Annotated in this window: 35 protein-coding genes and 1 pseudogene; 22 read left to right on the top strand and 14 right to left on the bottom strand. The window is 43.9% G+C overall.

Annotated elements, in window-relative coordinates; genetic code table 11:
- From ACSLP7_RS10140 to ACSLP7_RS10130, 3 genes are all read right to left on the bottom strand, one after another.
- Nucleotides 1–3,059 (bottom strand): hypothetical protein (locus ACSLP7_RS10140; RefSeq protein ID WP_435579200.1); only part of this gene is annotated, 3,059 nt, incomplete at its 3' end.
- A gap of 95 nt (nt 3,060–3,154) precedes the next feature.
- Nucleotides 3,155–4,165, bottom strand: a complete 1,011-nt coding sequence (gene obgE / locus ACSLP7_RS10135; RefSeq protein ID WP_435579199.1) for a GTPase ObgE — start codon at nt 4,163–4,165, stop codon at nt 3,155–3,157.
- A 22-nt stretch (nt 4,166–4,187) separates the two neighbouring features.
- Entirely contained in the window at nt 4,188–5,294 is a 1,107-nt protein-coding gene (locus ACSLP7_RS10130; RefSeq protein WP_435579198.1) for an adenylate kinase, read from the bottom strand.
- Between the two features lie 112 nt (nt 5,295–5,406).
- Between ACSLP7_RS10130 and purK the strand changes: the two genes are divergently transcribed.
- The 9 genes from purK (at nt 5,407) to ACSLP7_RS10085 (ending at nt 12,269) form a co-directional block, all read left to right on the top strand.
- Nucleotides 5,407–6,570, top strand: a complete 1,164-nt coding sequence (purK, locus tag ACSLP7_RS10125) for a 5-(carboxyamino)imidazole ribonucleotide synthase (RefSeq protein WP_435579197.1) — start codon at nt 5,407–5,409, stop codon at nt 6,568–6,570.
- Nucleotides 6,563–7,051, top strand: coding sequence for a 5-(carboxyamino)imidazole ribonucleotide mutase (purE, locus tag ACSLP7_RS10120; RefSeq protein WP_291182721.1), 489 nt, complete (start codon nt 6,563–6,565; stop codon nt 7,049–7,051). The genes purK and purE overlap by 8 nt, the downstream gene beginning before the upstream one ends.
- A gap of 3 nt (nt 7,052–7,054) precedes the next feature.
- Nucleotides 7,055–9,079 (top strand): M3 family metallopeptidase, encoded by a 2,025-nt coding sequence (locus tag ACSLP7_RS10115; RefSeq protein ID WP_435579196.1) that lies wholly within the window; start codon nt 7,055–7,057, stop codon nt 9,077–9,079.
- Between the two features lie 90 nt (nt 9,080–9,169).
- Entirely contained in the window at nt 9,170–9,673 is a 504-nt protein-coding gene (locus tag ACSLP7_RS10110) for a GbsR/MarR family transcriptional regulator (RefSeq protein ID WP_272831747.1), read from the top strand.
- A 51-nt stretch (nt 9,674–9,724) separates the two neighbouring features.
- Nucleotides 9,725–10,156 carry a hypothetical protein gene (locus tag ACSLP7_RS10105; RefSeq protein WP_435579195.1) on the top strand — a complete coding sequence of 144 codons (432 nt, stop codon included), beginning with the start codon at nt 9,725–9,727 and terminating at the stop codon, nt 10,154–10,156.
- Nucleotides 10,153–10,494, top strand: a complete 342-nt coding sequence (locus tag ACSLP7_RS10100) for a hypothetical protein (RefSeq protein ID WP_435579194.1) — start codon at nt 10,153–10,155, stop codon at nt 10,492–10,494. Before ACSLP7_RS10105 ends, ACSLP7_RS10100 begins: the two co-directional genes overlap by 4 nt.
- Before the next feature lie 5 nt (nt 10,495–10,499).
- Nucleotides 10,500–10,862 (top strand): hypothetical protein, encoded by a 363-nt coding sequence (locus ACSLP7_RS10095; protein ID WP_435579193.1) that lies wholly within the window; start codon nt 10,500–10,502, stop codon nt 10,860–10,862.
- Nucleotides 10,843–11,766 (top strand): TIGR01777 family oxidoreductase, encoded by a 924-nt coding sequence (locus ACSLP7_RS10090; RefSeq protein WP_435579192.1) that lies wholly within the window; start codon nt 10,843–10,845, stop codon nt 11,764–11,766. Before ACSLP7_RS10095 ends, ACSLP7_RS10090 begins: the two co-directional genes overlap by 20 nt.
- Nucleotides 11,763–12,269 carry an SRPBCC family protein gene (locus ACSLP7_RS10085; protein ID WP_435579191.1) on the top strand — a complete coding sequence of 169 codons (507 nt, stop codon included), beginning with the start codon at nt 11,763–11,765 and terminating at the stop codon, nt 12,267–12,269. The genes ACSLP7_RS10090 and ACSLP7_RS10085 overlap by 4 nt, the downstream gene beginning before the upstream one ends.
- Here the strand turns inward: ACSLP7_RS10085 and ACSLP7_RS10080 are convergent.
- Nucleotides 12,225–13,673, bottom strand: coding sequence for a M20/M25/M40 family metallo-hydrolase (locus tag ACSLP7_RS10080; protein WP_435579190.1), 1,449 nt, complete (start codon nt 13,671–13,673; stop codon nt 12,225–12,227). The two genes, ACSLP7_RS10085 and ACSLP7_RS10080, sit on opposite strands and share 45 nt — an antisense overlap.
- 152 nt (nt 13,674–13,825) lie before the next feature.
- On the opposite strand from ACSLP7_RS10080, the gene ACSLP7_RS10075 reads away from it, so the two are divergent.
- Nucleotides 13,826–14,377, top strand: a complete 552-nt coding sequence (locus ACSLP7_RS10075) for a sigma-70 family RNA polymerase sigma factor (protein ID WP_435579189.1) — start codon at nt 13,826–13,828, stop codon at nt 14,375–14,377.
- A gap of 3 nt (nt 14,378–14,380) precedes the next feature.
- Nucleotides 14,381–14,629 (top strand): hypothetical protein, encoded by a 249-nt coding sequence (locus tag ACSLP7_RS10070; protein WP_435579188.1) that lies wholly within the window; start codon nt 14,381–14,383, stop codon nt 14,627–14,629.
- Here the strand turns inward: ACSLP7_RS10070 and ACSLP7_RS10065 are convergent, their stop codons facing one another.
- Nucleotides 14,630–15,457, bottom strand: coding sequence for a hypothetical protein (locus ACSLP7_RS10065; RefSeq protein ID WP_435579187.1), 828 nt, complete (start codon nt 15,455–15,457; stop codon nt 14,630–14,632).
- Between the two features lie 125 nt (nt 15,458–15,582).
- On the opposite strand from ACSLP7_RS10065, the gene gcvP reads away from it, so the two are divergent.
- The 8 genes from gcvP to ACSLP7_RS10025 all read left to right on the top strand — a co-directional run bounded on the left by gcvP (nt 15,583) and on the right by ACSLP7_RS10025 (nt 25,495).
- The gene (gcvP, locus tag ACSLP7_RS10060; RefSeq protein WP_435579186.1) at nt 15,583–18,432 is read left to right on the top strand and encodes an aminomethyl-transferring glycine dehydrogenase; all 2,850 of its coding nucleotides are present in this window, start codon (nt 15,583–15,585) and stop codon (nt 18,430–18,432) included.
- A gap of 155 nt (nt 18,433–18,587) precedes the next feature.
- Nucleotides 18,588–19,649, top strand: a complete 1,062-nt coding sequence (locus ACSLP7_RS10055) for a 3-oxoacyl-ACP synthase III family protein (RefSeq protein WP_435579185.1) — start codon at nt 18,588–18,590, stop codon at nt 19,647–19,649.
- A 3-nt stretch (nt 19,650–19,652) separates the two neighbouring features.
- Nucleotides 19,653–20,198 (top strand): methyltransferase, encoded by a 546-nt coding sequence (locus ACSLP7_RS10050; RefSeq protein ID WP_435579184.1) that lies wholly within the window; start codon nt 19,653–19,655, stop codon nt 20,196–20,198.
- Between the two features lie 57 nt (nt 20,199–20,255).
- Nucleotides 20,256–21,113 (top strand): glycosyltransferase, encoded by an 858-nt coding sequence (locus ACSLP7_RS10045; protein WP_435579183.1) that lies wholly within the window; start codon nt 20,256–20,258, stop codon nt 21,111–21,113.
- Nucleotides 21,114–21,162: 49 nt separating this feature from the next.
- Nucleotides 21,163–22,242 (top strand): alkaline phosphatase, encoded by a 1,080-nt coding sequence (locus ACSLP7_RS10040; protein WP_435579182.1) that lies wholly within the window; start codon nt 21,163–21,165, stop codon nt 22,240–22,242.
- A 46-nt stretch (nt 22,243–22,288) separates the two neighbouring features.
- Entirely contained in the window at nt 22,289–23,035 is a 747-nt protein-coding gene (locus ACSLP7_RS10035) for an MlaE family ABC transporter permease (RefSeq protein ID WP_291182687.1), read from the top strand.
- Complete coding sequence (locus ACSLP7_RS10030) at nt 23,035–23,808, top strand: ABC transporter ATP-binding protein (protein WP_435579181.1); 774 nt, start codon at nt 23,035–23,037, stop codon at nt 23,806–23,808. Before ACSLP7_RS10035 ends, ACSLP7_RS10030 begins: the two co-directional genes overlap by 1 nt.
- Before the next feature lie 52 nt (nt 23,809–23,860).
- Nucleotides 23,861–25,495, top strand: a complete 1,635-nt coding sequence (locus ACSLP7_RS10025) for an FG-GAP-like repeat-containing protein (protein ID WP_435579180.1) — start codon at nt 23,861–23,863, stop codon at nt 25,493–25,495.
- Between the two features lie 45 nt (nt 25,496–25,540).
- On the opposite strand, the gene ACSLP7_RS10020 is transcribed toward ACSLP7_RS10025, so the two are convergent.
- The 9 genes from ACSLP7_RS10020 to porU form a co-directional block, all read right to left on the bottom strand.
- Nucleotides 25,541–27,007, bottom strand: coding sequence for a DUF389 domain-containing protein (locus ACSLP7_RS10020; RefSeq protein WP_435579179.1), 1,467 nt, complete (start codon nt 27,005–27,007; stop codon nt 25,541–25,543).
- A gap of 3 nt (nt 27,008–27,010) precedes the next feature.
- The gene (locus ACSLP7_RS10015; RefSeq protein WP_435579178.1) at nt 27,011–28,090 is read right to left on the bottom strand and encodes a mannose-1-phosphate guanylyltransferase; all 1,080 of its coding nucleotides are present in this window, start codon (nt 28,088–28,090) and stop codon (nt 27,011–27,013) included.
- A gap of 6 nt (nt 28,091–28,096) precedes the next feature.
- Nucleotides 28,097–28,693: a SprT-like domain-containing protein gene (locus ACSLP7_RS10010; RefSeq protein ID WP_435579177.1), complete on the bottom strand. Its 597-nt coding sequence runs from the start codon at nt 28,691–28,693 to the stop codon at nt 28,097–28,099.
- Nucleotides 28,693–29,370: an SDR family NAD(P)-dependent oxidoreductase gene (locus ACSLP7_RS10005; RefSeq protein ID WP_435579176.1), complete on the bottom strand. Its 678-nt coding sequence runs from the start codon at nt 29,368–29,370 to the stop codon at nt 28,693–28,695. The genes ACSLP7_RS10010 and ACSLP7_RS10005 overlap by 1 nt, the downstream gene beginning before the upstream one ends.
- A 75-nt stretch (nt 29,371–29,445) precedes the next feature.
- Nucleotides 29,446–31,062 (bottom strand): pyruvate dehydrogenase complex dihydrolipoamide acetyltransferase, encoded by a 1,617-nt coding sequence (locus tag ACSLP7_RS10000; protein WP_435579175.1) that lies wholly within the window; start codon nt 31,060–31,062, stop codon nt 29,446–29,448.
- Nucleotides 31,063–31,064: 2 nt separating this feature from the next.
- A complete protein-coding gene (gene pdhA / locus ACSLP7_RS09995) occupies nt 31,065–32,063 on the bottom strand; it encodes a pyruvate dehydrogenase (acetyl-transferring) E1 component subunit alpha (protein WP_435579174.1) in 999 nt (332 codons plus the stop codon).
- 109 nt (nt 32,064–32,172) lie between these two features.
- The gene (gene cdd, locus ACSLP7_RS09990) at nt 32,173–32,655 is read right to left on the bottom strand and encodes a cytidine deaminase (RefSeq protein ID WP_435579173.1); all 483 of its coding nucleotides are present in this window, start codon (nt 32,653–32,655) and stop codon (nt 32,173–32,175) included.
- 68 nt (nt 32,656–32,723) lie between these two features.
- Entirely contained in the window at nt 32,724–33,875 is a 1,152-nt protein-coding gene (gene porV / locus ACSLP7_RS09985) for a type IX secretion system outer membrane channel protein PorV (RefSeq protein WP_291182667.1), read from the bottom strand.
- 78 nt (nt 33,876–33,953) lie between these two features.
- Nucleotides 33,954–37,769: a type IX secretion system sortase PorU gene (porU, locus tag ACSLP7_RS09980; RefSeq protein ID WP_435579172.1), complete on the bottom strand. Its 3,816-nt coding sequence runs from the start codon at nt 37,767–37,769 to the stop codon at nt 33,954–33,956.
- Between the two features lie 203 nt (nt 37,770–37,972).
- On the opposite strand from porU, the gene gldJ reads away from it, so the two are divergent.
- From gldJ to ACSLP7_RS09965, 3 genes and pseudogenes are all read left to right on the top strand, one after another.
- Nucleotides 37,973–39,640 carry a gliding motility lipoprotein GldJ gene (gene gldJ / locus ACSLP7_RS09975; RefSeq protein WP_435579171.1) on the top strand — a complete coding sequence of 556 codons (1,668 nt, stop codon included), beginning with the start codon at nt 37,973–37,975 and terminating at the stop codon, nt 39,638–39,640.
- Between the two features lie 81 nt (nt 39,641–39,721).
- Nucleotides 39,722–41,005 (top strand): UDP-N-acetylmuramoyl-tripeptide--D-alanyl-D-alanine ligase, encoded by a 1,284-nt coding sequence (locus ACSLP7_RS09970; RefSeq protein WP_435579170.1) that lies wholly within the window; start codon nt 39,722–39,724, stop codon nt 41,003–41,005.
- A 3-nt stretch (nt 41,006–41,008) separates the two neighbouring features.
- Nucleotides 41,009–41,216 (top strand): annotated as a pseudogene (locus tag ACSLP7_RS09965) (hypothetical protein); the annotation flags it as partial.

The raw sequence follows: 41,216 nt of genomic DNA, 5'->3' as shown, positions 1-41,216 counted from the left end.
TCTATGTCTGCTCCGGAGATGGTTAGTTTAACATCGAGATTATCGCAAAAACGATACGTATCTGCAAAGGCATCCACCTCCGCTTGACTAGTCAACACAAGGTCTGCCGTAGGACAAACGCGGCAAGAATCCTCCACTTCTTCTCTGGAATCACAACCGGGAGCGTTATCTGCAATAGTTGCATCAGCATCGCCTGCCACCACCAAAAATCCGCAGATCAATTCCGTATTACACACTGCCAATAGGGGGTTGTTGGTAATGCTCAATCCTAAGAATCCAGGATCAAAAGAAGCCGAATCCAAACCGGAGATATCCGTTAAAACAGCATTGTCATAAATGGATAGACCAAAAAGCGTATCAAAAGCTGTTAGCCCATCTAAGGATGCCAATTGATCATTATTACCTATTTCAAGAGTGCCGGTAAAGGAAAAACTATCCAATCCGTCTAGAGACAATAAGTTGTCATTGTCGCGGATGATCATGTCATCCGTAGTGGTGATGCTATTCAATCCTTGAAGGTTGACAAGCGCATCGTTATTGATAATGACCACGTCATCATCCGATGGGTTGGTAATGTTCTGCAAGCCATCCAAACTCAAAAGCGCCGGATTGTCTTGAATCACAATACTGAATCCAATAGTCCCAGTGAGGCCAGAAAGCGCTGTAATATCTTCAAGAGCCGTGTTGTTTTGAATGATCAATCCGAAGTCATCCGTGGCCATAGTGGTCAAAGTTTCCAAGCCGCTTAAATTGGTCAGCAATGGATTGTCTGCAATGGTTAAGGTACGAACCGAATTCAATCCGCTTAAAGGCGTCAGATCTACAATATCTGCCCCAGCAATAGACAGACCAACCTCAAGGTCCGTACAGGCGGTAGCCGTAGCAAAGAAGGCATCCACCTCTGCTTGACTGGTTAAAAATACGTCTGTAGTTGGGCAGGCTGCACACGCAGCTTCCACCTCGGCCTGAGAGTTACAACCCGGAGCATTATTAGCAATGGTAAAACTGCCTCCGCCCGTAAAATAGGTACACAAACTAACAATGTCACAAACCGCCAGATTAGGATTATCCTCTATGTTTGAAAATGCCAAAGGATCCACAAAGGTGACTCCGTCTAGCGCGCCAATAGTGTTCAATTGTCCATTACCCACAAGAGATAAACCACCCAAATGCGTTAAGTTTTGTAAGCCTTCCAGATCAAAAATAGCATCGCAGTCCAATATTTGCACAAATGCAGATGAAAGGTCTGTTAGTCCTTCCAGACCTGAAAAGTTTTCCAAGCTCGGCATGGAACCAATAGATATAGAAATAGGAGCATCTGTTAAACCAGATAAGCCTCCTATGGATGTCATGACTGCATTGTCGAATACCTCAATAATACCTGCCGAAGTTATTCCCTCCAAACCGTTTAAATTCAATAAAGAATTGTTGGAACCAATACTGATGCCAGAACTACCCGTTACATTAGACAGCGCTGTAATTTCTGTTAGTAAGGGGTTGTCAAAAATGGTAAGACTATTCACGCTCGTTAGCCCCTCCATACCCAACAAATCGGTTAGTAAGGGGTTCTGCAATAAACTAAACCCAGCACTTACCAAACTTATATTGTTTAGTCCGTCCAAGCTAGCTAAAGAGGTACAATTTTGTATAATCAAATTGCCTAAAAATGGGCCATCTTCTATAGTAGTTAAACTGGCTAAAGGCGTTAGATCAACAATGTCTGGACCGTCAATACGCAGACTACCATTAATGGTGGTGCAGCCAGGATACATGACAGCAAAGTTGTCTACCTCTGCCTGCGTGGTTAAGACCACAGAGCCGGGTGGACATCCGCCGCAAACGGATTCTACTTCTGCTTGAGAATTACATCCTGGGACGTTTCCAGAGATATCTATGGTGCCACCGCTATCTATATAAGCGCAAAAGCTGGCAATCTCGCATTCAGAGAGTGAAGTATTACCCATAATATTGAAGACTAAATCCGTGCCGATTATCTCTGCATCGGCTAAAGCCGAAATATCTTCCAAATTAGGATTGTCTTGAATCAATATAAATTCATCTATCCCTTGCAATCCTTCCAAACCAGCAAAGGAGGTAATCAAATCACATTCGCCAATACCAAAACCACGAATGGTTATTCCTGATAAATCTGGTAAAGCTGTTAGCTGCGGATTATCAAAAAAGCTAGCGAATTTCAAACTTGTAATTCCATCTAGATTCACGTTGGCTAAAACATCGTTTTGATCAATCCCCAACGTTTCTTCAGGCCCACCTACATATGAAGTTAACCCCGATATGGTGGTCAGCGAATTATTATTGACAAAATAGAGTCCTCCATTAGTATAAGTGGATAATCCAGTGATGTCCGTTAGGGCATCATTATTTCTTATAAAAACATCAGAAGCACTAACAAGACCTGACAACTCGTCTATATTAGTGATCAAATCCATATCATTAATATCGAGTACAAAACCTGCGCTTTCAATATTCTCTAAACCGGAAAGATTGGGCACATTTGGATTGTTATTTATGGTAACTCCTCCAGCAACATTAGTTATTCCAGATAGGCCAGCAATTGATGTCAAAACAGGGTTATCAGTGACACTTATTCTACCTACAACAGTTGTCACATTTTGGAATCCATCTAGGTTCTCAATGGCGTCATTCTCATCAACTCTTAAAGCACCAGCTGTTGTCAAATTAGTCAAGGCATCTACATTCACAACGCCTGTATTGAAGATCAATACCTGAACTGACACTTCTGTAAGGTTATTTAGGCCTTCAAGGCTAGTAAGCAAGCTGCAATTTGTGATATTCAAACCAGAATCATCCCCCAAGATCTTAGTAAGTCCAGAAAGCGGGCTTAGATCCGTGATATCATCTTCAGACAAAGGTCCACCAATAGAGAGTTTTACATTCAATTCCGTACAGCCGGGATAAAGCACAGCAAAATTATCCACATCTGCTTGCGAGGCCAGAGTGATATCTCCTGTAGGACACTGCCCAAAAAAATGAAAAGAAGAAAGTAGGAAACCTAGCAGTAGTAGTCTTTTGATCATAATAAATATGTTGATGATCAAAGCTACATTAAAAACCGAAAGGATAAAACCCCCTATGTATAAGTGTATTAAAACAAGGTTTAAATGCGAAAAATCTATTCAGGATTGGTGTTGAGCATTTTCCAGAGTGCATCCTTAAGCGGCATCAAACCAGTTTGTGCTACCGAAGATATGAAAAGATAAGGTACATCTGTAAATTGCTGATCCAATTCCTCTTGCATCTCTGCCTTGAGCTCATCGTCTAGCATATCGGATTTAGAAATGGCAATAAGGCGTTCTTTGTCTAACAGCTCTGGATTGTATCTGCGGAGTTCATCCAACAAGATCTCATACTGTTTGTAGATGTCGTCTGCATCTGCGGGAACTAAGAACAGCAATACGGAATTGCGCTCAATATGACGTAAAAATCGGTGTCCGATCCCCTTGCCTTCTGCAGCTCCCTCAATGATTCCAGGGATATCTGCCATTACAAAGGTTTGGTAATCTCGGTATTCTACAATTCCCAAATTCGGCTTTAGCGTGGTGAATTCATAGGCTGCAATCTTAGGCTTAGCAGCGGTAATTACAGATAGCAAAGTAGATTTACCAGCGTTGGGAAAGCCAACCAAACCAACATCGGCTAAAACTTTAAGCTCAAGAGTAATATTCTTCTCCTCGCCTTCTAAACCGGGTTGAGCATAACGCGGGGTTTGGCGTGTAGCACTCTTAAAATGCCAGTTTCCAAGACCGCCTTTACCGCCTTCTGCAATGACCAGTTCTTCATTGGCTTCTGTAAGCTCATGCAGGATCTCTTGATCTTCGGTCCTGCGAATCACCGTACCGCGCGGCACCTCAATGATCACATCTTTACCATTAGCTCCAGTGGAACGTTGTTTTCCGCCATTCTCACCGTGATCTGCTTTAAAATGCCTTTTGAATTTGAGGTGATAGAGTGTCCAAAAGTTCGGGTTTGCTCTAATAATCACGTGTCCGCCACGCCCACCGTCACCGCCATCAGGACCTCCTTTGGCGATGTACTTTTCGCGGTGTAAATGCGCACTTCCCTTACCACCTTTACCAGAAGTAACGTGTATCTTCACATAGTCTACAAAGTTGCCTTCTGTCATGGCTTTTGTTTTTTACTGCGGATTATAACTGATCGATCACAGCCGTCAAGCGCCCGGTGATCTCGTCAATAGAACCAACACCGTCAATGGCGTGGAATTTATCTTGATTTTGATAGTACCCCTTTAAAACGGCAGTCTTTTCATTGTACTCCTCAAAACGATTACGGATCTTAGACTCGTCCTGATCATCAGCACGGCCACTGGTTTTTCCGCGTTCTAACAAACGCTCCACCAAGATCTCCGTATCTACCTCAAGAGCTACACAACCACTCACTGCAGAATTCATGCTTTCCAATAGTTCGTCCAAGGCAGCTGCTTGCGCCTCTGTTCTTGGGAATCCATCAAAAATAAAGCCTTTGGCCTGCGGGTTTTTCTCTACCTCTGCACGAAGCATATCAATGGTCAAAGAATCGGGCACTAAATCTCCACGGTCCATATAGGCCTGCGCAGCTTGTCCCAGCGCTGTGTTATTCTTCATATTGTAACGGAATACATCCCCAGTAGAGATGTGTACTAGCTCGTAACGATCTTTGATCAATGCGGCTTGTGTTCCTTTTCCGGCTCCTGGAGGGCCAAACAATACGAGATTTGTCATTTGTTGTGCTTTTAAAATGTAAATGTCTTTTAAGTTTCTGCCCAAGCCGTTGTAGTCCAAACCGTATCCAACTATGAAACGGTCTTCAATCTCCATCCCCACATAATCTATGTGAAAGGATTTGAGATAAGCATCGGGTTTATAGAAAAGCGAGGCGATCGAATAACTGGCCACCTGCTCCTGATTAAGTATTTGAACAATAGCCTCGATGGTGTTACCGGAATCCACGATGTCTTCCACCACAATAACGTGACGGTCTTTCAGTGAGGGTTCCGCGCCCATTACCGTAGAGATGTCTCCAGAACTGCTGAGTCCGTCATAGCTCGCCACTTTAATAAAGCTGAGCTCACAGGGATAACTGAAGCGTTTGATCAAATCCGCAGCAAAGAAAAATGCGCCATTGAGTACAACCAAAAAAACAGGATTCTTGGCTTTATAGTCGTCTGCAACGCGCACAGCTACCCCGTTTACAGCATGCTGCACATCGGTTGCCGTTAAGTACTTTTCAAATTGCTTGTCTGCCAGAGTGATCAAAACGCTTGAGGCCTTTTAAATTCGGGGCAAAGATAAGCTTTTAAGCTTTATTAGCAGTGAGTATTATGGTTCAATTCAAAAGCCTTATTTTTGTCTCTTATTTGGTATAATAATGACCGATTATTTCTCTACAAACTTCACTTTAGGTATTCTAGGCGGAGGACAACTGGGCAAAATGCTCCTGTACGACACCCGCAAATTTGACATCAAAACAAAAGTATTGGACCCCAGCGCTGAGGCGCCTTGCCGCATCTCTTGCGACACTTTTGTTCAAGGCGATCTGATGGATTTTGACACAGTTTACAACTTCGGAAAAGATGTGGACGTGCTCACCATTGAGATTGAAGGTGTGAATTTGGACGCGCTGGAAAAGCTAGAATCAGAAGGCGTTAAAACCTATCCGCAAGCAGCGACTCTTAGAAATATTCAGAACAAAGGCGTGCAAAAGGATTTTTATGCTAAGCATGAGATTCCAACAGCTCCTTACCAGCGTTTTGAATCGACTCAAAAAGCTAAAGCTTGGGTAGCAGCCAACAATTGGGATTTGCCTTTTGTGTGGAAAAGCTGCGTAGGTGGTTATGACGGTATGGGTGTAAAGATCGTTCGTGAACTCAGTGATTTGGACGGCTTGGCTAATGTACCTTGTATCGTGGAAAAGATGATTCCTTTCAAAAACGAACTTGCTGTGATCGTGGCTCGTTCTGCTAACGGAGAAGCTGTGAGCTATCCGGTAGTGGAGATGGAATTTCATCCGGAGGCCAATCAAGTAGAGTATGTGATCTGCCCGGCTCGTATTGACGATGGTGTAGCGCAGAAGGCGCGTGAAGTTGCCCTAAAAGCATCCGCAGCCTTTAGTCATGTTGGGCTTTTGGCCGTAGAACTCTTTCAGACAGAAGACGATCAGATCTTGGTTAATGAAGTAGCACCGCGTCCGCACAACAGTGGTCATTACAGCATTGAAGCCAGCTTTACCAATCAGTTTGAACAACACCTGCGTGCCGTGCTCGGTTTGCCCTTAGGGAATACAGACAGCAAGGTTGGCGGGATAATGGTTAACTTGGTAGGAGCCGAAGGGCATAACGGCCAAGTTCGCTATGAAAATATTGCGGAGATCATGAGTTTGCCAGGGGTAACCCCTCACATTTACGGCAAAAAGATGACCCGCCCTTTTAGAAAGATGGGCCATTTGACCATCACCAACGAGAATCTGGCAGAGGCCAGACGCATCGCTCAAGAAGTAAAAGAAAAAATACGCGTAATTAGTAGTCATGAGTAAAGTAGGAATTATAATGGGCAGCACCAGTGATCTGCCAGTAATGCAAGAAGCCATTGATATCTTGGCTGGATTTGATATTCAAACGGAGGTGGATATTGTATCGGCACACAGAACACCAGACAAACTTTTTGACTACGGAAAACACGCCCACGAGCGCGGCTTTTCAGTGATCATTGCCGGAGCTGGAGGTGCAGCGCATTTACCAGGTATGATCGCTTCTTTATCGCCACTGCCTGTAATTGGCGTTCCTGTGAAATCAAGAAACTCCATTGACGGTTGGGATTCTGTGCTTTCCATCTTGCAAATGCCAGGCGGAGTGCCCGTTGCTACTGTGGCCTTGGATGGTGCCAAGAATGCAGGTATCCTCGCCGCACAGATCATTGGAGCTCACGACAAATGTGTGCTTGATAAGATCATCGCCTACAAAGAAGGCCTGAAGATTAAAGTAGAAGAAGGCGCCAAATCCTTGAAGGAAAAATAATCCATGAGTAGAGTAAATCCATTGTTGCAGCCTTTTAACGCTGCTCCTTTTGATCAAATAAAACCCGAACATTTTAGCCCAGCCATTAAAACTTTGATCGCAGACACGCATCAGGAGGTTAAGGCCATTACAGACCAAACGGAAGCTCCGACCTTTTTAAATACTGTGGTAGCTTTAGAGCGTACCGGTCAGCAATTGGGTAAGGTGAGTTCTATTTTCTTCAACCTGAACAGCGCAGAGACCAATGAGCAGATTCAAGCAATAGCCCAAGAGATCTCTCCGCTTCTATCGGCTTTTAAAAACGATTTACTGCTTAACGAAGCTTTATTTAAAAGAGTAAAAGCGGTTTATGACAATAAAGCACAGTTGGAATTGACTGCGGAGGACGCCATGCTTTTGGAGCGCCAATATCAAGGTTTTGCTCGTAATGGGGCAAACCTGAATGAAGCCGATCAGCAGGAACTCAGAAAAATTGACGCAGAACTCGCTCAAAAAACTTTGAAGTTTGGTGAGCATGTGTTGGCGGAGACCAATGCCTATGAACTTCACCTCACTGAGGAATCAGACCTCAACGGCTTACCAGAAACAGCCAAAGCAATGGCTGCTGCAGAAGCGAAAAGCCGTGATAAAGACGGTTGGGTGATCACCCTGCAATACCCAAGTTATATTCCGTTTATGACCTATGCGGATAACAGAGAGTTGCGTAAAGAATTATCCTTAGCTTTTGGTGCTAAGGCTTTTAAAGGCAATGATAACGACAACCAACAATTGGTATTGGACATTGCGAATTTGCGTCACAAACGCGCTCAATTGTTGGGTTATGACACCCACGCTCACTTTGTATTGGAAGACCGCATGGCTAAAACGCCCGCGGCAGTGACCAGTTTTTTAGAGGAACTAAAAGACAAGGCCAAACCAGCAGCGCAAGGGGAATACGATCGTTTGGAGCAGTTTGCTAAAGAGCTCGACGGCATTGATCAATTAGAAAAATGGGACGGTGCTTATTACGGGGAAAAGCTCAAGAAAAAACTATTTGACTTTGACGAGGAAGAACTCAAGCCTTACTTTGAGTTAGACAAGGTCATTGCCGGTTCTTTTGAGGTGGCTTCTCGTTTGTTCGATCTGAATTTTGAACCGATTGATGATGTACCGGTTTATCATAAAGACGTAAAGACCTATAAAGTCACGGACAGTAAAGGAAAATATATTTCTCTGTTCTACGCGGATTTCCATCCGAGACCTGGAAAGCGCGGCGGAGCTTGGATGACCAGTTACCGTCCGCAGCAAACCGTAAACGGCAATAATGAACGACCACACGTATCCATAGTGTGTAATTTCACGCCCTCAACAGCAGACAAGCCATCGCTTTTGACCTTTAACGAGGTGACCACCTTGTTCCACGAATTTGGACATGCCTTGCACGGAATGTTGGCCAATACCACCTACAGCAGCTTGTCTGGAACCAGCGTGCTTTGGGACTTTGTAGAGCTGCCCAGCCAGCTTATGGAGAACTGGTGTTACGAGCAGGAGGCTTTGTCACTTTTTGCAAAACATTACGAAACCGGGGAAGACATTCCGATGGAACTCATTAAAAAGATCAAGGCCAGCGCTACCTTCAATGAAGGGATGCAGACCTTACGCCAATTGAGCTTTGGAATGCTGGATATGGCTTGGCACAGTGCGGATCCATCTGCAGTTGAAGACGTAAAAGCTTTTGAAGAGGCGGCTTTTGCCTCAACTAAACTATATCCTGCTACTGCGCAGACCTGTATGAGCACCTCTTTCAGTCATATTTTTCAGGGCGGATATTCTGCAGGCTATTACAGTTATAAGTGGGCAGAGGTTTTGGATGCGGATGCGTTCAGTTACTTTAAGGCTGAAGGAATCTTTGATCGAACCGTGGCAGATAAGTTCAAGGACTTTGTACTTTCTCAGGGCGGCACCCAAGATCCTATGGAGCTCTATGTAAAATTCCGCGGTCAAAAACCCGATCCTAAGGCACTGTTGGAACGCGCCGGTTTACTCTAAATCAAAATAAAAAGGAATACACGTTTATTCCTTTCAGTATTAATTTTCAATAATTATTGAAAGTTTAAAATATTTTTATATCTTTACACCGTGGAATTCAAAGAAGCAAAACAGAAATTTATCAGTACCTGGGGATCCTTAGGAACCCTTTGGGGAATCAATAAGGCCATGGCACAGATTCATGCCCTGTTGTTTATTGCTCCGGAGCCACTTTCTATGGAAGAGATCATGGAAGAACTTGAAATCTCCCGTGGAAACGCTAGTATGAATTTACGCGGACTCATTGATTGGGGTATTGTTTACAAGGTGACCAAACCTGGAGAACGCAAAGAGTTCTTTGCTAGTGAGAAAGACGTAAACGAGCTGGCGCGACAAATTGCCAAGGAACGCAGTCGCCGAGAAATTGAGCCTACTATTAAGGTTTTGAAAGAGATCTCAAGCATTGAGTCTAATGGTAGCGCAGCTAATGAGGAGTTCATTAAGCAAACCAAAGCCATGCATGAATTGACCGAGAATGCCAATGCCCTTTTGGGACGCATAGTAAGCACAGAACAAAACTGGGTAACCAAAACGATCATCAAACTATTCAAATAAATTTTTTTCAATATATGTTTCAATATTTATTGAAAGTTTAAAATAAACAAAATGAAAACCACCTTATACTACGTTTTAATTGCTGCTGGAATTGGACAAATCTTTACCGCTTTGATCTACCCGTACATCCGACACAAAGTCTTTGATTGGTATAACGACATCAAACAACTCAAACCCTTGAACCAAGAAATAGCAAAGACTTACGGTCACTATATTCAAGGACTTAATTTCTCTTTTGGATTATTGACAATATTGTTAATCGAACCTTTGCTTACGCCGTCGTTATTGAGTTTGGGCATTTCATCGATCATTGGGGCTTATTGGATTGGTAAAATCATTACCCAAATTGCCTACTATCCGATGTACAATATTCCACAAACCAAATTGTTCAAAATAGGAAGCTATGGCATGAACGGACTGTTCGTCTTATTCGCTTTGGGGTATATCGCTTTAATTATCCACCATCTAATGCAACTATTATGAGAAACTTAATATTTCCGATAAACATCACGCTCATAATTTTCACTGTTGCAGGCTACCTGATCTTTTTGTGGCCGGGAATTATCTGTCACCTACTTTTGGGCGGTTTTCAATTGAGTTGTATGCTGGGCTATTTAATCACTCGTAAGGACAATACACAATTAGAAAATTTGCAGGTGTATATCTATGCAGGGATCACGCTTCCGCTGGTTTTGGCAGCAGTGATTTCATGGAATGATGACCTTTTAGCGATGATGGTGGTAGGTTCTGTTCCTTTGGCAATCTACTTCTCTGCAATCATTTATCAAATCGAAAAAAAATACAATCAAGCTGAAAACTGAACATCATGGAACGATACTATCATTGGTTATTCAAATACGCTTTTGGCCTTAATGTGCTTATGTTCGCACTTGGAGCAGCGGGATACCTTTTACTTTTTCCAGGAGCTGTTATTCACGTCCTTTTAGGAGGGGTTCAGGTCCTTTTGTTTCTGCATGCCATCTTAAAATTCAAGGATTATTCAAGAAGCTTAAAAAGGCAATTGGTTCTTTATTCCATACCCTGCGCAGCCGTGCTCATAAACTTCTTTCTTATCCCGGGTCATCAAACAGTGGTATTCACGGTGTTGGCTTCAATACCCTTGGCGATCTTTTTTATCATCATTCTAAAACAACTTCAAACACACTATCATGGAATTGAAGAATCTTAATATCACTATAGCCGGAGGCACAGGCTTTTTGGGACAAGTGCTCATTGAATATTTCAAGACTCGCGTAAAGCATATTTACGTACTGAGTAGAAACTTTAGACCCAACAGCAAAAAGGTCACCTATTTGATCTGGGACGGCAAGAATCAAGGCGATTGGACTCGTGCTTTGGCCTCAAGCGATGTATTGATCAATCTTGCGGGCAAGTCTGTGGACTGCCGTTATACCCCTGCGAATAAAAAAGCAATCATCGATTCCCGAGTAGAAAGCACTAAGGCCTTAGGCCTTGCTATGCACAATTGCGAAACGCCGCCATCAGTATGGGTCAATGCTTCAACTGGAACTATTTATGAGCACTCTGAATCTACCCCTATGGATGAAGAGCACGGCCGATTGGGCAATACCTTCTCAGAAGAAGTGGCCAAAAAATGGGAGCGCGCTTTCTTTGACTTTTATCGCCGAGAAGTGCGTCAAGTCGCTGTGCGCATCGCTATAGTTTTAGGCAAAAAAGGAGGGGCTTTACAACCCATAAAAGCGATTAGCAAGTTAGGGTTTGGCGGCCAACAAGGCAATGGCAATCAACAAATCAGTTGGATGCATGAAGAGGATTTTGCCCGTGCTATCGGCTTTATTATAACCCATCCGGAGCAAGAAGGCATTTTCAATTTGGCTGCTCCCCTGCCCATCCGCAATAGACATTTTATGCAGAACCTCAGAGCAATACTAAAAGTACCACTGGGAATCAACTTGCCCAGACCGCTTTTAGAGCTCGGCGCACGGCTGATAAAAACTGAGACAGAACTGATCTTAAAGAGTCGTTACGTGCAACCCAAGCGTTTGCTGAATGCAGGTTTCAAACACAAATTCACCAGTCCAGAACTCGCTTTAAAAGACCTATTGTCATGACCAAAATAGAACTCACCACAGAAATTAAAGGAAGTATTGACACGGTCTTTGACCTGTCCAGGGACATTAGTTTTCACATGGAATCGGCTAGTCACACTGGAGAAAAGGCCATTGAAGGAGTTACCTCAGGGCTCATCAACCTCAACGAGACCGTTCGTTGGCGAGGTAAACACTTTGGGCTTTGGCTCACCCATACCTCCAAGATCGTTAAAATGGAGAAACCCCACTGTTTTGTAGATCTGATGATCCACGGGCATTTCACCTATTTTGTTCACAAACACGAGTTTGAGCAGCGCGGTGATCGCGTTATCATGAAAGATGAACTCCTTTATAAAGTACCTTACGGTTGGTTTGGTAAGTTGTTCAATAAACTCATGCTCAAGAATCATCTGAGACGATTTCTCAAACACAGAAACGCGCAGATCAAAAATCGAATTGAAAACGAGGCCTTAAACGCTTTAGTTGATGACGAATTTCTTCGCCACGCTTCCACCTCGGCTTGATTCAAAAACGGCAATATAAACTCCGCTTTTAAGACTGCCTAAGGATAGGGTTCCCTGCGGATTGTCAATAGTAGCAGTAGTGATTTGCTGTCCGATCACATTAAAAACGCTCAATTTCTGAAACTCGCTTTGGGTGCCGAGTTGATAACTCAATTGGCCATTGCTAACGCCGATTTGAACCGCTTGTCTACCAAAATCTGTGGTAGACAAAAGGTCATTCTTAGCGGATTCCAAAATGTATTCCAACCCGAGCTTCGCAAATTTTAATGCATGATTGGCCGTTCCAGTAACACTGTAGGTATCTCCTGAGGTGTGGATGTTTGGGTTTCTACCACTAAAGGAAGCTTCAAAAGGAAAGGCAACATCAAAACCGTTTTGTGCCCAACTAAAATGATCCGAACAGCCGTAGTTACAAATGGAAGTTCCATAGGTAAAAGCGTGTTCTCCACTGGCGTTATAGGTATCCATAAGATCGAACATAAAATCGTTCAGTTCGCTACTTATGTAAGGATCGGTCATGAGGTAAACGTCATTGGCAGAACCGTTGTAATTGGTCATATCCATTTGAACATAGGCATAAACATCAGTTCCGGCATTGTTGTAATCTTGAGCGATCTCAAAGGAACCTACTAAACCTATTTCTTCTGCTGCAAAAGCCATGAATTCCACTGTGCGCTTAGGACGGTAATCCATTTCTAGCAATACACGGAACACTTCCATGATTGTTGCAATACCTGAAGCATTATCATCGGCTCCAGGAGCATTGTCTCTGTCCGGAGCTGTCGAATCGATATGCCCTCCGAGAATCACATACTCATCAGCCAAAGAACCTCCAGGAATAGTAACCACTAAAGATGGCATGGGAGTTCCGGTGTGATTAACAATGCTCACGCTAATATCATCACGTCCTGCAGCGGTGATTTCTGCTTCTAGTTCTGTCTTAAGGTCATAAACAGCATCTATTGCAGAACCTCTATTGTGATAACGAGTACCGTAACTTTGCAAACTGAGGATACGGGCTTCAATATTCGCTGCGGAGGCCAAAGGCAAGGCTTGTTCAACCAAGCTTGATTCTGTCAAGGTATAGGTGAAACTACTTTTAGCCGGGGCCTGTAGCGGCTTAAGTTGGGCCAATGCTGCACTACGGCTAGGCATATAAACATAACCCGGCCCGTGCGTTAAAATATTATCGTGGAGCTTGTGCGCCGCAAAAGAACTCATGTACACAGCGGCTTGCCCAGAAACAGCGCGTACTACGGTAATGTCATCAGGATATTCCTCATAAAGTTCTTGGGCACTACCCAAATCCATGGTGGCGTAAAAAAAGTTACTTTCTTCTTGGCCAAACAGCGCAGTTGCCGGTAGGGCCAGCAACAAAGCCAGCAGGGTAATTCTCTTAATCATAGCGTAGGTTTGCTTCAAAAGTACACAAATTGTACGATTTTACTTCCGACAAATTGCGCAAAACCAGCATAAAACCCTGTTAATGGGAAATGCTGCCCTGTTAAAGTTCTAGAACTTTTATATTTTTGGAAAAATCTACAAGGAGCCTTTTTATGGCGGACAATCAAATAGATGCAACCCAATGGGTGGCTCGATATTCAGACTACCTCTTTAATTACACCATTGCTCGGGTCAATGACCGCGACTTGGCTAAGGACCTCATCAGTGAGACTTTTTTAGCCGGCCTGAAGTCTATGGAGAATTTTAAAGGAGATGCCACGGAACGTACCTGGCTGGTCTCTATCCTCAAAAGAAAAATTATTGATCATTACCGCAAGATCAATTCGAACAAAGGAAAAGCAGAAGTTCGTATCAATTATGACGACAGCGAAACTGAAGGCGATTGGCTGGAAGAACGCGTTGCAGATAAATACGACCGAACTGCAGAAGATCAAATTGAAAATGAAGAATTAGGAACAGCGATCTACGATTGCATGGACGGTCTGAATGAAAAACAGCGTACGATCTTCCGCATGAAGACCATGGAAAATTTTGATACGGAAGCAATTTGTAATGCTTTTGATATTACACCGTCTAACCTATGGGTGATCATCCACAGAGCCAGGAAGGCTATGGCAGATTGCCTAGAAAACAATTGGTTATAGGAAATGGGAAAAATTAAACTAGAGTGTCACGAAGCCAATCATATTTGTGACAAATCACAATATAAGGAAGCGAGCTTTTGGGAAAAGGTACGCTTGAACATTCACTTGATTTACTGCCGAGCTTGTCGTGAATACACCAGACGCAATACCAAACTCACAAAGACGTATCAGGACCCACGGGTGAATACTGTGAGCAAGGAAGAAAAAGCGGATCTTCAAGAACTGCTAAATAAACAGTTGTCTGGCAAATAGTCAGCTACTGAGCCCTACACTAAAATACAAATAGAGCAACCCAACAATGGGGATCGATTCTATCCAGAAAGCCGCCAAATAGGGCGGCTGTTCTGTTTTACTCCGCAGCAAACCAAGAACTGTTAACAGTGCTATCAGTAACCAATAAATATTGGAGTACCACACAAAGTCGTCTTTAAAACCTTCTAAGATCGCAGCCAAAAGAACTGCAGCAATACCGAGATAACGGCTCTTTTGGACTCCAAATGCTTGCGGCAATGTTTTTAAATCCAGCCCGTCTACCTGCAGATCTCGAATCTCAAAAGGAATGGTCAGCGCAAAAACCGTCAAAAAGAATTGTACAAACAACAGATAAGCATCTGCAGTGGGTAAAACGCCCGTATGCCACAAGGGAATGCCCACAGCAGTTGCCGCCCAAACCAAAGCAACTACAAAGATCTTTATCCCAGCCAAGGTTCTGAGTGTTTTTGCCTGAGGCAACATGGGCACCACATAGGCCATTGTTAGCAAGGACAGCAGTCCAAAGCCAGCCAAAGTGTTGAAGGGTAAAAACAGTCCGCAACCAATTAAAGCCAAAAAACAGATCAAGGAAAAGATCTGAATGGTTTTGAGTTCTGTTGGAAGACTTTTGTGATACCATCGTGCCCGCTCTGCATATTTGACAAAGTTGTATCCGCTTACAGCTGCCAAAAAAGTGAACAGCGTTAAAAGTGGACTGAAATCCAAGTCCATAAAGACCGTGGCAGCCCATTGCAAGGCACAGACAGCGAGGGCAACGTGCACGCTGCTTTTAAGGTAAAAATCAAACAGAGCTTTTAGAACGGCCATAGGGTAAGCTAAATTAATGAACAATTCGCTTTAAAACTGTCAATAAATAAATTTTCCCGTACTGTCAAAACTGCTGTTTTTATAACCGATATGTCGTATTTTTGTGTACAAATTTTTACAACCCAATGAACACGGATTCTTTTGCGCTAAGACACATTGGTCCAAGACCATCGGACCTCCAAAGCATGCTAGCCACAATTGGTGCGGATAGCCTAGAACAATTGATCTCGGAAACCATTCCTGCAGAGATACGCCTGAATCAGAAATTACACCTGGACAAACCCATGAGCGAGGTGGAATTTGCGGATCACATCAACGCCCTTTCTGAAAACAATCAGGTTTATAAAAGTTTTATTGGATTGGGTTACCACCGATCCTCTACACCAGCTCCTATCCAAAGGAACATTTTAGAAAATCCAGGCTGGTATACCGCTTACACGCCTTATCAAGCTGAGATTGCTCAAGGACGTTTGGAAGCGCTTTTGAACTACCAAACCATGGTCACTGACCTGACAGGAATGGAATTGGCTAACGCATCACTTTTGGATGAATCTACTGCGGCTGCAGAAGCCATGACCTTACTTTTTGCCGTTCGTGAACGCGCGCAGAAAAAAGCGAACGTGGTCAAATTCTTCGTTTCTGAAGAAGTATTGCCGCAAACCAGAGCGCTTTTAGAGACCCGTGCTATTCCTATTGGGATTGAATTGGTTGTGGGAGATCACCGCGAGTTTGATTTCTCAACAGAATACTTTGGTGCCTTGTTGCAGTATCCTGGAACCAGCGGAATCACTTTTGACTACAAGAGTTTTATCACCAGCGCTCACGCTATGGAAATCAAAGTAGCGGTAGCTGCTGATCCGTTGAGCTTAGTTCTACTAGAATCTCCTGGAGCATTAGGAGCCGATGTAGTTGTTGGAACTACACAGCGTTTTGGAATTCCTTTAGGATACGGAGGACCACACGCTGCTTACTTCGCTACCCGCGAAGCCTTTAAAAGACACATTCCTGGACGTATCATTGGGGTAACTCGTGATACCGACGGAAATCGTGCACTACGTATGGCACTGCAAACTCGTGAGCAGCACATTAAGCGTGACAAAGCGACCTCGAACATTTGTACTGCTCAAGTACTCTTAGCAGTAATGGCAGGAATGTATGCGGTCTATCATGGACCAGAAGGCCTTAGAGATATCGCAACCAAAGTACACCGCGCTACCGTGACCTTGGCGTATCATTTAGAAGCCTTGGGTTACCAGCAGCTTAACGAAAGCTATTTTGACACCATCCGAATTAAAGCGGATGCGAATCACATCAAACTCATTGCGGAGGCCAACAACCTGAATTTCTATTATCCAGATGCGGAAACTGTTTCCATCGCTTTGAATGAAACGGTGAATTTGGATGATCTCAACAACATCCTTTCGATTTTTGCTGAAGCAAATTCCAAAGATGCTCCGACGGTTGATAGACTCATTGAGAAATCCTCTTTAGCCACTTCGCTACAGCGCAATACCGAGTTTTTGACCCATGATGTGTTTAACTGTTACCACAGTGAATCTGAGCTGATGCGTTACATCAAGCGTTTGGAGCGCAAAGACCTTTCTTTGAATCACTCCATGATCCCATTGGGAAGCTGTACGATGAAGCTCAACGCAGCTTCTGAAATGTTGCCTTTGAGTGACCCAAATTGGGTGAACATTCATCCGTTTGTTCCTGTGGAGCAAGCCTTAGGTTACCAATTGGTATTGAAAAAATTAGAAGAACAGCTTACAGAGATCACTGGTTTTGCAGGGACTTCTTTGCAACCCAACTCTGGAGCTCAAGGAGAATTTGCAGGCCTGATGGTCATTAGAGCCTACCACCATTCTCGTGGCGATCACCACAGAGACATTTGTTTGATCCCATCTTCTGCACACGGAACCAATCCAGCATCGGCGGTAATGGCGGGAATGAAGGTTGTAGTGACCAAAGCTGATGAGCACGGAAATATTGACGTGGAAGATCTTCGTGAAAAGGCAATTGCTCATAAAGACAACTTAGCTGCACTCATGGTTACCTATCCGTCTACGCACGGTGTTTACGAGTCTGCGATTCGTGAGATCACAGGCATCATTCACGAGTACGGCGGTCAAGTTTATATGGACGGAGCGAATATGAACGCTCAGGTAGCCTTGACAAATCCTGGAGCCATTGGTGCCGATGTTTGTCACTTGAACTTACACAAGACCTTTGCCATTCCTCACGGAGGTGGTGGACCGGGAGTTGGACCGATCTGCGTAGCAGAACAATTGGTTCCTTTCTTACCAGGGAATCCATTAATTGAAACTGGTGGAACAGACGCGATCTCTCCGATCTCTGCAGCACCTTGGGGTTCTGCCTTGGCTTGTTTGATCAGCTATGCTTATATCTCCATGCTTGGAGAAAGTGGTCTACGCAAATCTACGGAGTATGCCATCTTGAACGCTAACTACATCAAAGAGCGTTTGAGTGGGCACTACGAAACCCTCTACACAGGAGAGCAAGGACGTGCTGCACACGAAATGATCATTGACTGCCGTCCGTTCAAAGAGCATGGAATTGAGGTAACTGATATTGCTAAGCGTTTGATGGACTACGGATTCCATGCGCCAACGGTATCGTTCCCGGTAGCTGGTACGATTATGATTGAACCCACCGAGAGTGAGAGTAAAGCAGAGTTAGATCGTTTTTGTGATGCAATGATCTCGATTAGAAAAGAGATTGAAGCAGCATCAAAAGACAATCCGAACAATCCGCTTAAGAATTCACCACACACCCTTCAAATGGTAACTGCAGATACTTGGGAATTCCCATACAGCAGACAAACGGCAGCGTATCCATTGGACTACTTGAACGACAATAAATTTTGGCCAACCGTACGTCGCGTTGACGATGCCTACGGAGACCGAAATCTGATCTGTACTTGTGCTCCAATTGAAGAGTATATGGAAGCCTAAGGAATTTCAATAATTCCTTAAAAAAGTTTTATTTTTACAACACCAAGGCCGGTTTTTTGCAGATATGGCAAAAATTTCGGCCTTTTGCATAATTTTCAGGAATTGTGCGTTATATGTTTTAGTTTAGCCGAATTGCAAATCGCAACACAACCATAATGAGCATCAAAATCACAGGTACAGGCAGCTACATCCCGAGTAGCGTTGAGAAGAATGAAGACTTTGATAAACATGAGTTTCTAGACAGCAACGGAGCTCCCTTTTCACATCCTAATGAAGTCATAATTGAAAAATTTAAAGGCATTACCGGTATCGGTGAACGCCGCTATGTCAAGAATCATTTAACAGCTTCTGACATTGGATTCTTTGCGGCCGAAAAAGCCATTGAAGACGCCAAAATTGATCCAGAAACATTAGACTATATAATCGTTGCCCATAATTTCGGTGATGTAAAACACAACGCCATACAAAGTGATATTTTGCCGAGTTTGGCTTCTCGCGTAAAACATAGTTTGCGCATCAAAAATCCTAACTGTGTGGCTTACGATATTCTCTTTGGCTGCCCAGGATGGGTTGAAGGAATGATTCAAGCCCAAGCGTTTATTAGAGCCGGAATGGCCAAGCGTTGTTTGGTTATTGGTGCAGAGACCCTTTCGCGAGTGGTTGACAAGCACGATAGAGATTCTATGATTTATTCGGATGGTGCTGGAGCTTCCATTGTAGAAGCAGACGACTCAGCCACTGGAGGTATCTTAGGTCATAAAACGGCCAGTTTTACCTATGATGAAGCCTATTTCTTATACTTCGGAAAGTCATACAACAAAGACCTGTGCCCAGATACACGTTATATTAAAATGGATGGACGCAAGATCTATGAATTTGCACTGACCAATGTTCCTAACGCGATGAAAGCCTGTTTGGATGAGGCGGGAGTTGGCATTGAGCAGGTTAAGAAGATCTTTATTCACCAAGCCAATGAAAAGATGGATGAAGCCATCTTAAAACGTCTGTATCGTCTATACAAAGCAGATATTCCAGATGGAATCATGCCGATGAGCATTCACAAATTGGGCAACAGTTCCGTAGCAACGGTACCTACCCTTTTTGATATGGTTCGCAAAGGACAAATGGAAGAGCACCAACTCAACAGCGGCGATGTGATCATGTTTGCTAGTGTTGGCGCCGGAATGCATATTAACGCTATCGCTTACCAAATCTAATCTATGTACGACGGCAAGCTTCCCAAGAAGCGCTATCAGCTCACTTTAGATTTTTTAAAGGAGGTTGTCCCTACGGATAAAAGCATTTTAGACCTAGGGGTTACCAATCCGTTTACAGCATACATGACAGAGGCCGGATATGATGTTGAAAACACCACTGGGGAAGATCTTGATTTGGATGTATCCGCAGTAAAGAACACGGACCGTGAAGTACTCACTGCCTTTGAGATCTTAGAACATTTAGTTGCTCCTTTTACACTGCTGCAAGAATCTTCAGCGAACTACTTAGTGGCTTCTGTACCGCTTAAACTGTGGTTTGCCAGTGCATATCAAAGCAAGACTGATGAGCGTGACAGACACTACCACGAGTTTGAAGATTGGCAGTTTGACTGGCTTTTAGAAAAAGCAGGCTGGCAGATCATTAAGCGCAAAAAATTCACCAACCCAACCAAAAAAATCGGGATACGACCGTTTCTTAGACGCTTTACCCCACGTTACTATTTGGTCTATGCCCAACGCCCTTCCAAAGGACAAGTCGGCAATTATTAAACAGCAGTTGTTCTGCTTTTTCTTTACTTTCGCTTTCAGTAGTAAAAGCTACTTCTGATGAAATTTGGCATAATCATTCCTGCACATAACGAGGCCGATCACATTGGCCAGACCTTAGATTCACTCTTGAATCAAAGCTACGGTGCAGCACAAATTATTGTGGTTGATGATGGTTCAACAGACCAAACAGCTGAGATCGTGTCTGGATATGCCGAATCCCATCCGCAGTTAAGATTCGTTCAAAAGCCCAAAGTGGAAGAAGGACATTTACCCGGTTCCAAGGTCATTGCGGCTTTTAATTTTGGACTGGAACACCTTAGCGAAGAAGTCGATATTATTTGCAAATACGACGCAGACCTCATTTTTCCTGAGAACTACTTGGAACTGCATAAAACCACTTTTGAATCAGACCCCGAGATTGGTATGGTTGGTGGTTTTTGTCATATTCTAGAAAACGGACAATGGGTTTTAGAAAACCTGACGAGTCAAGATCACATTCGCGGAGCTCTCAAAGCATATCGAAAGGCCTGCTTTGAGCAGAATGATGGTTTGGTAGAAGCCATGGGCTGGGATACCGTTGATGAGCTATTGACAAGATACCACGGCTGGCGGGTGGTCACCCTACCCCAGCTCGCCGTGAAGCATTTAAAACCCACTGGAAAAACCTATAACCGCAGCGCCCGCTTTAAACAAGGACAGGCCTTTTATCGTATGCGCTACCGCTTCTTCCTAACCACTATTGCCAGCTTAAAAATGGCCGTTCGAAAAAAGAGTGCAAGCTTCTTTTACCATACGATTATCGGCTATTTCAAGTCCTGGTTTAGCGGAGATACATTCCTAGTGAGCAAGCCTCAAGGAGCTTTTATGCGCAAACAACGCTGCCGCAGTATTATGCAAAAGTTAATTGGCCGCTAGAGACACTTCTAGCTGCTTGGGTATTTGTATTTTTACAAAAATCTTAGACATGAGAATATTGGGCTCCTTGCTCCTAAGCGTAATGCTTTTGAGTTGTCAAAATCAATCATCTAAAAAAGAAGTTACCAGTACACCAGAATCAAAAGGACCAAAGAATGTGATCTTATTGATCGGTGATGGGATGGGTGTTAGCCAAATGTCAGCGCCTCAATTCTATGGAGAGGGAACTCCAAATTTAGAACGATTCCCAGTTGTTGGTTTAATAAAAACATCCTCGTCAGCACAATTGATCACAGATTCTGCAGCTGGAGCTACAGCCTTTGCTTGTGGGGCAAAATCGTACAACGGCGCCGTTGGTGTAGCCAGCGACAGTACGGCTATTGAGAACCTTCCGGAAATACTCGTAAAACAAAACATGAGCAGCGGCGTGGTAGCAACCTCGACCATTACGCACGCTACTCCAGCCAGTTTTTATGCCCACGTAGTGTCCAGAAACATGCATGAAGACATCGCTTTAGATCTCGTCAATTCTAAGTTGAACTATTTTGCTGGTGGTGGTCTTAAATATTTTAATCAGCGCAGTGATGAGAAAGACTTACTGAGCGAACTGCAAAACAAGGGTTTTGCCTTAGATACCACAGCGATTCCAACAACTACCGCAGAAAAGATGGGAATCTTTATGGCGGCGAACGCTTTACCTAAATTTATTGAAGGCCGCGGAGATTTCTTGACACAGGCCAGTTTAAAAGGAATTGAATGTTTATCTCAGAATGAGAACGGTTACTTTTTGATGATAGAAAGCTCTCAAATTGACTGGGGCGGGCATGACAATGACGCTGATTATTTGATTGGAGAGATGTTAGACTTTGACAAAACAATCGGCGCTGTTTTAGACTACGCTCAGAAAGATGGAGAAACCTTAGTTATAGTTACTGCAGATCATGAAACTGGTGGGTTTACTTTAGCAGCCAATGAGGGTGACTACAACAGCATTGCTCCTAGCTTTTCAACTGGAGGACATTCTGCTACCATGATTCCTGTTTTGGCCTTTGGCCCAGGTGCAGAAGCTTTTACGGGCATCTATGAGAACACTGGAATCTTCGATAAGATCGCTGCAGCGCTTAAATAATAAGTGGCTGTCTTTACGCCTAAATAATTAGTACCTTCGCTTGTAGATGAATCCAAAGAAGCTTTTAGCAGACATCGGCTCGTATTTTATTATGCTACGCGGTGTATTTAGCAGACCTACCAAGGCCTCTGTACTGCGTGACCTCATTCTAAAAGAGGTAGACGAACTGGTGATCAACTCTTTGGGTATCGTTGGATTCATTTCCTTTTTTGTGGGTGGTGTAGTCGCTATCCAAACGGCATTGAACATCTCCAACCCTTTGATTCCCGCGTATTTGGTCGGTTTTGCAACGCGACAATCCATCATCTTAGAGTTCTCGCCTACTTTTATGGCCATCATTATGGCAGGTAAGGTAGGATCTGCGATTACCTCGAGTATTGGCTCCATGCGGGTTACCGAACAGATAGACGCCTTGGAGGTTATGGGAATCAATTCCTTGAATTATTTGGTCTTTCCTAAGATCATTGCCTTGATGTTCTTCCCATTGGTTATTGGTATTTCTATGTTCATTGGAATTGTCGGTGGATGGGTTGCTGGAGTTTACGGTGGATTCAGTACTAGCGATGCTTTTATTCAAGGTTTGCAGTCTGACTTTACGCCTTTCCACGTCACTTATGCCTTTATCAAGACCTTTGTATTTTCTTTCATACTGGCCACCGTGCCATCTTGGCAAGGATATTTTATGAAAGGTGGAGCATTGGAAGTAGGTAAGGCCAATACGAATTCCTTTGTTTGGACCTCAGTATTGATCATCTTGATGAATTATTTAATCACCCAAATGTTACTCAGCTAATGATACGCGTAGAAGGATTACATAAGAGCTTTGGGGAAGAAGAAATTCTTAAAGGGATCTCCACGACCTTTGAACAAGGGAAAACCAATTTGATCATTGGTTCAAGTGGTTCTGGAAAGACTGTTTTTCTAAAATGTCTATTGGGCTTATTCACTCCTGAGAAGGGTAAAATCTTCTTTCAAGACAAGGCCATTCAGGACATGAATGATGATGAAAAACGAGACCTGAGAGAAGATATTGGGATGGTCTTTCAAGGCAGTGCGCTCTTTGATTCCATGACTGTGGAGGAAAACGTGATGTTTCCCCTGCGCATGTTCAGCAACAAAAAGAAAGATGAACTCCTAGACCGCGTAAATACCGTACTGGCTCGTGTCAATCTAGAAAACGTCAATAAAAAATTTCCATCAGAGATCTCAGGAGGGATGCAAAAACGCGTCGCAATTGCACGCGCCATTGTCAACAACCCTAAGTACCTTTTTTGTGATGAACCCAACTCTGGGCTAGATCCGCGTACTTCCATCCTCATTGACAACCTCATCCAAGAGATCACTCGAGAGTTCAATATCACCACCGTGATCAACTCGCACGACATGAACTCCGTAATGGAGATCGGTGAAAAGATCTGCTTTCTGCAATTTGGAAACCTAGTTTGGCAGGGTTCCAACAACGAGATCTTTAAAACCGAAAACAAGGACGTGACCAATTTTGTGTATTCGTCCAACCTCTTCAAAAAGATCCGAGAAGTACAGCTCAAGGAAAATGCTCCCAGATAAACCGGAGTCAAGTTCCAGAAAAACAGTACATTTAAGCCTCTAAAAAGAAAGTATGAAAAAAATTACGCTCTGCGCAGCTGCTCTTTTGGCTGTAGCCACCATGTATTCTCAAACTGTTAGCTTTACCAATGAAGACGATCTGATCGCGTCTTACCCAACCTCTGGAACAGAAACTGCTGTTGATATGAACGGCGATAACCTAGACGATTACGTTCGTGTTTCTGGTGGAGGTGTTGGAATTGACTTTCAGAATCCTGACGGAACATTTACTTCGCAGTTTTTCTCCATGAGTATCGCCTCTCCTCCAACTTGGAGTATTGCGGCTGGAGATATTGATGGAGATGGTTTTACCGACCTTGTTTTAGGTAACGGAAACCGCGCATCCTTCTTGTATGCGGATTCAACGGACGGAACCACGATTAGCGGATTCACTTACGACAACAGTGATTCTACCTATATCTTCTCACAACGTTCTAATGTGATCGATATTGATAATGACGGGGACTTGGATGCCTTTGTATGTCACGATGTTGATGAATCTCACCCGTACCGCAATGACGGGAGTAGAAACTTGGTAATGGATCAAACCTTGATTGTTACTCTGGACCGCCCAGGAAATTATGCTTCTCTTTGGGTAGACTACGACAATGACGGCGATACCGATATGTTCTTGACCAAGTGTAGAGGTGGTGCGAGTGCTGGAGATCCAGACAGAGATAATGCCATGTACACCAACAACGGTGATGGAACCTTTACAGAAAATGCTTTAGATATTGGAATGCGTGACAACGCACAAAGCTGGTCTACCGTATTCCAAGATTTTGACAATGACGGTGACTTTGACGCCTTTATTGTAAACCACACCAATCAGAACCGTTTTATGCAAAACGACGGGAACGGAAACTTTGTAGACATCATTGGTTCTACAGGAATCAATCCAAATGATCTTGGAGCCTGGGAAAATCAAGCTGCCGATTTTAACAACGACGGTTTTGTAGATATCTTTTCAGAGCTTGCTCGTGAATTATACCTCAACAACGGTGACGGTACCTTTACAGGTTATGACCTTCCTTTTGATGAAGGAGGAATTGGCGATATGAACAACGATGGATTCTTAGATGTTGTTCGCAACAACGACCTTTGGATCAACTCTGGAAACTCTAACAACTGGGTAAAAGCCAAGTTGATCGGAGTAGAAAGTAATATTCAAGGAATTGGAGCTCGTATTGAGATTTACGGAGATTGGGGAATCCAAATTCGCGAGATCCGTTCTGGAACTGGCTTTAGCCACATGAGTAGTCTTACCGGTCACTTCGGATTGGGTACTGCTGGAAGCATTGACAAATTGATCATCAAATGGCCAAGCGGAAATGTTGACGAATATCTGAATCCAGACATCAATACTACGCATGAGTATACAGAAGGAGATTCTCCTTTGGCTGTAACTGATTTTGAGATCAACGGCTTACAAGTTTATCCTAACCCTGCTGTAAACAGCTTAAAGTTCTCCTTAGACAATCTTTCAGAAACTTCTGTAGCCGTTTATGACACCAACGGAAGACGCGTACTTGAAACAAGTATCGATCAAAACAACAGCATTGACGTTTCTGGATTGAATAGAGGAGTTTATCTGATTCAATTGGAGGTTGAAGGACAAACGGTAAGCAAGCAGTTTATCAAGCAATAAGTTCTCAACTTATAAAACAAAAAAAGCGCCTCTAGGGCGCTTTTTTTATTGCAGTTCTTGAACCACTAGGGTATCTGCTTTGAGTTTAAACTTTAACCAATTGGTAAGTCTTTTGGTATAAGCGGAACGTTGATCCAAAGGCAAGGAATCGTTCCAGCGTATCGCAAAGACATTTAAGGTGTCTATCTTTTTAAAGTCATTGACATATGTCTTGGCGTATTGAATACTGGTCAGAGCATCGTAATTGATACGCGCCTCGTCACAGATATCCTGAAACGGAATCAGATCTCTTTCCAACATCCGCAGCTTGAGTAATTCCTGCTCGTAATACTGGATCTTTTGAGACTGACTCAGTAAATCCAAGGAATCACGAGTACGCAATTGTTCCATATAGCGGAGTTCATCTTCAAATCCGTTTTGAAACTGCGATTGATTCACCTCAAACTTGGCATTCACCAACGGCTGATAAGCCTGTAAACGTCCTCTTAAGACGGCTTCTGTACTTTCTGGGATATTGTCCTGCCCAAAGGTGGTGATCACAATAGAGCCGCCCTCACCATTGTTATAATCATAGGTGGCATTTCGCTTTATATAATTAGCATTGTCCAGACTGTTGAGTTCGTTATTGATAAAATTCTTGGCCGCCTCATTGAATCGGCTTTCCTTGATTACATTGTAAAAAGTATAACCTGCTGGCAACATTACGATCAATGCCGCAACCGAAGCAAAACGTGCAATGCGTTTACGCCGCTTACTGTTGGCATAACGGATCATTGGGAACCCAAGCACCTTCACTACAATGAAGGTCGCCAAGGCGATAAAAATCGTATTGATACTGAAGAGATATAAAGCACCCAAGGCAAAAGACAGTCCGTTAGGGTTCTCTTTAATAAACTCAGCCAAACCATATCCTACCGTGCACAAAGGTGGCATTAAGGCTGTGGCAATGGCAACTCCAAAGATCACACTGGCAATGGTTCCTTTTTTGGTTCGAGCAATGATCAGGGCCAGACCTCCAAAGAAGGCAATAAGCACATCTCTAAAATCCGGTCGGGTTCTCCCCAGAAGTTCCGAGGTCTCTTCCCGCAGCGGAAACAACCAGAAAAACAGGAATGCAGTGAGTACACTCAGCACCACCATAACTCCGAAGTTGATCAAAGACTTGCGCAGCGTGTCGATATCATTAATAGCAATGGAAAGTCCAATACCTAAAATAGGACCCATTAACGGCGAGATAAGCATCGCTCCGATCACTACTGCCGTTGAGTTGGCATTCAGTCCTACGGAGGCCACAAAGATGGAACAGATCAAGATCCAAGCCGTAGCTCCCTTAAAAGGGATATCTGCCTTAACGGCATCTACCGTAGATTCTCTATCTGTATCACCTCTAAAGTCAAAGATGTCCACCACAAATTGGCGGACACTTTTGAAAAGCCCTTTAGCTTCTTTCCTAATATGTTCTTTTTGCACCTGCGTTTTAGCGTCGTCAGGTTGCTGTGATTGTTGCTCCATAAATTATGCGTAATCAGTTCCGAAGTTTTCTTTCACTTGGTTTAAGATACGCTTAATTTCTTGTTCTTTCGCTTTAGGAACTACCACAAGTACATCTTTTTTCTCCACGACGATAAAATCGTGCAGATCTTCGAGTACCACTACTTTTTCACCAGCCGTATAGATCATATTTCCAGTAGCATTGTTCAGTTGTGCTTTAGCACGAACCACTACGTTATTGTCATTGTCTTTTGGAAGTTTGTCATAGAGAGCACCCCAAGCTCCGAGGTCATTCCAGTCAAAGGTCGCGGGCAACACACGAACGTTATCGGCTTGCTCCATGATACCATAGTCAATGGAAATATTCTCCGCCTCCGGGAAACGCGCTCCCACAAACTCAAATTCTTTATCGGTATTGTAAACCTCCATCCCTTGCATGAACAAGGCGTGCATGGCTGGCAATTTTGTTTCAAAGGCCTTTACAATACTGGCTACACTCCAAATAAACATTCCAGAGTTCCATACATAATTGCCTTCTGCTAAAAACGCTTTGGCCGTTTCATAGTCGGGTTTTTCAGTGAAACGAATCACTGGTTTTACTGCGGATTCAGCCTCGCCCTCATACTGAATATAACCGTAACCCGTGTTCGGGAAGGTTGGATTGATTCCCAAAGTCATCAAAATGTCCTCCTGTGCAGCAGCCTCAAAACAAGTCTTTATATTGTCTGTAAAAGCTTGCTCGTCCTCTATCCAATGATCAGACGGAGCCACTACCATTACGGCATTAGGGTTCTCTTTATAGATTTTTAAAGCCGCCATTAAAATACAAGGAGCTGTGTTGCGCATAACAGGCTCAAGGACCAATTGCGCATCAGTCACCTGTGGTAATTGCTCTTGCACAAGGTCTTTATAACTGTCATTGGTAGAGATCAAGATTTGATCTTCTGGGACCAAGCGCGACAGTCTTTTAAATGTTTTTTGAATTAAAGAATCCCCGGTACCCAACATGTCGTGGAATTGTTTTGGATACGCTGAAGTACTCACTGGCCAGAATCTGGAACCTACTCCTCCGGCCATAATGACCGCATAATAATCTTTGTTCATAATGTTTTAGCTGATCGGTTCAACTTTTGCGTTGGGGCTAAAAAGGTACATCCGTCCCGTAGCCAACTCCACGCATTCATAACGTTTTACCCTTCTGTTACCGCGTTTGAAGATCTTTCCATTGTACAGTCTAAAAACGCCTCCAAAAGGAATCTCAAAAATAAATTTATCATCACTTGGCGGATCGTATGCACCAAGCGCCAAAGCCAATCTCGCATCCGTATCGCTGCTGGCCTTTGGATTCTTGAAATGCAAGGCCAAAAGCGGTAACAACTCTGATGGAAACACCTTCGTGTTTATAAACGGAAGCATTAACGATGTAAATGTACGCTTCCACTCCTTTCCGTGCGGTTTGATTCGACGAGAGTACGTCTTAAATGCGACCAGATGCGCTATTTCGTGGACGAGCGTGATTAGGAATCTGTAGGGGTTTGATCCTGCATTGACGGTGATCTGATGACTCCCGTCTGGCATTTGTCGGTAATCTCCATGTCGTGTCACGCGCTGATTCACGATCTTTAAATGTACGCCATTCTTTTTAATCAGTTCCACACAAAGCGGAACCGCGGCGCTAGGAATATACTTTTCTAAAACAGTGTCCATTAAGGCGTTGAAGAAGATACAGGCAATACCTTACCGTTGTACATCGTGTTTCCGCTTAGGGCAAAGGTCTTGATATAGTCGGCCATTTGAGCAGCCGTAATCGGAGCTTGATAGCCCGGGAAAGCAGCTTCCAACATTTCTGTTTGCACGGCACCCAGGGCCAATACATTGAATGATGGACCGCTTTCTTTAAATTCTTCTGCAAGCACTTCGGTCATGGTGATCAAAGCACCTTTACTGGAGCTATATGCAGTGAGCCCAGGGAATTTAGCGCTTCCCATAATTCCTCCCATACTGCTCACATTAACTACATGACCCTCTTTGGGCATGGCAGGCAATACTGCTTGAGTTAAGAGCGCAACACCAAAGACATTAACACTGTAGGATTGCAACCAATCTGTTGCGGAGAGCTCCCCAAAGGGTTTATTGACCAAATAACCTGAGTTGTTTATCAAAATATCTATTTGATCTACTTCTGATAGGATCTTTGCCACTGAAGTTCGTATTTGATCTTCAACTGTTAGATCACAGGAAATACTCGAACAGCCAATGATAGAAGCGGTAGGTTCATCGTTTCTGGACAAGGCAAAAACCCGATGTCCGTCGGCAGTAAACTGTTTAACCAATTCCAAACCAATGCCGCGGCTGGTCCCTGTAATAATTATGTTTTTTCCCATGCTTTAAATTACAAAACCTGCTTGAACCCCAGGGGCCGCAAGCAGGTTTATTTTATTTACACGATGCAGATGTTCTTATACGAACATGGTCACCGGATTCTCAATATAAGTTCTCAAGGTTTGCAAGAAAGCGGCTCCCGTAGCTCCATCCACAGTTCTGTGGTCACAAGCTAGAGTAACAGTCATCACATTACCAGGAACAATGGCTCCGTCTTTTACAACCGGCTTTTGAACAATGGCTCCTACAGAAAGGATAGCAGAGTTCGGTTGGTTGATGATGGAGGTGAATTCTCGAATTCCAAACATCCCTAAATTAGAAACTGTGAAGGTACTTCCTTCCATTTCTTGAGGTGTCAACTTTTTGTTTCTAGCCTTACCAGCGAGCTCTTTCACGTTGGCTCCGATCTGAGAGAACGTCATTTGATCTGCAAATTTCAATACAGGTACTAACAGGCCTTCATCAACAGCTACGGCAACACCAATATGAATGTGCTTAGCAATTCTAGTTACATCTCCAGCCCATTGTGTATTGACTTGAGGGTGCTTTCTAAGTGCCATAGCACAAGCTTTCACTACCATGTCATTGAAAGAGATCTTCACGTCCGGAGCAGCATTGATTGCTTTACGAGCTGCAATAGCGTGATCCATATCCAACTCAATAGTCAAATAGTAATGAGGAGCTGTGAATTTAGATTCACCCAAACGCTTGGCAATAGTCTTGCGCATTTGCGAGTTCTTAACCTCTTCAAAGCTTTCTTCACCAACAGGTACATACGCTTGAGCGCCTGCAGCAACTGGCTGGTAATTCTCAATATCGCGTTTGATGATACGCCCGTTCTCGCCGCTTCCTTTTACAGTAGCTAGGTTGATTCCGCGTTCCTCTGCTAATTTCTTCGCTAAAGGTGAAACAAAGATGCGTCCACCGTCATTAGCTACAGCAGGAGTTGCTGGTGCTGGTGCTGGCGCTGCGGCCGGCTTAGGGGCTTCAACTTTCTTCTCTGGAGCTGGTGCTGGTGCCTCCTGCTTTGCAGCTGGCTGACTACCAGACTTTCCGTAGTTCTCTATAATTCCGCTTACATCGGTTCCTTTAGGGCCAATGATAGCAAGAACCTCATCTACCGGAGCGGTTCCTCCTTCCTGAATCCCGATCTTCAAAAGGGTTCCAGCGTAGAAAGATTCGAACTCCATGGTGGCCTTATCGGTCTCGATCTCCGCAAGGATATCTCCCTCGGCAACCTCGTCACCTTCTTTTTTCAACCAAGTAGCAACCGTTCCTTCTTCCATGGTATCGCTCAAACGCGGCATGGTGATCACCTCTACTCCGTCAGGGATGCTTACTGCACCTCCACCGTCGTTCGCTGGCGCTTCTTGGGCAGCTTCTGCTGCTGGCTCAGATGCTGCTTCACTGGAAGCTTCTTCTGAAGCTCCATTCAACAATCCTGAAATATCTTCTCCAGACTCTCCGATAATGGCCAAAAGGGTATCCACTGCAGCAGTTTCACCTTCTTGGATTCCAATATGTAAAAGAGTCCCTTCATAAAATGACTCGAATTCCATGGTTGCCTTATCAGTTTCGATCTCCGCGAGGATATCTCCTTCAGACACGGAATCTCCAACCTGCTTCAACCACTTCGCAACAACACCTTCTTCCATGGTGTCGCTCAATCTAGGCATGTTAATTACTGTAGCCATTGTTATAGTTTATGCGGTAAAAAAGGATAATCTTCTTGTTCGTAAACAACGTCGTACATTACGTTCTTATCTGGATATGGCGAATCTTCAGCAAACTTCTCACATTCAGCAACCTTATCCTTAACGCGCTTATCAATTTCCGCGATTTCGTCTTCTGTAGCGTATTTTTTCTTGTAGATGATATCCAATACGTAGGAGATTGGATCCTCATCACGCATGCGCTCTACTTCTTCCTTGGTTCTGTAGTGCTGCGCATCACTCATGGAGTGTCCGCGGTAACGGTATGTTCTGATCTCTAAGAAAGTTGGACCTCCACCACTGCGTGCGCGCTCAATGGCTTCATCCATTTCACGGGCAACTACGTCTGGCTTCATACCGTCAATAGCCTTACACGGCATTTCGTATCCTAAACCGAGCTTCCAGATCTCTGAGTGATTAGCAGTACGTTCTACGGAAGTACCCATAGCGTATCCATTGTTCTCAACACAGAAAACCACAGGCAGATTCCAAAGCATCGCCAGGTTGAAGGTTTCGTGCAAAGAACCTTGACGTGTTGCACCATCTCCCATATAGGTCAATACAACTCCGCCTTTATCAAAATACTTTTCTGCAAAGGCCAAACCGGCTCCGAGTGGAATCTGTCCACCCACGATACCGTGTCCGCCGTAGAATCCTTTATCCGGAGCGAAAATGTGCATGGATCCACCCAAACCTTGAGAGGTACCCGTTGCCTTTCCGTAAAGTTCTGCCATAACGCGTTTAGGGTCTTCTCCCATCCCGATAGGCTGAACGTGGTTTCTGTATGCAGTGATCATTTTGTCCTTGCTCAGATCCATGGCGTGAAGCGCTCCTGCTAGGACAGCTTCCTGTCCGTTGTAAAGGTGCAAGAACCCTCTCACTTTTTGTTGGATGTAAACCTGTGCAAGCTTATCCTCGAACTTTCTCCAGAAAAGCATGTTTTCGTACCAGTCGAGGTATGTTTTTTTGGTGATTTTTTTCATTGGTCGCTCTGAATTATTCAGTACAATTTTTCAGTAACAGATTAACAAAAATACGGTTTTCCCAAGGATAAGAAAAACCCCTAAAATTAATTTTCACAACGAAAACGTTTTAGAGAAAAGAACTGTTGAAATTTAATGGCAAAAGATTGGCTACCGACTTGGTTTTTACCACGCTACCCGAGGCTCCCATAAAGAAAATTTCAATCTCGGATTCCTGCTTATACTCGTATTCAAGCATGGCTTGTCTACAGGCTCCGCAAGAGGTAACGGGTTCCTTTAATTCATAGTCAGGAGCCGTGGCTGTAATGGCAATTTGCGTTATGGCCACACCGGGATGATTCGCTCCCGCACTAAAGATCGCGACCCGCTCTGCGCAAAGTCCGCTTGGATAAGCAGCATTCTCTTGATTGCTTCCGATCACATAAACGCCATTTTCCAAGGCAACAGCCGCGCCTACCTTAAATTTAGAATAAGGAGCATAGGCATCTTCTCTAGCTGCTATGGCTTTTTGCATGAGAAACTTGGCCTCAGCGGGTAAGGCCTCCAAATTTGGATAGACATCAAATGTGGTCGTAATTTTCTGTTCTTTCATGCGGACTGAATTGTTTAGAGACAAAAAAGGCTACCCATAAGGTAGCCTTTTTAAATGTTTTTGATTTTCTAGTATTCGTCGTAGGTATCTCCAAAGTTGAAGGTCAAACCAAAACGAAGCGTTCCTTCCAAAGGACTAACAGAACGAGAAGTTGAGAATAGATAAGACACATCAAAAGCCAAAGAAGTGTATTTGAATCCTGCTCCAAGTGAGAAGAACTTACGAAAACCTTTATCTTCACTTTCATTGAAGTAACCGGCTCTAAAGGCAAATACGTCTTGGTACCAGTATTCCGCACCTAAAGCCCACTGCATTTCTTTCAATTCTTCTGAGAATCCATCAGGAGCATCTCCGAATGACTCAAAGATTCCCGAAAGGAAGCTGATGTCTTCATACTCTTGTGCATCTTCCTGATCGATCACACCGTCTCCGTTGAAATCACGTGGCGTTGGCACTAATAGCTTATCGATCTCTGCCATCACCTGAATACGGTTGTATTCGTCTAAGATGAAATCAAATCCACCACCAATAGAAAGGTTGGTTGGAATGTTGTTATCCGGAGCATCATCTCCGTAGCTCAGTTTAGGACCGATGTTAGAGATGTTGAAACCAGCTCTCCAACGTCCGTCAAAGCTGTTGTATGCAATTTCCTCACTCTGGTAGTAACCAGCGATATCTACTGCAAATGTACTTGCAGCACTCGCGTCATTTACCTGATCAAAACGCAGGTTAGAGTTGATAAAGCGTCCGGCAACTGCCATAGAGAAACGCTCACTCAAACGCAATGAATAAGAAAGGTCTAACGCAAATTCGTTAGGACGTACGATCAATGGCTCTTGTCCTGCAGTTTCACGAAGCTCGATCTCACCATTACTAAAGTAACGGAAAGAAGCACCTACAGCTGAGTTTTCATTGATACGGTTGTAATAAGTCACGTTACCCAAGAAGATATCGTTAACCAATTGACTTAGATAAGGTGTATAGGTAACACCAATCGCCTGCTTAGAAAGCGAAAAGGCATATTTGGCCGGATTCCACTGTTGTGAGAAAACGTCCGCTCCAGTAGCCACACCCATATCGGCAAGACCAGCGGCACGAGCATCAGCAGCGATTAATAAAAAAGGAACACCTGTGGTGATCACTCGTTGTTCTGCCGTTTCCTGGGCCATTGATTTCCCTGCGATCATTAACATCACTAGGGCTATACATATTTTCTTCATGAGATTTCGTCGTTTGAGCAAATATAAATTTATTTTTCGAAGTCATTTGAACTTTTTCAAGGACTTCATTGTTCCGTTTTATAAGACGACCAGTTTTTCGAATTTTTCTACTTGCTGATTCGTCAAAGTTGATTTTACTGTTAGTTTGTATACGTAGACTCCTTTTCCGATGCGATCTCCAAAATCATCGCGTCCGTCCCATACGATATCTCGCGATAAAAAGCCATCCGTAGTAACCACTTGATTCTTAGTCCAAACCACCTTCCCGCTCACGGTAAAGACCTGAACTTGAACTTCTAAGGGCTCAAAAGGCCTGTTGTGATTGAACCAAAATTCAGTGTAGTTCACAAAAGGGTTCGGGTAATTGAGCACCCGCTCTAAGCGCAGCTCATCATCTCCGGCTACTACAAACTGAATGTCTGCAGTACTGGAATTATTATAAGTATCCCACGCTTTTAGGGTGAGCGTATGCGGTCCTTCTTCTAAATTTCTCAAACGATAATTGGCAGTTCCTTCTGTGAAATCATCCACGCCGGCCAGATAATAATCGTTCAAAATAATAGGATTGGCTTCATCGCCGTCTAAGATGGCGAGCATATCGTGACCAATACCACTGGCGGTATTTATTCCGTGTTCATCCATCAACTTGGCAATAAGAATAGGAGAATCGTTGGTGATGCCTCCATTGACAAAACTCTCATCGTTCATAAAAAGTTGGATCTCTGGTCCGAGGTTATCATCTGGGGCATTCTCATCGAGCCCACCCACACGAATATCTTCATTGAATCCGGTTTGATCTTCAAAGGCGTTGTCCTTTTCTGCATAAAAACTCACGCGCCCATTTCCAACCGGTTGCGCAATATCTCGCGGCACGACAAACTCAATTTCAAACTGTCCATTGGTAACCGTGGCCTGTCCGTTGAACAGTCCCGAGCCTAAAGTCTGATAGTCTAAAATTAAAAGCGTCCCGTCTGTTGCGGTCACTCCGTCATTACCTAAAGTCTGTCGTTGAACGTTCTTGTCAAATACTTTGATCTGCGCGACACCATTATAATCAGGCAGCGGCGCTCCTGTAGGAGATAGTACTTCTCCTCCGAGTTTAACACGACTCAAAGCCTTTAAGGTATCTGTGGCCGCTGTGATCGGAGTTCCGTTTACTGTATTTAGACGGATCTGTTGCTTTGGGAAAGCCAGTTGCATGGCTGGATCTCCAACATAGAATACTACACGTCTGCGTTCGTCAGATATAATGAGGTTCTTGGCCTTTCTGAGCGATTCTGAGGGCGCGTCAAAATTATCAGAGCCAAAAGCAAAAAGCAGTGGCGCCAAAATATTATTAAAATCTACTCCCAAACCAACACTAATGGTCCGTGTTGTTGTGATCAAGGCTACAGCACCACCGTTCTCGTTCCAATAGGTAAATTCTCCAGCCGTCGGTCTAAGCGGATTGTCAAATCGTGAGAATTCACAAGTTACCGTGACAATGAGCGGGTATCTATTGGTGTTTTGCAGGCCTTCTGCATCGTCTTTAGTGAATATAAATTCCTTGGCTAATCCGTCTTCCCCACCGTGCCCCAAATAGGTCAAAACCAAAGTTCCCACATCAATGGAATTGACAATGGCTTCATTCACATCTGGATAACGGTTACCTCCAGCGGAAGTTTCCTGTAAAAAGGCATCGGTGTGGATCTTCTTTACATTAATAAAGGGTTTGTTGGAGGCGATATCGTCTCCCAAATTATCCAAACTCACCTCTAAGGTGTTGTACTCAAAGGCTTCATCCACATCATCAGAAACCAAAACAAAATTGTTCCTCCAGTTTCCGAATGCTGGTTTGTTGTCATAACGAATCAACTTATCCACCATGGTATTGGCCAGAGCCACATCGTCTGCAACGATACGCCCAACAGCAATATCCAATAGGTTGGTTGATTCCATACGCCCTTCGGTTGGGTCCATCATGCCATAAAAATCGTCTGACATATATCCTGCCAGCGTATTGAAACTATTAAAGGTGTGATAGGTTGGAACAATATTATTGTTGTTGGATAAACGATCCTTGTAATCTACCGAGGTGTCTCCAAACAAGCAGAGATACTTAATGCGATTGGCGGAACTAGAGGCATTGTCGTAAACGTATTTGACCAGGTTTCTTATTGCGCCAATGTCTTGTGCTCCAGAACTGAATTCTTCATAAATACGGTCCGTAGAGACAACTTTTACCCGCAGCCCATCACGGTCTGCGCGGTGCGCAGCGAGTCGCAGCGCAGGTTGCATCATAAATGGCGGAGCAACGATCAGATAATCTATGTCTTGAAAATCTCCATTGGCATCTCGCATCAAAGTCCCTTTCAGGTTTTGATTGGCCACAAAGGTCTCTGCTGCTCGAATCGGTGAAAAGTAATCACTTGGTGTCACCGCGACATACTGTCTCACTTGACCCAAAGTGGCTTTCACATCAACGGTGGCTTCCCCGAGGGTTGCTTTGGCTAATGGATTCCGAGGATCCGTTACGTCCCAAATCTGGGTATAATCGCTGGCATTGCTGAGGCTATACTGCCCAATTCCTGTCATGCCTGCGGCGTCATTATACTGGAAAGGGAACTGCCCGTCAACACCGGTTAACTGTCTTCTGGCAGTAATACCTATATAATCGAGAAATGCAAAACTGGCTGGATTCCCCGCGTTGTTGTAGGTAAGAGTTACCGTTACTTCTTCTCCGCTGGCTGGAACTACTCCTATATAATTATCCCCTGATGCTAAGGCAACTTCACCAATAGCCACAAAACTCAAAACATCTTGAGGCGATCCGTTCACTGAAACATCCATGGTAGTTGCAGATTCCGATGCCGCGGCTGTTTTGACGGTCATAGCCATGTCTGTTCCGCCCACGATATTTGGGAAGGTAAACTCAAAGGTTTGTTCGCTTTCAATTTCAAAAGGGTTACCAAACCATCGGCGGCCAACGTTGACGATACTAAAGTCATCCTCTTCAAAGAATTGATAATCGTCAAACTGAGTAATCACCGCTGTGGGTGCTCCATCAGGTTCGTTCAGTGTAGCGATTCGACGCCCTGGGGTTCCTCCCGCAGTGACATAATAATAAGCTTCATCGCTATATGGGTTGATGTTGGTGTCTAAATCTTCAATATATCCGCGCGTTCCCACTCCGTAGAACAGGATCTCATCGCCTGAATCAAAACTTCCATCATCTCCTCCTATAACTTGAATAGCCACCTCGGGAAGATCAAATGCGTCGTTTTGATTGTTTCGTCGGGGAAGTGGTTTCCCGCCGTGTCCATATATTTTTATGGTATTAGGATCGATGCCATCCAGATTCATCCCTAAAGAAGTCAAGAAACTTCTAGAGATACGATAGACCCCAGTCTGGTCAATTTGAAATTTATACCAAGTCCCAGTAGCCAATACGGAGTTGGTTATGGGCAATGAAGTACTCTTAACACCAGCCGTTGCTTGATAACTGTAATCTGCAGTAAAAGAAATCAACTTTTCAAAACGTCCAGATCGCTTAACTATAGGTGTAATTCCAATAACTGAGTATTGTTTGTCCCTAGCGCGAGCTGTCTCTATAGTTGCAGAGACTGTGTTTGGAACCAAATCAGCATCCAAGCCTTCCTGTTCTGCAGCGGTTAGCGGAACAAACCTCATATTGGAAATCTGTAAAGAATTGGGATTGACTATTTGACCGTCTTCCCATTGCTTATAATACACATAACCCGAAGCACTGGCCAATTGGTCAACATTTCGTAAAGGTATCTCTGTAGCTTCTGGGCTGAGTTGATTTTGCGATTGCCAAGGCAGCACTACAGCATTTTGCTGCGCAATACCTAAAAAGGGCAATAGCAGGAACAGAAAAGCAATTTTTTTGGTCATCACATTCAAAACGTCGTAAATGACGTATTAGTATTTACAAAAATAAGGCTTCAATGTATTTTTTTTTAAGATAGCATACTAAACTTGCAAATACTGCGTTATCCTATGGCCTACGGGCCATTGCGAGTATCAATAAAGAAATAATGTTGAAGATATTACGTTATTTACTATATTGCGAACCCATTTCTTAACAGAACTAAAACATGAAACGACCAACAATACTTAAGCTATTAGCTGTTGTATTCCTGAGCACGATCATCTTTAGCTGTAGTAAATCCCGCGACTACAAAAGCAGTTCGCGCGCTACAGGTTGGAAGATGAATTCCAAAGAAGGTGGCTTTCAGTACAATCCTCAAGCCAAAGAACAAGAGACCGGCCCTGGTCTAGTGTTCATTGAAGGAGGTACTTTCACCATGGGACGTGTTCAAGACGATCCGATGCACGACTGGAACAACTCACCAAATCAGCAACACGTTCAGTCATTCTACATGGACGAAACTGAGGTGACCAACCTAATGTACCTAGAGTACTTAGATTGGATCAAGAGCGTATTCCCGCCGGAAAACGACAATTACAAGAAAATTTATGACGGAGCTCTTCCAGACACACTTGTTTGGAGAAACCGACTTGGTTTTAACGAAGTTATGACCAACAACTACTTGAGACACCCTGCTTATGCAGATTATCCCGTAGTTGGAGTTAGTTGGGTTCAAGCTACCGAATTCAGCAACTGGAGAACTGACCGTGTTAATGAATTGATCTTAGAACAAGAAGGTTTTACTGCCCGTGGTGCTAAGACCAACATTACAGAAGGACAGGCTTTCAGCACCCAAACCTATTTGAATGCGCCAACTCAAGCCTACGGAGGTAACGATTCAATTACACGTGGTGGAAAGCGATCTGCTTCAATGCTAAAAAGAAATACAGACAGTACCAACCTTTACGTGCAACGTAAAGATGGATTGCTATTGCCAGCTTATCGCTTGCCTACTGAAGCGGAATGGGAATACGCTGCCCTAGGATTGGTTGGACTGCGTTCATACAACGTTTACCGTGGTCGTAAAAAATACCCATGGGACGGACAATACACACGCTCTGGAAATCGCAGAAGCCGCGGTGATCAATTGGCCAACTTCAAACAAGGAGATGGTGATTACGGTGGAATTGCTGGATGGAGTGACGATGGTGCAGACATCACTGCTGAAGTGAAGTCTTACCAGCCTAACGATTATGGTCTTTACGACATGGCCGGTAACGTAGCCGAATGGGTTGCTGATATCTACCGTCCAATTGTAGATGACGAATTCAACGACTTCAACTACTACCGTGGTAATGTTTACACTAAGAATTACATTGGTGAAGATGGTAAAGTGAAGATCGTAACAGCGGATTCTATTGTTTGGGATACCCTAAACAACGGTAAGATCGTTGCTCGTAACCTACCAGGAGAAATTCTTCAGGTTCCGGTTGATGAAGACGAAACTTACCTACGAACAAACTTTGATCAGAGTGACAACCGCGATTACCGCGATGGTGACAGACGTTCAACGCGTTACTTCGAATCGTTTAATGACGATGCGGAATACGACGATGAAAAGCGTATGTACAACTCACCGAAACACTTGGTAGGAACAGATGGATCTACTGGTAATTTGGACCGTCAATATGACGAGTCTAACAAGCGTACTTCACTTATCAACAATGAGGTTCGTGTTTACAAGGGTGGTTCATGGAGAGATCGTGACTACTGGTTAGATCCGGCACAACGCCGCTTCTTCCCTCAGGACATGGCAACTGATTATATCGGTTTCCGTTGTGCGATGTCTCGCGTAGGATCAAAATCTAAAGACAGAAAGCGTCCTAGAAATTAGGAAATGGAAATATTAAAAAAGCCCTGCATGAATCATGCAGGGCTTTTTTTTTGACCGCCGCTTCCCTTATTTTTGTGAGTGATGAATCTAGAGCAACTTTATCAGGCCTTTCTAAAGAGTGATGGCGTTTGTACCGACACCCGGAAATTAGAACCCAATCAGATCTTTTTTGCCCTCAGCGGACCCAACTTTAATGGTAATAAGTTTGCAGCACCTGCATTACACGATGGTGCTTTGGCAGCGGTGATCGATCAGGCCGAATACGAGCATCCTGTGGAAGGCACCTACTTTTTAGTAGACGATTGTCTCAAAGCGCTTCAAGAGCTTGCAACCTATCATCGCAGACAACTAGGCCTACCCATCCTTTCTTTGACTGGAAGCAATGGCAAAACCACCACAAAAGAACTCATAGCTGCGGTCTTGTCGCAAAAATTCAACCTAAAAGCGACTCGCGGGAATTTCAACAATCACATCGGAGTACCACTCACCTTGCTCAGCTTCAGTTCAGAAAATGACTTTGGGATCGTAGAAATGGGCGCCAATCACCAAGGAGAGATCGCAGAACTTTCTGCTATTGCAGAACCGGATTATGGCTTTATTACCAACTTTGGGAAAGCACACTTAGAAGGCTTTGGGGGAATTGAAGGTGTGATCAAAGGCAAGTCAGAATTATACCGAAACATCGCAGCGCGTGACAAAATGGTCTTTGTTAACCAAGACGACGCCAAGCAGATGGAGTTGACCCAAGAAATGAAACAGGTGCTCATTGGGTCAGAGATGGAGGGCAATAGCCTAGAACTCTTAGGTACAAATCCTAGCGTGATCTTTAAACTCAACGACACTGAAATACAAAGTCATTTGATCGGTGAACACAACGCTAAGAACATTAGAGCGGCCATTGGTATTGGATTGCACTTTGGATTGACTGAAGCCCAAATCAAAACAGGCGTGGAAAGCTACAATCCAGAGAACAACCGTTCCCAATGGATCAGCAAGCCGAGAAACAAGATCCTTTTAGACGCCTATAACGCCAATCCAAGCAGCATGGAAGCCACTTTAAAAAGTTTTAAGGACTTGGATAGTGAAGCCGCTAAAACAGTCATTCTGGGTGATATGTTTGAGTTGGGCGAAACGGCCGTGGCAGAACACCAAGCCGTTGCCGATCTTGCACACTCATTGAACTTTGATCGCGTATTCCTAGTAGGCGCTAACTTTTATGCAGTAAATGCTCATGATGAACAGATCAAATGCAGCGAGTATGAAGATCTGGTTGTCGCATTGCAGCAAAAAGATGTGGAAGGCCACTTGTTACTTATAAAAGGCTCCCGAGGCATGGCTTTGGAACGTATTTTGGATATCTTGTAAACCATGCGTTTACTTCTTTTCCTTTTTACTAGTTTACTGGCCTTTGGCGCTATTGCTCAAAACAACTACGAGTACACCCAACCCGAACAGCTTAATGACGGCTGGCAGACCGCAGATCTGCGCGCACAAGGTTTAGACACTACCAAACTGTATCAGCTTTTTGCACAACTACCAGAAGCGGAGCACGAACTGCACAGTATTCTTGCGGTGC

It is taken from the genome of Gilvibacter sp. (assembly GCF_965601605.1).
Classification (GTDB): domain Bacteria; phylum Bacteroidota; class Bacteroidia; order Flavobacteriales; family Flavobacteriaceae; genus Gilvibacter.
Note: the sequence above shows the minus strand (reverse complement) of the source record. Positions and strands in the feature narration are given on the sequence as shown.

What these genes read in the sequence shown, in the direction of transcription:
- obgE (WP_435579199.1), bottom strand. Translation starts at nt 4,165, where the DNA reads ATGACAGAAGGCAACTTTGTAGACTATGTGAAGATACACGTTACTTCT.
- purK (WP_435579197.1), top strand. Translation starts at nt 5,407, where the DNA reads ATGACCGATTATTTCTCTACAAACTTCACTTTAGGTATTCTAGGCGGA.
- purE (WP_291182721.1), top strand. Translation starts at nt 6,563, where the DNA reads ATGAGTAAAGTAGGAATTATAATGGGCAGCACCAGTGATCTGCCAGTA.
- ACSLP7_RS10115 (WP_435579196.1), top strand. Translation starts at nt 7,055, where the DNA reads ATGAGTAGAGTAAATCCATTGTTGCAGCCTTTTAACGCTGCTCCTTTT.
- ACSLP7_RS10105 (WP_435579195.1), top strand. Translation starts at nt 9,725, where the DNA reads ATGAAAACCACCTTATACTACGTTTTAATTGCTGCTGGAATTGGACAA.
- ACSLP7_RS10100 (WP_435579194.1), top strand. Translation starts at nt 10,153, where the DNA reads ATGAGAAACTTAATATTTCCGATAAACATCACGCTCATAATTTTCACT.
- ACSLP7_RS10095 (WP_435579193.1), top strand. Translation starts at nt 10,500, where the DNA reads ATGGAACGATACTATCATTGGTTATTCAAATACGCTTTTGGCCTTAAT.
- ACSLP7_RS10090 (WP_435579192.1), top strand. Translation starts at nt 10,843, where the DNA reads ATGGAATTGAAGAATCTTAATATCACTATAGCCGGAGGCACAGGCTTT.
- ACSLP7_RS10085 (WP_435579191.1), top strand. Translation starts at nt 11,763, where the DNA reads ATGACCAAAATAGAACTCACCACAGAAATTAAAGGAAGTATTGACACG.
- ACSLP7_RS10080 (WP_435579190.1), bottom strand. Translation starts at nt 13,673, where the DNA reads ATGATTAAGAGAATTACCCTGCTGGCTTTGTTGCTGGCCCTACCGGCA.
- ACSLP7_RS10075 (WP_435579189.1), top strand. Translation starts at nt 13,826, where the DNA reads ATGGCGGACAATCAAATAGATGCAACCCAATGGGTGGCTCGATATTCA.
- ACSLP7_RS10070 (WP_435579188.1), top strand. Translation starts at nt 14,381, where the DNA reads ATGGGAAAAATTAAACTAGAGTGTCACGAAGCCAATCATATTTGTGAC.
- ACSLP7_RS10065 (WP_435579187.1), bottom strand. Translation starts at nt 15,457, where the DNA reads ATGGCCGTTCTAAAAGCTCTGTTTGATTTTTACCTTAAAAGCAGCGTG.
- gcvP (WP_435579186.1), top strand. Translation starts at nt 15,583, where the DNA reads ATGAACACGGATTCTTTTGCGCTAAGACACATTGGTCCAAGACCATCG.
- ACSLP7_RS10055 (WP_435579185.1), top strand. Translation starts at nt 18,588, where the DNA reads ATGAGCATCAAAATCACAGGTACAGGCAGCTACATCCCGAGTAGCGTT.
- ACSLP7_RS10050 (WP_435579184.1), top strand. Translation starts at nt 19,653, where the DNA reads ATGTACGACGGCAAGCTTCCCAAGAAGCGCTATCAGCTCACTTTAGAT.
- ACSLP7_RS10045 (WP_435579183.1), top strand. Translation starts at nt 20,256, where the DNA reads ATGAAATTTGGCATAATCATTCCTGCACATAACGAGGCCGATCACATT.
- ACSLP7_RS10040 (WP_435579182.1), top strand. Translation starts at nt 21,163, where the DNA reads ATGAGAATATTGGGCTCCTTGCTCCTAAGCGTAATGCTTTTGAGTTGT.
- ACSLP7_RS10035 (WP_291182687.1), top strand. Translation starts at nt 22,289, where the DNA reads ATGAATCCAAAGAAGCTTTTAGCAGACATCGGCTCGTATTTTATTATG.
- ACSLP7_RS10030 (WP_435579181.1), top strand. Translation starts at nt 23,035, where the DNA reads ATGATACGCGTAGAAGGATTACATAAGAGCTTTGGGGAAGAAGAAATT.
- ACSLP7_RS10025 (WP_435579180.1), top strand. Translation starts at nt 23,861, where the DNA reads ATGAAAAAAATTACGCTCTGCGCAGCTGCTCTTTTGGCTGTAGCCACC.
- ACSLP7_RS10020 (WP_435579179.1), bottom strand. Translation starts at nt 27,007, where the DNA reads ATGGAGCAACAATCACAGCAACCTGACGACGCTAAAACGCAGGTGCAA.
- ACSLP7_RS10015 (WP_435579178.1), bottom strand. Translation starts at nt 28,090, where the DNA reads ATGAACAAAGATTATTATGCGGTCATTATGGCCGGAGGAGTAGGTTCC.
- ACSLP7_RS10010 (WP_435579177.1), bottom strand. Translation starts at nt 28,693, where the DNA reads ATGGACACTGTTTTAGAAAAGTATATTCCTAGCGCCGCGGTTCCGCTT.
- ACSLP7_RS10005 (WP_435579176.1), bottom strand. Translation starts at nt 29,370, where the DNA reads ATGGGAAAAAACATAATTATTACAGGGACCAGCCGCGGCATTGGTTTG.
- ACSLP7_RS10000 (WP_435579175.1), bottom strand. Translation starts at nt 31,062, where the DNA reads ATGGCTACAGTAATTAACATGCCTAGATTGAGCGACACCATGGAAGAA.
- pdhA (WP_435579174.1), bottom strand. Translation starts at nt 32,063, where the DNA reads ATGAAAAAAATCACCAAAAAAACATACCTCGACTGGTACGAAAACATG.
- cdd (WP_435579173.1), bottom strand. Translation starts at nt 32,655, where the DNA reads ATGAAAGAACAGAAAATTACGACCACATTTGATGTCTATCCAAATTTG.
- porV (WP_291182667.1), bottom strand. Translation starts at nt 33,875, where the DNA reads ATGAAGAAAATATGTATAGCCCTAGTGATGTTAATGATCGCAGGGAAA.
- porU (WP_435579172.1), bottom strand. Translation starts at nt 37,769, where the DNA reads ATGACCAAAAAAATTGCTTTTCTGTTCCTGCTATTGCCCTTTTTAGGT.
- gldJ (WP_435579171.1), top strand. Translation starts at nt 37,973, where the DNA reads ATGAAACGACCAACAATACTTAAGCTATTAGCTGTTGTATTCCTGAGC.
- ACSLP7_RS09970 (WP_435579170.1), top strand. Translation starts at nt 39,722, where the DNA reads ATGAATCTAGAGCAACTTTATCAGGCCTTTCTAAAGAGTGATGGCGTT.